This is a genomic window from Streptomyces sp. RK9 (assembly GCF_045070545.1).
Classification (GTDB): Bacteria; Actinomycetota; Actinomycetes; order Streptomycetales; family Streptomycetaceae; genus Streptomyces; species Streptomyces alboflavus.
The window spans coordinates 816,416-872,544 of sequence record NZ_CP173704.1 but is presented as its reverse complement, the minus strand read 5'-3'; the positions used below and the strand labels follow the sequence as shown (position 1 = coordinate 872,544).

General features: G+C 72.2%; 53 protein-coding genes, 2 tRNA genes, 1 other RNA gene and 1 pseudogene (2 of these 57 running past the window's edge). 34 read left to right on the top strand and 23 right to left on the bottom strand.

The features are described 5' to 3' along the window. The 3 genes from AB6L24_RS24025 to AB6L24_RS24015 form a co-directional block, all read left to right on the top strand. Positions 1-637, top strand: the 3' end of a protein-coding gene (locus AB6L24_RS24025) for an ArnT family glycosyltransferase (protein WP_405658274.1). It extends 1,454 nt beyond the left edge of the window; the window shows 637 of its 2,091 coding nt (coding positions 1,455-2,091); its start codon lies beyond the left edge, outside the window; its stop codon occupies positions 635-637. A 95-nt stretch (positions 638-732) separates the two neighbouring features. After that, a complete protein-coding gene (locus tag AB6L24_RS24020) occupies positions 733-2,256 on the top strand; it encodes an MFS transporter (protein ID WP_405658272.1) in 1,524 nt (507 codons plus the stop codon). A gap of 69 nt (positions 2,257-2,325) precedes the next feature. Further along, entirely contained in the window at positions 2,326-3,195 is an 870-nt protein-coding gene (locus AB6L24_RS24015) for a TetR/AcrR family transcriptional regulator (RefSeq protein WP_405658270.1), read from the top strand. Here AB6L24_RS24015 and AB6L24_RS24010 read toward each other — a convergent pair. From AB6L24_RS24010 to AB6L24_RS23995, 4 genes are all read right to left on the bottom strand, one after another. Further along, the gene (locus AB6L24_RS24010) at positions 3,170-3,628 is read right to left on the bottom strand and encodes a PPOX class F420-dependent oxidoreductase (protein WP_405658268.1); all 459 of its coding nucleotides are present in this window, start codon (positions 3,626-3,628) and stop codon (positions 3,170-3,172) included. The two genes, AB6L24_RS24015 and AB6L24_RS24010, sit on opposite strands and share 26 nt — an antisense overlap. A gap of 46 nt (positions 3,629-3,674) precedes the next feature. Next, positions 3,675-4,502: a YceI family protein gene (locus AB6L24_RS24005; protein WP_405658266.1), complete on the bottom strand. Its 828-nt coding sequence runs from the start codon at positions 4,500-4,502 to the stop codon at positions 3,675-3,677. A gap of 182 nt (positions 4,503-4,684) precedes the next feature. Next, positions 4,685-7,261 (bottom strand): MFS transporter, encoded by a 2,577-nt coding sequence (locus AB6L24_RS24000; RefSeq protein ID WP_405658264.1) that lies wholly within the window; start codon positions 7,259-7,261, stop codon positions 4,685-4,687. A gap of 19 nt (positions 7,262-7,280) precedes the next feature. Next, complete coding sequence (locus tag AB6L24_RS23995) at positions 7,281-7,784, bottom strand: MarR family winged helix-turn-helix transcriptional regulator (RefSeq protein WP_405658261.1); 504 nt, start codon at positions 7,782-7,784, stop codon at positions 7,281-7,283. 177 nt (positions 7,785-7,961) lie between these two features. Here AB6L24_RS23995 and AB6L24_RS23990 point away from each other — a divergent pair, with 177 nt between their 5' ends. After that, positions 7,962-8,186: a hypothetical protein gene (locus AB6L24_RS23990; protein WP_380843375.1), complete on the top strand. Its 225-nt coding sequence runs from the start codon at positions 7,962-7,964 to the stop codon at positions 8,184-8,186. 65 nt (positions 8,187-8,251) lie between these two features. Here AB6L24_RS23990 and AB6L24_RS23985 read toward each other — a convergent pair whose 3' ends face one another. The 5 genes from AB6L24_RS23985 to AB6L24_RS23965 all read right to left on the bottom strand — a co-directional run bounded on the left by AB6L24_RS23985 (position 8,252) and on the right by AB6L24_RS23965 (position 11,861). Further along, positions 8,252-9,115 (bottom strand): hypothetical protein, encoded by an 864-nt coding sequence (locus AB6L24_RS23985; RefSeq protein ID WP_405658259.1) that lies wholly within the window; start codon positions 9,113-9,115, stop codon positions 8,252-8,254. An 86-nt stretch (positions 9,116-9,201) separates the two neighbouring features. Then, a complete protein-coding gene (locus AB6L24_RS23980) occupies positions 9,202-10,077 on the bottom strand; it encodes an RNA polymerase sigma factor SigF (protein WP_380843381.1) in 876 nt (291 codons plus the stop codon). A 243-nt stretch (positions 10,078-10,320) separates the two neighbouring features. Continuing rightward, the gene (locus AB6L24_RS23975; protein WP_380843383.1) at positions 10,321-11,169 is read right to left on the bottom strand and encodes an RNA polymerase sigma factor SigF; all 849 of its coding nucleotides are present in this window, start codon (positions 11,167-11,169) and stop codon (positions 10,321-10,323) included. A 206-nt stretch (positions 11,170-11,375) separates the two neighbouring features. Beyond that, positions 11,376-11,669, bottom strand: a complete 294-nt coding sequence (locus AB6L24_RS23970) for a Dabb family protein (protein WP_030357900.1) — start codon at positions 11,667-11,669, stop codon at positions 11,376-11,378. A gap of 12 nt (positions 11,670-11,681) precedes the next feature. Next, positions 11,682-11,861 (bottom strand): hypothetical protein, encoded by a 180-nt coding sequence (locus AB6L24_RS23965; RefSeq protein WP_030357901.1) that lies wholly within the window; start codon positions 11,859-11,861, stop codon positions 11,682-11,684. 519 nt (positions 11,862-12,380) lie between these two features. Here AB6L24_RS23965 and AB6L24_RS23960 point away from each other — a divergent pair. Beyond that, on the top strand, positions 12,381-12,779 hold the full coding sequence (locus AB6L24_RS23960; protein ID WP_405658255.1) for a hypothetical protein: 399 nt from the start codon (positions 12,381-12,383) through the stop codon (positions 12,777-12,779). 175 nt (positions 12,780-12,954) lie between these two features. Next, positions 12,955-13,947: a hypothetical protein gene (locus tag AB6L24_RS23955; protein ID WP_405658252.1), complete on the top strand. Its 993-nt coding sequence runs from the start codon at positions 12,955-12,957 to the stop codon at positions 13,945-13,947. Between the two features lie 225 nt (positions 13,948-14,172). Here AB6L24_RS23955 and AB6L24_RS23950 read toward each other — a convergent pair whose 3' ends face one another. From AB6L24_RS23950 to AB6L24_RS23920, 7 genes are all read right to left on the bottom strand, one after another. Then, positions 14,173-15,201 carry a hypothetical protein gene (locus tag AB6L24_RS23950; protein WP_405658250.1) on the bottom strand — a complete coding sequence of 343 codons (1,029 nt, stop codon included), beginning with the start codon at positions 15,199-15,201 and terminating at the stop codon, positions 14,173-14,175. Between the two features lie 77 nt (positions 15,202-15,278). Then, positions 15,279-17,081 carry a hypothetical protein gene (locus AB6L24_RS23945; RefSeq protein WP_405658248.1) on the bottom strand — a complete coding sequence of 601 codons (1,803 nt, stop codon included), beginning with the start codon at positions 17,079-17,081 and terminating at the stop codon, positions 15,279-15,281. A 2-nt stretch (positions 17,082-17,083) separates the two neighbouring features. Continuing rightward, on the bottom strand, positions 17,084-18,631 hold the full coding sequence (locus tag AB6L24_RS23940; RefSeq protein ID WP_405658246.1) for a hypothetical protein: 1,548 nt from the start codon (positions 18,629-18,631) through the stop codon (positions 17,084-17,086). A gap of 225 nt (positions 18,632-18,856) precedes the next feature. After that, positions 18,857-18,944: transfer RNA gene (locus AB6L24_RS23935), tRNA-Ser, on the bottom strand. A 48-nt stretch (positions 18,945-18,992) separates the two neighbouring features. Then, entirely contained in the window at positions 18,993-19,454 is a 462-nt protein-coding gene (gene tadA / locus AB6L24_RS23930) for a tRNA adenosine(34) deaminase TadA (RefSeq protein ID WP_405663290.1), read from the bottom strand. A 54-nt stretch (positions 19,455-19,508) separates the two neighbouring features. After that, positions 19,509-20,063, bottom strand: coding sequence for a hypothetical protein (locus AB6L24_RS23925; RefSeq protein ID WP_380843587.1), 555 nt, complete (start codon positions 20,061-20,063; stop codon positions 19,509-19,511). Positions 20,064-20,256: 193 nt separating this feature from the next. Beyond that, positions 20,257-20,454, bottom strand: coding sequence for a hypothetical protein (locus AB6L24_RS23920; RefSeq protein ID WP_030363602.1), 198 nt, complete (start codon positions 20,452-20,454; stop codon positions 20,257-20,259). A 103-nt stretch (positions 20,455-20,557) separates the two neighbouring features. Here AB6L24_RS23920 and upp point away from each other — a divergent pair, with 103 nt between their 5' ends. Then, positions 20,558-21,193 (top strand): uracil phosphoribosyltransferase, encoded by a 636-nt coding sequence (gene upp, locus AB6L24_RS23915; protein WP_030363603.1) that lies wholly within the window; start codon positions 20,558-20,560, stop codon positions 21,191-21,193. 29 nt (positions 21,194-21,222) lie between these two features. On the opposite strand, the gene AB6L24_RS23910 is transcribed toward upp, so the two are convergent. Together AB6L24_RS23910 and AB6L24_RS23905 are read right to left on the bottom strand one after the other, a co-directional pair. Then, positions 21,223-21,882: a LytR C-terminal domain-containing protein gene (locus AB6L24_RS23910; RefSeq protein WP_405658243.1), complete on the bottom strand. Its 660-nt coding sequence runs from the start codon at positions 21,880-21,882 to the stop codon at positions 21,223-21,225. Positions 21,883-21,982: 100 nt separating this feature from the next. After that, the gene (locus tag AB6L24_RS23905) at positions 21,983-22,279 is read right to left on the bottom strand and encodes a type II toxin-antitoxin system VapB family antitoxin (RefSeq protein WP_003955420.1); all 297 of its coding nucleotides are present in this window, start codon (positions 22,277-22,279) and stop codon (positions 21,983-21,985) included. A 120-nt stretch (positions 22,280-22,399) separates the two neighbouring features. On the opposite strand from AB6L24_RS23905, the gene AB6L24_RS23900 reads away from it, so the two are divergent. Beyond that, on the top strand, positions 22,400-24,127 hold the full coding sequence (locus AB6L24_RS23900; RefSeq protein WP_405658241.1) for a helicase HerA-like domain-containing protein: 1,728 nt from the start codon (positions 22,400-22,402) through the stop codon (positions 24,125-24,127). 122 nt (positions 24,128-24,249) lie between these two features. Here AB6L24_RS23900 and AB6L24_RS23895 read toward each other — a convergent pair whose 3' ends face one another. Next, positions 24,250-24,834 (bottom strand): HhH-GPD-type base excision DNA repair protein, encoded by a 585-nt coding sequence (locus tag AB6L24_RS23895; protein ID WP_405658238.1) that lies wholly within the window; start codon positions 24,832-24,834, stop codon positions 24,250-24,252. Positions 24,835-25,082: 248 nt separating this feature from the next. Between AB6L24_RS23895 and AB6L24_RS23890 the strand changes: the two genes are divergently transcribed. Both AB6L24_RS23890 and AB6L24_RS23885 read left to right on the top strand, forming a co-directional pair. After that, positions 25,083-26,711 carry an ABC-F family ATP-binding cassette domain-containing protein gene (locus AB6L24_RS23890; protein ID WP_405658236.1) on the top strand — a complete coding sequence of 543 codons (1,629 nt, stop codon included), beginning with the start codon at positions 25,083-25,085 and terminating at the stop codon, positions 26,709-26,711. An 82-nt stretch (positions 26,712-26,793) separates the two neighbouring features. Then, positions 26,794-27,378 carry a GNAT family N-acetyltransferase gene (locus AB6L24_RS23885; RefSeq protein WP_405658232.1) on the top strand — a complete coding sequence of 195 codons (585 nt, stop codon included), beginning with the start codon at positions 26,794-26,796 and terminating at the stop codon, positions 27,376-27,378. Here the strand turns inward: AB6L24_RS23885 and AB6L24_RS23880 are convergent. Then, on the bottom strand, positions 27,342-28,346 hold the full coding sequence (locus tag AB6L24_RS23880; protein WP_405658230.1) for a LysR family transcriptional regulator: 1,005 nt from the start codon (positions 28,344-28,346) through the stop codon (positions 27,342-27,344). The genes AB6L24_RS23885 and AB6L24_RS23880 overlap by 37 nt on opposite strands. 93 nt (positions 28,347-28,439) lie before the next feature. On the opposite strand from AB6L24_RS23880, the gene AB6L24_RS23875 reads away from it, so the two are divergent. Beyond that, positions 28,440-29,450: a DMT family transporter gene (locus AB6L24_RS23875; protein ID WP_405658227.1), complete on the top strand. Its 1,011-nt coding sequence runs from the start codon at positions 28,440-28,442 to the stop codon at positions 29,448-29,450. Here AB6L24_RS23875 and AB6L24_RS23870 read toward each other — a convergent pair. Next, a pseudogene (locus AB6L24_RS23870) lies at positions 29,387-30,058 on the bottom strand (sensor domain-containing protein); the annotation flags it as partial. The gene AB6L24_RS23875 and the pseudogene AB6L24_RS23870 overlap by 64 nt on opposite strands. 269 nt (positions 30,059-30,327) lie before the next feature. Continuing rightward, positions 30,328-31,311, bottom strand: coding sequence for a LysR family transcriptional regulator (locus tag AB6L24_RS23865; protein ID WP_405663287.1), 984 nt, complete (start codon positions 31,309-31,311; stop codon positions 30,328-30,330). Positions 31,312-31,560: 249 nt separating this feature from the next. Here AB6L24_RS23865 and AB6L24_RS23860 point away from each other — a divergent pair, with 249 nt between their 5' ends. The 19 genes from AB6L24_RS23860 (at position 31,561) to AB6L24_RS23770 (ending at position 50,682) form a co-directional block, all read left to right on the top strand. Next, the gene (locus AB6L24_RS23860) at positions 31,561-32,988 is read left to right on the top strand and encodes an MFS transporter (RefSeq protein ID WP_405658224.1); all 1,428 of its coding nucleotides are present in this window, start codon (positions 31,561-31,563) and stop codon (positions 32,986-32,988) included. Positions 32,989-33,141: 153 nt separating this feature from the next. Further along, complete coding sequence (locus tag AB6L24_RS23855; RefSeq protein WP_380843411.1) at positions 33,142-33,594, top strand: hypothetical protein; 453 nt, start codon at positions 33,142-33,144, stop codon at positions 33,592-33,594. A 935-nt stretch (positions 33,595-34,529) separates the two neighbouring features. After that, entirely contained in the window at positions 34,530-35,528 is a 999-nt protein-coding gene (locus AB6L24_RS23850) for a DUF4365 domain-containing protein (protein WP_405658221.1), read from the top strand. Positions 35,529-36,517: 989 nt separating this feature from the next. Further along, positions 36,518-37,255, top strand: coding sequence for a GntR family transcriptional regulator (locus tag AB6L24_RS23845; protein WP_405658219.1), 738 nt, complete (start codon positions 36,518-36,520; stop codon positions 37,253-37,255). A gap of 634 nt (positions 37,256-37,889) precedes the next feature. Continuing rightward, a complete protein-coding gene (locus AB6L24_RS23840) occupies positions 37,890-38,225 on the top strand; it encodes a hypothetical protein (RefSeq protein ID WP_405658217.1) in 336 nt (111 codons plus the stop codon). Next, a complete protein-coding gene (locus AB6L24_RS23835) occupies positions 38,222-38,566 on the top strand; it encodes a hypothetical protein (RefSeq protein ID WP_405658215.1) in 345 nt (114 codons plus the stop codon). The genes AB6L24_RS23840 and AB6L24_RS23835 overlap by 4 nt, the downstream gene beginning before the upstream one ends. Continuing rightward, positions 38,559-39,620, top strand: a complete 1,062-nt coding sequence (locus tag AB6L24_RS23830; protein ID WP_405658213.1) for a DUF2637 domain-containing protein — start codon at positions 38,559-38,561, stop codon at positions 39,618-39,620. The genes AB6L24_RS23835 and AB6L24_RS23830 overlap by 8 nt, the downstream gene beginning before the upstream one ends. Further along, positions 39,620-40,003 carry an RRQRL motif-containing zinc-binding protein gene (locus AB6L24_RS23825; RefSeq protein ID WP_405658211.1) on the top strand — a complete coding sequence of 128 codons (384 nt, stop codon included), beginning with the start codon at positions 39,620-39,622 and terminating at the stop codon, positions 40,001-40,003. The genes AB6L24_RS23830 and AB6L24_RS23825 overlap by 1 nt, the downstream gene beginning before the upstream one ends. 71 nt (positions 40,004-40,074) lie before the next feature. Further along, a complete protein-coding gene (locus tag AB6L24_RS23820; protein WP_405658208.1) occupies positions 40,075-40,563 on the top strand; it encodes a hypothetical protein in 489 nt (162 codons plus the stop codon). Continuing rightward, positions 40,563-41,084, top strand: coding sequence for a plasmid transfer protein TraA (gene traA, locus AB6L24_RS23815; protein ID WP_405658206.1), 522 nt, complete (start codon positions 40,563-40,565; stop codon positions 41,082-41,084). The genes AB6L24_RS23820 and traA overlap by 1 nt, the downstream gene beginning before the upstream one ends. 50 nt (positions 41,085-41,134) lie before the next feature. Next, a complete protein-coding gene (traB, locus tag AB6L24_RS23810) occupies positions 41,135-43,168 on the top strand; it encodes a plasmid transfer protein TraB (protein ID WP_405658204.1) in 2,034 nt (677 codons plus the stop codon). Between the two features lie 190 nt (positions 43,169-43,358). Then, positions 43,359-43,829 (top strand): hypothetical protein, encoded by a 471-nt coding sequence (locus AB6L24_RS23805; RefSeq protein WP_405658202.1) that lies wholly within the window; start codon positions 43,359-43,361, stop codon positions 43,827-43,829. Positions 43,830-43,846: 17 nt separating this feature from the next. Continuing rightward, on the top strand, positions 43,847-44,047 hold the full coding sequence (locus AB6L24_RS23800) for a hypothetical protein (protein ID WP_405658200.1): 201 nt from the start codon (positions 43,847-43,849) through the stop codon (positions 44,045-44,047). Between the two features lie 11 nt (positions 44,048-44,058). After that, on the top strand, positions 44,059-44,511 hold the full coding sequence (gene ssb, locus AB6L24_RS23795; protein WP_405658198.1) for a single-stranded DNA-binding protein: 453 nt from the start codon (positions 44,059-44,061) through the stop codon (positions 44,509-44,511). A gap of 87 nt (positions 44,512-44,598) precedes the next feature. Beyond that, on the top strand, positions 44,599-46,041 hold the full coding sequence (locus AB6L24_RS23790; RefSeq protein ID WP_405658195.1) for a DNA cytosine methyltransferase: 1,443 nt from the start codon (positions 44,599-44,601) through the stop codon (positions 46,039-46,041). A gap of 458 nt (positions 46,042-46,499) precedes the next feature. Further along, positions 46,500-47,402, top strand: a complete 903-nt coding sequence (locus AB6L24_RS23785) for a bifunctional DNA primase/polymerase (RefSeq protein ID WP_405658193.1) — start codon at positions 46,500-46,502, stop codon at positions 47,400-47,402. 358 nt (positions 47,403-47,760) lie between these two features. Next, a complete protein-coding gene (locus AB6L24_RS23780; RefSeq protein WP_405658191.1) occupies positions 47,761-49,014 on the top strand; it encodes a DUF3631 domain-containing protein in 1,254 nt (417 codons plus the stop codon). A 145-nt stretch (positions 49,015-49,159) separates the two neighbouring features. Continuing rightward, positions 49,160-49,408, top strand: a complete 249-nt coding sequence (locus AB6L24_RS23775) for an excisionase family DNA-binding protein (protein WP_405658189.1) — start codon at positions 49,160-49,162, stop codon at positions 49,406-49,408. Then, positions 49,405-50,682, top strand: a complete 1,278-nt coding sequence (locus AB6L24_RS23770) for a tyrosine-type recombinase/integrase (protein WP_405658187.1) — start codon at positions 49,405-49,407, stop codon at positions 50,680-50,682. The genes AB6L24_RS23775 and AB6L24_RS23770 overlap by 4 nt, the downstream gene beginning before the upstream one ends. Before the next feature lie 63 nt (positions 50,683-50,745). Here the strand turns inward: AB6L24_RS23770 and AB6L24_RS23765 are convergent. Further along, a tRNA-Ser gene (locus AB6L24_RS23765) sits at positions 50,746-50,833 on the bottom strand. Positions 50,834-50,953: 120 nt separating this feature from the next. On the opposite strand from AB6L24_RS23765, the gene ffs reads away from it, so the two are divergent. The 4 genes from ffs to AB6L24_RS23745 all read left to right on the top strand — a co-directional run. Next, an RNA gene (gene ffs, locus AB6L24_RS23760) (signal recognition particle sRNA small type) lies at positions 50,954-51,052 on the top strand. A gap of 92 nt (positions 51,053-51,144) precedes the next feature. Continuing rightward, a complete protein-coding gene (locus AB6L24_RS23755) occupies positions 51,145-53,514 on the top strand; it encodes a DNA polymerase III subunit gamma and tau (RefSeq protein WP_405658185.1) in 2,370 nt (789 codons plus the stop codon). A gap of 110 nt (positions 53,515-53,624) precedes the next feature. Next, positions 53,625-54,884, top strand: coding sequence for a phosphoribosylamine--glycine ligase (gene purD / locus AB6L24_RS23750; RefSeq protein ID WP_405658183.1), 1,260 nt, complete (start codon positions 53,625-53,627; stop codon positions 54,882-54,884). Between the two features lie 525 nt (positions 54,885-55,409). Further along, positions 55,410-56,129, top strand: the beginning of a protein-coding gene (locus AB6L24_RS23745; protein ID WP_405663284.1) for a hypothetical protein. It continues 1,236 nt past the right edge of the window; only the first 720 of its 1,956 coding nucleotides appear in the window; the start codon lies at positions 55,410-55,412; the stop codon falls past the right edge of the window.

Here is a 56,129-nt window from a genome sequence, read left to right as displayed (position 1 = left end):
GCCCGCGGGGGCGGGGCGGATGGGCGGTGGGCCCGGGGGTCCTGGCGGTGGCGGCGGGCCCGGGGGCGCCGGTGGTCCTGGCGGGGACGGCGGGGGTCGGCCTCCTGGGCAGCAGGGGCAGGGGCAGGGGCAGGCCCAAGGCCAAGGCCGACCGAACCAGCCTCCGGGGCAGCAGGGCCAGGGCCGACAGAACCCGCAGAGCCCGCAGGGCCAGCCCTCCGCCCAACGCGGCGGCATGGGCGGCCTCCTCAACGGCGCCCAGGTCGGCACCGAGGAGAAGCGCCTCCTGGAAGCGAACGCCGGTGACTACACCTGGGCCGCCGCGGCGATCGGCTCGCAGAACGCGGCGAGCCACCAACTCGCCACCGGCGAGCCGGTGATGGCCATCGGCGGCTTCAACGGCAGCGACCCGTCCCCGACCCTCGCCCAGTTCAAGAGCTACGTGGCCGACGGCAGGATCCACTACTTCATCGCCGGAGGCGGCATGGGCGGAGGCAGGGGAGGCGGTGGCACGGGCGCAGGCGCGGGCGGCGACCAGGGCACCGCGGCTCAGATCTCCACCTGGGTGACGAAGACCTTCACCAAGGTCACCGCCGGGGACGCCACGTTCTACGACCTCACCGACCCCAAGAACTGAGCGTCCCGCCAGAACCCTCTTGTACACCGTATGGGACTTCCTCTACGGTGTACGTCTACCCATCGACGTACACCGTAGAAGAGAAGGAGCCCCTTATGACGGCGACCACCGCCGACAACCCGGAAGCCGTCACCGCGCCCGACGGCCGCCACCCGCAGCGCTGGCTGATCCTCGGCGTCATCTGCCTGGCCCAGCTCACCGTGCTGCTCGACAACACCGTCCTCAGCGTCGCGATCCCCTCGCTCACCAGCGAGCTGGACGCCTCGTCGGCCGACATCCAGTGGATGATCAACGCGTACTCGCTGGTGCAGTCGGGCCTGCTGCTCACCGCGGGCAGCGCCGCCGACCGCTACGGCCGCAAGAAGCTGCTGACCGCGGGCCTGGCCCTGTTCGGCATCGGCTCGCTCGCGGCGGGCCTCGCCCAGACCTCCACGCAGCTCATCGCGGCCCGCGCGGGCATGGGCGTGGGCGGCGCGCTCCTGATGACGACGACGCTCGCGGTCGTCGTGCAGCTCTTCGACGACGCCGAGCGGGTCAAGGCGATCGGCCTGTGGGCGACCGTCAACTCCCTCGGCTTCGCCGCGGGTCCGCTGCTCGGCGGCTTCATGCTGAACCACTTCTGGTGGGGCTCGATCTTCCTGATCAACATCCCCGTCGCGCTCGTCGGCATCGTCGCCGTCGTCAAGATGGTGCCCGAGTCCAAGAACCCCCAGGGCGACCGCCCCGACCTGCTCGGCGCGCTCCTGTCGACCATAGGCATGGCCTCGGTCGTGTACGCGATCATCTCGGGGCCCGAGCACGGCTGGACCTCGGGACAGGTCCTGGTGGCGGCGGGCGTCGGCGTGGTCGTCCTCGGCGCCTTCGCGCTGTGGGAGCTGCGGATCCCGTACCCGATGCTGGACATGCACTTCTTCCAGAACAAGCGCTTCATCGGCGCCGTGATGGGCGCGGTCCTGGTGGCCTTCGGCCTCGGCGGCTCGCTGTTCCTGCTCACCCAGCACCTGCAGTTCGTGCTCGGGTACGAGCCGTTGGAGGCGGGCCTGCGCACCGCGCCGCTCGCCGTCACCGTGGTCGCCCTGAACCTCGTGGGCCTCGGCGCGAAGCTGCACGCCAAGCTGGGCACGCCCGGCACGATCCTGACGGGCATGACGATGCTGGCGGGCGGCCTCGCCGTCGTCGCGTCGTTCGGCGCGCACGACTACTCGGGCATGCTGGCGGGCCTGGTCCTGATGGGCGCGGGCATCTCGTTCGCGATGCCCGCGATGGCCAACGCCATCATGGGCGCGATCCCGGTGGAGAAGGCCGGCGTGGGCGCGGGCATCAACGGCACGCTCGCGGAGTTCGGCAACGGCCTCGGCGTCGCCGTGCTCGGCGCGGTCCTCAGCTCCCGCTTCTCGGCGCTCGTCGCGGTGTCGGCGACGTCGTTCCCGGCGGCGATGGCGGCGGCGGGCTCGGCGGGCGAGCGGGAGCGGATCTCGGACGCGTTCTCGTCCGGCCTGGAGACGAGTCAGCTCGTCGGCGCGGTGGCGCTGTTCCTCGGCGGCGCGCTGGCGGCGGCGTTGCTGTGGCGGGCGGAGAGGGCAGACTCTGTGCAGCGGGCGACCCCGGCCGCCGAGTAGAACCCAGCAGGGCGAAGCACAGCGCGCTGACGAAGCACAGCACGCCGACCAGGACCAGGAAGGTGCGCCATGACGAAGGCCGACCGCGCCGGGCGAGCGGCCCGCACGAGCGTCTGGCTGGAGGGCAAGGCGCCGCGCGGCACGAGCCGGAAGGGCGCCCAGCCGAGCGGACTCGACCGGGACCGCATCACCGAGGCGACCATCCGGCTCCTGGACGCCGAGGGCCTCGCCAAGTTCTCCATGCGCAGGCTCGCCACCGAGCTGAACGTCACCGCGATGTCCGTGTACTGGTACGTGGACACCAAGGACGACCTCCTCGAACTGGCCCTCGACCGGGTCGCCGAGGAGGTCCGCCTCCCCGACACCGAGGCCGCGCCCGACGCGTGGCGCGAGCAGCTGCGCGAACTGGCCGCCGAATACCGCGACCTGCTGGTCCGCCACCCCTGGGTGTCGCCGCTGATCGGCGAGTTCCTGAACATCGGGCCGAACTGGCTCGCGTTCTCCCTCGCCATCCAGAAGGCCGTGCGGAACACCGGGCTCACGCCCTACCGCCAGAACGGCGCGATCGCCGCGGTGTTCCAGTTCGTGTACGGCTTCGGGACCATCGAGGGGCACTTCCTCGCGCGCTGCGCGGCCGCGGGCATGACCCAGGACGAGTACTTCAGGGACGCCGTCGGCACGGTGAACGAGGAACTCGCCAGCAACGAGGCGGTGCGGTCCGCCGCGGAGCTCATGGAGTCCCGCGGCGAGGGCACCGTCTCCGAGATGTGGGCCAGGGACTTCACGATCGCCCTGGACCTGATGATCGCGGGCATCGAGTCGATGCTGGACCCGGCCGTCCTCGCCGGGGACGGGGAGCACGGGGAGCGTGGCGCCGCCGGGGAAACCCCGGCCGGGGGAGCCACCACGGGGGTCACCGAGGAGGAAAGCCCCCGGTAGCCACCGGACCCCACCGCTCCGGGGTGACGCGGATCAGCGACTTGCCCTGCGTCCGCATCGCCTCGCGGTACTCGTCCCAGTCGGGGTGCTCGCCCGCGATGTTGCGGTAGTACTCGACGAGCGGCTCCACCGACTCCGGGGCGTCGATCACCTCCGCGCTGCCGTCGACCTGGACCCACGGGCCGTTCCACTCGTCCGACAGGACCACCACGCTGACCCGTGGGTTCCGCTTGGCGTTGCGGGTCTTGGCGCGCTCGGGGTACGTGGAGACCACGATCCGGCCCGAGTCGTCGACCCCGCAGGTCAGCGGGGAGGCCTGCGGGGTGCCGTCGGCGCGGGTGGTGAGCAGCAGGGCCCTGTGCCGAGGCCGGACGAAGTCCAGCAACTCCGCGAGGGACACGGTGGTGTTGGTGGCGATGTTCGGGGGCGTCATGGCCACGACGGTACGCCGCTGACCGCGCCCGCAGCGCCGGACCCGCCTAGCCCTGCGGCAGGCTCTCGCCCTGCACCGCCTGGATGTCCAGCTCCACCTTCAGCGTCGTGCCGATCGCCGAGATGCCCGCCTGGAGCACCTGGTTGTAGTTCATGGCGAAGTCCTCGCGGCGCAGTTCGGCGGTGGCGCGGAAGGCCGCGCGGGTGCCGCCCCACGGGTCGGCGCCGGTGCCGAGGTAGGCCAGGTCGAGGTCGACGGGGCGTACGACGCCGTGCATGCCGAGTTCGCCGCGCACGGTCCAGCGGTCGGATCCGGCGGGTTCGAGTCCGGTCGACCGGTAGGTGATCTCCGGGTACGTCTCGACGTCCAGGAAGTCGCCGGACTTCAGGTGCCCGTCGCGCATCGCGTTGCCGGTGTCGATGGACGCGGCCCCTATGACCGCCTCGACCCGCGACTTCTCCATGTTCTCGGCGTTCTCGGCGATCTCCACACGCCCCGAGAACTCGCCGAACCGCCCGCGCACGCTGGAGATCCCCAGATGCTGGGCGACGGCGGCCACGGACGAGTGCACGGGGTCGATCGTCCACGGCCCGGGCGGCGGCAGCTCCGTGCCGCCCGCGCGGCCGAGGACGACCTGGCCGACGTCGGCACGGCCGCTCGCGGTGACCAGGGCGGTGGCGGCCGCGGGCGCGTACCCGACGGCGGTGACGATGACGGTGTACGGCCCGGCGGCCAGCTCCGTGGCGTCCCGCACCACGCCCTCGCCGTCGGCGTCGGCGCGCAGCACCTGCGTCCCCGTCATGTCGGTGACGGTGACGACCGCGTGCGGTACCGCCCAACCGTCCCGCGTCCGAACTCGCGCAGTCAGTCCCATCCCGTTTCCACTCCTTGCCGAAGTCCACAAGGCCGTGCCCCCAGGGCGACAGCCCACAAAAGCAATCGGCCCCCGGCGGTGGCGACCGGCCGTCCCCAACCGTCGCGTCGCCACCGTCCCGGGGGCCCTACGCACCGCCCGGGGCCGCGTCCGCTCAAAGCGCGGCCCCAAGGCGGGGTCCATCACTCGCCCGGGTGGGCGAGTTCGATGTCGTGCCCTTCGACGACGCCGCCGTCGCCACCGTCGCCGCCGACCGTCAGGCCCGTGGCCACGGGCGGGTAGCCGGTCGCGATGACCGTGTACTCGCCGCCGTCCAGGTCGGTGAAGGCGTACTCGCCGTCCGTCCCGGTGGTGGCGGTGGCCACGACGTTCCCGGCCGCGTCGACGAGCGTGACGCGCGCGCCGTTCAGCGGCCCGCCCGCGGCCCGCACGGTGCCGAGCACGCGCGCGCCGGAGCGCAGTTCGACCTCGACGCGGGTGACGCCGACGGCGGACACCTCGACGGGCAGGGCCACAGGGCGGTGCCCGGCCGCGTTCACGGCGACGGTCACGGGCCCCGGGACCAGCTCGGCGAAGGCGAAGTCGCCCTGCTCGCCGGAGGTCCCGGTGGCGAGCACGTCCCCGCGCACATCGGTCACGACGACCATCGCGCCGGCCACGGGCAGCTTCGCGTCGGCGGTGCGCACGACGCCGCCGAGCCCGCTGGTGCCGCTCAGGAGCAGGTCGTACGCGAGCGGCTCGGCGCCGACCACGACGGTCGAGGCCTGCGGCTGGAACCCGTCGGCGGAGGCGATCAGGACGTACGAGCCGGCGCCGGGGGCGTCCACGGCGTAGGAGCCGTCGTCCTGGGCGACCGCGCGGCCGAGCTGCCGCCCGCCGAGGGAGATCAGCGTGACCGCGGCCCGGGGCACGGGCGCGCTCTCGGCGCCGCGCACGAAGCCGCGTACCGGCACGCCCCCGCCGGTGTCCTGCGCGGCCGCCGTGCCGGAGCCCGCGACGGACGCCGTGGCGGCGAGCCGCTGGGTGCCCTCGGGTCCGGCCTCGGTGTGCGCGGCGACGGCGGCGAGCACGGGCTCGGGGTCGGCCGGTGCGGAGGCGGTCGCCGCGGGGGCGGTGGTGACGGTGGGCGCGGAGGTGTCGCCGGACTCGGCGGCCTGCGCGAGCGCTCCGGCCGTGCGCAGCGGCACCTCCTTGATGAAGAGGGTGACCACGAACGCGAGGAACGCGATGGGCGCGGCGATCAGGAACACGTCCGCGATGCCGTGGCCGTAGGCGCTCTCCATGACGGTCCGGAACGGCGCGGGCAGCGCGTCCAGGTCCGGGATGCCGCCCCCGCCGGTGCCGCCGTGGCCGAGGGCGGCGCCCTGCGGGCCGAGGTCGGCGAGGCCGTCCTTCACGTAGTCGGTGATGCGCGTCGACATCACGGCGCCGAGCGCCGAGACGCCCATGGCGCCGCCGAGGGAACGGAAGAAGGTGACGACGGAGCTGGCGGCGCCGATGTCCTCGGGCGCGACCTGGTTCTGCGTGCACAGCACCAGGTTCTGCATCATCATGCCGATGCCGAGGCCCATCAGGGCCATGTAGCAGGCGATGTGCCAGTACGCGGTGTCGTACCGCATGGTGCCGAGGAGCCCGAGGCCCGCGGTCAGCAGCACACCGCCGCTCACCAGCCAGGCCTTCCACTTGCCCGTCTTGGTGATCAGCTGTCCCGAGACGGTGGACGACACGAACAGGCCCGCGATCATCGGGATCGTCATGACGCCGGACATCGTCGGCGACTTGCCGCGCGCCAGCTGGAAGTACTGGCTGAAGAAGACGGTGCCCGCGAACATCGCGACGCCGACGAACAGCGAGGCGACCGAGGCGAGGGCGATGGTGCGGTTGCGGAACAGCCGCAGCGGGATGATCGGCTCGCTGGCCCTGGACTCCACGAGCAGGAACAGCAGGCCGAGCAGGATCGAGCCGCCGACCATCGTGTACGACTGCCACGACAGCCAGTCGTACTTCTTGCCGGAGCCGGAGCCCGCGAAGGTCACCCAGACCAGGAGCAGCGAGACGGCGGCCGTGATGAAGAAGGCGCCGGCCCAGTCGACCTTGACCTGCCGCTTCACGACGGGCAGCTTCAGGGTCTTCTGGAGCACGATCAGGGCGATGATCGCGAAGGGCACGCCGACGTAGAAGCACCAGCGCCAGCCGAGCCAGGAGGTGTCGGTGATGACGCCGCCGAGCAGCGGGCCGCCGACGGTGGCGACGGCGAAGGTCGCGCCGAGGTAGCCGGAGTAACGGCCGCGCTCGCGCGGGGAGATCATCGCGGCCATGACGATCTGGGCGAGCGCCGAGAGGCCGCCGACGCCGATGCCCTGCACCACGCGGCAGGCGATCAGCATCCCGGCGTTCTGCGAGAGACCGGCGACGACCGAGCCGAGGACATAGATGACCAGGGCTATCTGGACGAGCGCCTTCTTGCTGAAGAGGTCCGACAGCTTGCCCCACAGCGGGGTGCTCGCCGTCATCGAGAGCAGTGCGGCGGTGACGACCCAGGTGTAGGCGGACTGGCCGCCGCCGAGGTCACCGATGATCTCGGGCAGGGCGTTGGAGACGATCGTCGACGACAGGATCGCGACGAACATGCCGAGCAGGAGGCCGGACAGGGCCTCCATGATCTGCCGGTGCGTCATCGGGGCGCCGCTGTCGGGGTGCCCGTGCGCTCCGTGCTTGGCATGGCTGCCCCGCACACCGGACGGTGTGGATGTTGCCATGGGTTCCTTTTCCTGATTCTTACGCGGGTGTACGGGTGGGTTCGGAGGGTTTTTCGAGCGCGTGCGGCGGTCCGGGGAGCCGGGCCGAAGCCGCGCGGCAGTCCCCGAACCCCGCACGCAGGCGTGCGAGCAACGAGCTGAGGTGGCCGACGTCGGCGTCGGACCAGTCGTGCAGGTAGTGGGCGAGGGTGGCGATGGACAGCTCGGACAGCTCCTCGAACTTGGCCTCGCCCGCGGGCGTGAGCCGCAGGATGCGCGAGCGCCTGTCCGCGGGGTCCGGGGCCCGGTCGATCCAGCCGCGCTCCGCGACGTGCGCGACATGGCGGCTGGTCACCGACATGTCGACGGCGAGGAGTTCCGCGAGGCGGCTCATCCGCATCTCGCCGTGGCGCTGGAGCAGCGTGAGCACGGCGGCGGAGCCGCTCGGGCAGTCGGCGGGCAGGCCGCGGCCGAGGCCGCGCTTCACGGCGCCGATGGCGCTGAGCTGGCGGGCCAGCTCCGCGTATTCACGCTGTGCGGCCATGGCATCCACCTTCATGTTTCGTTGCTTAGGGCAACCATAGAAGCAGTTGGTTGCCACAGGCAAACTAAAACCGGACCAACGGGCTAAAGGGCTGGCAAAGGTCTCGGACCACGGAGGTAAAGCCGCCGGTCAGCGGGGGTTGGGCCGGGCGGCGGGGATTCGCTAGGGTCCTGCCCCATGGCACACAACCCCCATGCACCGCAGGGCGCCCCGGGCCCCGAGGGCCAGCACGACCCGGCGGGCTCCACTCAGATGTTCCGCGCCTTCGTCGACGAGCCGCCGCAGGGCGGCCGCGCGCAGCGGCAGGCGGCGGCCCCGGCGGGCCCGCGCATCGGCCTCATCGTGGGCGTGGTCGCGGCGATCGTGATCGTGGCCGCGGTGGCCTGGCTGGCGCTGAAGTAACGCTCCGGCGCGCGCCCGTACGCGGGTGCGCGCGCCCGGGGGCGCGTCCTCGGCCTCCTCGGGCGCTACTTCCACTCCACGTCGACCACGCGCGTCTCGGCCCGCATGCCGAGCGGAACGCGCCACCAGTCGACACAAACAGGCCAAGTCTTCTTCACGGTTCTCCCGGCCTTGATGGGTGCCGGGAGCTTCCGCGTGGACTCGATCGACCCCCAGTCCACGCCGAGGGCGCCGATGATGTGCGTACCGAACGTCAGGCTGCCCGAACGCACCGCGGACCCCCCGGTGTTGCGGAAGCTGACGGTCACGTCCTCGCACCACCGCTTGTCCCCGGCGGCGCGCCGGGGCTCGCCGACCTTGAGGGCGGCGGGGGCGGGGGGTTCGGGCTTCGGGTCCGGGTTCGGCTTGGGATCCGGGTCCGGGTCCGGGTCCGGGGTCGGGTTCGGCCCGGGCTTCGGGGGAGTGCCGGGGCCGGGGGTGGTGTCGCTCGGGGAGCCGGGGCGGGTGCCGTCATCAACTTCGCCGCCGCCCTTGCCGTGGCCGGTCGACGGGCTGCTCGGCGCGTCCGGGGAGTCTGAACTGGCGCTGCCGCCGGGCGAACCCCCGCCGGGGGAACGGCCGTCGTCACCCCCGCCCCGCCCGGATCCACCCGCCCCTGAGCCCTTCCCCGACGACCCCTCGGACGGGCTCCCGGACGGGCTCCCGGACGGCTTCCCGTCCAGCGGCACGAACTCCACGTCCCCGCCCGGCCCCACGGTCTTCCCGGACCCCTTCTCCGGCCCGCCCCCGGCCGCACCGGTGGCCACGAAGCCGTCCCGCCCGTCACCGCCGCACGCGGCGACAAGCCCGCCCAGACCCAGTACGACCGCCGAGGCACCCGCCATCGCGCCCCGGCGGCCACGTCCGCCACTCCACGCACCACGAAGCATCGCGCCAGTGTGGCTGACGCTCCGTCAATTAGGAACCCTGTCAACAGGATCCGTGCCATCCGGCAACCGAGGACCGGCCGAAGGGCTCAGTCCGCGATGAGCCCTTCCCGCAGCTGCGCCAGCGTCCGCGTCAGCAGGCGCGAGACGTGCATCTGCGAGATGCCGACCTCCTCGCCGATCTGGGACTGCGTCATGTTCGCGAAGAAGCGCAGCATGATGATGCGGCGCTCGCGCGGGGGCAGTTTGGCGAGGAGCGGCTTCAGGGACTCGCGGTACTCGACGCCCTCCAGGGCGGTGTCCTCGTAGCCGAGGCGGTCCGCGAGGGAGCCCTCGCCGCCGTCGTCCTCGGGGGCGGGGGAGTCGAGGGAGGAGGCGGTGTACGCGTTGCCGACGGCGAGGCCGTCGACCACGTCCTCCTCGGACACGCCGAGCACGGCGGCCAGTTCGGGCACCGTGGGCGAGCGGTCGAGGCGCTGGGCGAGCTCGTCGCTGGCCTTCGTGAGGGCCAGGCGCAGCTCCTGGAGCCGGCGCGGGACGCGCACGGACCAACTGGTGTCCCGGAAGAAGCGCTTGATCTCGCCGACGACGGTCGGCATCGCGAACGTCGGGAACTCCACGCCGCGTTCGCAGTCGAACCGGTCGATCGCCTTGATGAGGCCGATGGTGCCGACCTGGACGATGTCCTCCATCGGTTCGTTGCGGCTGCGGAAGCGGGCCGCGGCGTACCGCACCAGGGGGAGGTTGAGCTCGATCAGGGTGTCTCTGACGTAGGCACGCTCGGGGCTGTCCTGGTCGAGTGCGGCGAGCCGCAGGAAGAGGGAGCGGGACAGGGTGCGGGTGTCGATGGCTCCCGGGGCCGGGGATACGGCCTCGGAACCCTTGAGCGCGTCGGGCGCTGATTCGCTCGCACTGTCTTCGAGCGTGAGCGTGAGCACCTTCGAGCTGCCCTGGTCTGCGGACATGCCACCCCCTTGAGGTCGCGGACGGTCGCGGCCGGCGCCCCGTCGAAGGAACGCAGCCTCCACCTGAATACCGGCGGCGGGGCCCCGGCAAACGCGGTTCCAGCAGAATGTCACATGTCGGCAACACGCTGTAGTGACTTGTCGACAAGTGAGGGTGACGTCCGTGCAGGAAAGAGGGGGTCTGAGACTTTTTCGGCCGTGGCTCCGTCGGTAACGGCCGAAAGGCTGTTCCACCCGATACGGTTACGCCTCGATCCGATTTGCGGACCGAAGCCGCGCGAAGCTCCTGGCGAGCAGTCGCGACACATGCATCTGGGAAACGCCCAATTCTGCGCTGATCTGGGACTGCGTCAGATTGCTGTAGTAGCGAAGGAGCAGGATCCGCTGTTCCCGCTCGGGCAGTTGGACCAGCAGGTGCCGGACCAGGTCGCGGTGCTCGACGCCGTCAAGGGCCGGGTCCTCGTACCCGAGCCGGTCCAGGAGCCCGGGCAGCCCGTCGCCCTCCTGCGCGGCCTCCAGGGACGTCGCGTGGTACGAACGCCCGGCCTCGATGCAGGAGAGCACCTCCTCCTCGGTGATCCGCAGTCGCTCGGCGATCTCGGCGGTGGTGGGCGAGCGCCCGAAGGACGTGGTCAGGTCCTCCGTCGCCCCGGTGACCTGCACCCACAGCTCGTGCAGCCGGCGCGGTACGTGGACGGTGCGCACGTTGTCGCGGAAGTACCGCTTGATCTCGCCGACGACCGTGGGCATGGCGAAGGTCGGGAACTGCACGCCCCGGTCGGGGTCGAAGCGGTCGATGGCGTTGATGAGGCCGATGGTGCCGACCTGGACGACGTCCTCCATCGGCTCGTTGCGGCTGCGGAAGCGGGCGGCCGCGTAGCGCACCAGGGGCAGGTTGGCCTCGATGAGCGCGCCGCGCACCCTGCCGTGCTCGGGGGTGCCCACGGTGAGCCCCTTGAGCTGGGCGAACAGGACCTGGGTGAGGGCGCGGGTGTCGGCGCCCCGGGTGCTCGGGGCCTTCACGGGTGGCCCTTCGGTCACCTGGGCGGGCAGTGCTTCGGGCGCAGAACTGGCCGGCACGGTCAACGCCACCCCTTCTCCGGCGAGTCCGGCCGAGCTCGGTCAAGCTCGGTCGACCTCGGTCAACTCATCCGTCAAAAGCGGTCATAGCATCACAAGACATGTGCACTGTGTGCAAGCACCTGATAACTCCGTGTTGAGGGGCAAGTTGGGGCAGAAGGCGCGAAACGGCCCCGCACCGTTCCCGGTGCGGGGCCGTGGAAAACGCGGCGGCGGCCTCAGAACTCGTAGTCGGCGATCACCCACGTGGCGAACTCGCGCCACAGTCCGACGCCCGCCTGGTGCGCGGGGTGCTCCAGGTAGCGGGTGAGCGCATCGGTGTCGTCGACGGCCGAGTTGATGGCGTAGTCGTACGCGATGGGGCGCTCGGAGATGTTCCAGGCGCACTCCCAGAAGCGCAGCTCGGGGATGATCCCGCCGAGCTCCTCGAAGGCCTTGACGCCCGCGACGACGCGGGGGTCGTCGCGCTCGACGCCGTCGTTGAGCTTGAAGAGGACCAGATGGCGGATCACGGGCGCGCTCCCTCAGTCGTCCTTGCCGCCGTTGGCGACCCAGGTCATGAAGTCGCCGATGGCCTTGGCGGCGTTCGAAATGCCCTCGAACCCTACCTGGACGTAGTCCGCGGCCTTGGCCGGGTCGGTGATGATCACGTACAGGACGAACACCACGAGGACGAAAAGAATGATCTTTTTCGGGTCCTTCACGCTGTGGCCTCCCCGTGCCCGTTCATCCCCGTACCCCCGCGTGCCGTGTTCCGTGCCGTGTTCCGCTTGTGCCGGGCGAGTCTAACGTGGCGCGAACTCACCAGGTTTTTAAGGACCAATGACCCGGCGGCAGAGGCCCTTCGCCTGCCCGTTTCCGGTTGCGGGCGGCGCAGGATGGTGGTGAGCCCGGCGGATCTGGCAGGAATCCAAGGGCCCGGGACCGGTCTCCACTGCGGGGTCCGCGCCGTCCTCTTCCCCCGGTGGCGGCGTTGACTTGAGAGTTCGGTCCTCATCGGGGGAGGTGGCTTGTCCCCCCGATGCCGCCTCCCCCGTCCTATCGGAAGAACGCCCCGGCGCCATGACGGCGCCGGGGTTTTTCCGTGTCTGTTCGGTGTTCTCCGGTGCTTCTCCGGTGGCGGCCGGGTGTTCTTCGGCGGTGCCCCCGCGAAATGGCGAAGTACTCGTGATCAATACCCCCGGTCCGTATGCTTGTCCGCATTACGGGGGGTGATGCATCCCATGCAGATGGTCATTCACGTACGACTGTCCGTGGCCGCGGACGAACTGCCCAGGTTTCTCGTTCCCGCGGCGGAGCCGACGCTGCGCGCCCTTTTCGAACGCATGGGCGGAACGCTTCAGTCCGTGAGCCTGCACCCGCCCGACGGCGTCGAGCTGTACTTCACGCTGCCCGCCGAGCCCCAGCCGACCGCCGACTCCGTCGAACAGGTCATGCGGCTCCTGCGCGGCGCCTTCGGCCTGCGCCCCGGCCCCCACCAGATCGTCCCCCCGGCCCGCACGGGCACCACCGGCACCCGCCGCCTCCAGTTCGGCGGCACCCGCGGCCGCGGGCGGGTGTGCGCCGAGTGCGGCGGGGTCGACGAGCGGCACGAGCGGGGGTGCCCGCGTTCCCGGAGCTGAGGGGAGGGGGGCGCGTGGCCGGCGGGGCGGCGGGGGTGGTGCGTCGGGCGCGGGCAGAGGTGGCGGTGCGCCGGGTGAGGGTGGAGGCGGCGGTGCGCCGGGCGCGGGCCGAGGCGGTCCGCGGCGCCGAGGCGGGGCGCGGGCCCCGCGTGGTGCCGGTGCGCCGCGCCGGGGGGTGCGGCGGGCGGCGCGGGCGCCGCGGCGGCTCCCCCGCGACACCTGGCAGCCGCCGCTCCCCCTCGGGTACGCCGCCAGCATCCAGGGCCTCGGCGGCTTCGCGGCCCCGCTGCTCGCCGGGGCGAGCTTCACCATGGCCGCGCTGCTCCTGCCGACGCTCGCCGCGGCCCAGCCCCGCTTCGCCCGCTGGCCGGACGCCGCGGTGTCCCTGTTCATCGCCTCCGGACTCGCGCAGATCGGCGCCGTCCAGGCCGCCGTCTGGGCCCGCCGCTACGACACCCTGCCCGAGGAGTTGGCCCAGTGGTGGCCCGGCGAGATGCAGGGCGGGCGGCCGACCCGCTGGCTGCGCAACGTCCAGCGCGGCCACGCCACCCTCAGCCTGCGCTGGGCCGACCGCACCCGCGGCTTCTACCACGCCGGGATCGTCCTCCTCCTGAGCGGCACCCTCGTCGTCGGCGTACCCCCGGGGCGGGTGCCCGGCCCCCGCTGGACCCTCATCGGCACGGCCGCCGTCGGCCTCGCCGGCGAGTTGGCCTGGCTCGTCCACGCGGCCTTCTTCGACCCCGCCCGCCGCCGCGCGGCCCACGGCCACGCGGCGGCCGCCGTGGCGGGCCTCGTCGCGGCGACGGCGTCGCTGCCGTCCTTCGGGGGGACGGGGCGGGTGGCGGCGGGGGTGGTGCTGGCCGGGGCGGCGGCGGGGCACGGCGTGGCGACGGCGCGGGCGGTACGGGAAGTTCGGGCGGCGCGGGCGGTACGGGCGAGGCGTGCGGGACGGGACACGGCGCCCGCCGCGCCGCCGAGGCTCTGGCCGACGGCGGCCTTCGCCACGGGCACCGCCGTGCTCGCGGCCGGGGCGGGGCTGCTCCTCACGACGGACTCGACACCGTTCCGGACGGCGGTGGCGACGAGCGCGGCGCTGGTCGCGGGGGCTCATCTGGCGCGGTTCGTGGGGCTGGTGCTGGTGGAGCGGGCGGAGGACGGGGAGGAGTGAGGGGCGACGGGTCTGCTCCGGGCGGGGGTGGGGCTGGCCTCGCGGCTGGCTTGGCGGCTTCCGCTCTGCTCAGTGCGTGGCGGCTTCCGCTCTGCTCAGTGCGTGGCGGCTTCCGCTCTGCTCACCGTGCGGATGGTTCTGGCCTGCTGGCAGCGTGGACGGCCTCGTCCTGCTCACCGCGCGGACGCCTCCGCCCCGCTGGCAGCGTGGACGGTTCCGCCCCGCTCACCGCGCGGGCGGCCCCGCCCCACCCGACCCCCGCCGCTCCCGATGCCCCCGCACCCGCCAGACCCACCGCCCCCGCCCCCGCACCACGGACGGCTCCCCACCGCGCACCCCGGGCCGAGCCCCACCGGACTCCACCTTGTCCACCTCGCCCGGCCTGTCCACCCTGTCCGGCCCGTCCACCTCGCCTGGCCCGTCCACCCTGTCCGGCCTGTCCACCCTGTCCGGCCCGTCCACCTCGCCCGGCCCGTCCACCCTGTCCGGCCCGTACACCCTGTCCGTTCGGTCCGCCCCATCCAGCCCATCCACCCCATCCAGCCCACCCACCCCATCCACCACCACCGCCCCCGTGAACACCATCGGCGGCGCCACCCGCTGCCCCCGGTGCACGACCGCGGGCCGCACCACGAACAGCACCGGATCCCAGGCCACACAGCCGGGCCACAACTCGCAGTCGACCCCCGCCCCGAACGGCGCGCCCACGCCCGACTGCGCCCCGGCCCCCGGCCGCCCGTCGGCCCACCCCAGCGACACCGGATCCCAGGAGAACTCCACCCCCGCCTCGGCGGCGGCACCCCGCAGCGCCCCCTTCGCGGCCTCCCACGAACCACCCTCGCCCCCCACGACCTCCGCAGGCACAGAAGGCACCGCACCGCCCGCCCCCTCCACCCCACCCACCCCCAACACCCTTCGAATCAGCTCCCCCACCCCCCACGCCTGCTCCCGCGCCCCTCGGGCGCCCTCCGTGCTCGCCTCCCAGGCGCGCAGCCACACCTGCTGGAGGTCGTCCGCGACGTCGAGGGCACGGCGGCGGGACTCGTCGAGCACGTCACCGTCGCCGGAACCGCCCGCGGCGAGGAGGTCGCGGATGTCCTCCTCGTGGCGCTCGACGTCGTCGCCGAGGTCGCGCACCGCGGCGGTGAGCGCGTCGAGGCGGGCGAGGACGCCCGGGAGGACGGCGTCGGCGTACCCGCCGCTCTCGCGGACGCGCTCGCCGTCCTCGTCGCGGTTGCCCCTTCGGGAGAACATCCGGATCGCCTCCCCGTCAGCCGGAGTTCGGGTCGTGCGGAGTGCCGCGTGCCACGCGGCCGGAGCGCGGAGCGCCGTCAGAACTCGGGGTCGAGGTCGAGCGTCGCGTCGGCCGCCTTGCCGTCGTGCCGGATGACCGCGCGGACGGTGATCTCCGCGCGGCCGAAGGTCAGGTGGATGTCGACCTCGCGGTCCTCGCGCGGCAGGTGCATGCAGGTGCTGAGGTCGACGGTGAGGTGGCCGATGCGCTTGGCGGGCGCCGAGTCGTAGTAGCGGGGGTCCGGGGCGTGCGTGGCGTAGAACTCGACGGTCATGAGGGGCAGGTCGGCCCGGATGGGCACCACGTTCCGGTGGGCCACCTCGTGGCCGACGCCGACGCGCTGCCCGATGGCGACGAACCGCAGGAAGCGGTCGGGGCAGAAGTGCCGCCCCTCGTCGTTGGTCTCCAGGGGCCGGTCCTGCGCGCCGTCCTCGTCGTCGTACGGCTCGGAGACGCGGGCGCCGTACGTGTAGAGCGCGCAGCGTTCCGAGATGTCGGGCCCGGCGCGGCGCGCGGCGGTCGCGGAACCGGCGGCGCGGGCGCCGTCCTCGCCGACCGCCGAGGCGTAGCAGCGGTGCACCGCCCCGTGCAGCACCGCCCGCTCCGGCCGGTCCGGGGTGAAGACCCGCGCCCGCTGCCCGACGTGGGCCCGTACGCGCTCGCGCAGATAGGGCGACTTGGAGAACCCGCCGACCAGATACACGTCGGGACGGCCGCCCCCGGCCGCCTCCGCCGCCCGCGCCACGTGCTCGTCGACGAGCGGCAGGATCCCCCCGACCGCCGACTCCAGGAGCCCGGCCATCTCCTTGGGCCGGACGACGATCCGGTCCCCCTTGCCGCCCTGGACCTCGCCGAGGTGGCGCAGGTCCTCGGGGGACAGCAGCCCGTGCAGGCCGTCCACGCGCAGCGCCACGCTCTCGCGGGAGCCGACCGTGAACGTGTTGCGGTGCGTCTCCCAGTCGCCCAACAGCTCCTGGAACTCCGCCCAGTGATGGCGGGTCAGCCGCTCCAGGTTCGTCTGGTCCAGGAACCGGCTGCCGAGCACGTCCTGGATGAACCTGTTCGTCGTGTACGTGGCGCCGAACGCACCCCCGGAGGGGCGGCCGAGCTGTGCGAGGGAGCCGTCCCCGAGCACCTCGTACGCCACCACGTCGACCGTGCCGCCGCCGCAGTCCGCCACCACGAACCGCCGCCCCGGCCTGCGGAACGCGCTGAGCAGCGCCCGCACAGGGCCGGTCGGCGTCAGCTCCTGGACGGCGCAGTACACCGCGGCCATGTCCGGCTCGGGTTCGAGCAGCAGCGCGTCGTGCCCGGACGGGAAACCGGCCGTGCCCGCGGCCTCGCGCATGGCGCCGAGCGCGGCCTGGGACCAGATGGCGGGCACGGTCAGGCACCACCGTATGTCCGACTCGCGGTAGCGGCCCCCGGCGGTGATCTCGGCGACGGCGACCTCCCGCAGCCGGGCGAGGTACGCGGCGATCAGCGGCACGGGCCGTGACAGATCGTCGGAGAGCGCGCGGGGCACGCGGTTGCCGGGGGCGGGCCGTGAGGGGTCGTCGGAGGGGCGCAGCGACATCTTCATGCCGGTGACGAGGCGGGCGCCCGGCGGGCGTTCGGCGCGTACGGCCGGGTACCCCCAGGCGAGCACGGTGTCGGAGGCGTCGAGGAGCAGGGCGGAGCGGGTCTTCGGATAGCGCTTCTCGGTGGTCCCGGGCCACTGCTCTCGGTCGACGACGTCGCGCCGCCGTGGGTCCGCGCCGTCCCGGGTGACGGCACTCCAGGCGTACCCGCTGGCGTGCGTACCGAAGTCGATGGCCGCCGCCACCCGAAACCGCGCCATCGTCAGCCGTCCTCCCTCTTGCCCCGGCCCGGCGCACCGCTCCGGCCCCTCACCTCGTCGTCATCGCCGTCGTCGCCGTCCCCGAGGAGCCTGCGGCGGTTCTCCTCGGCCGCGATGCCCTCGGCGGAGGCCCGCAGCCCGGCCGCCTCGGTGCCGAGCTTCAGCGAGTCCAGGACGGGCAGCAGTCCGCGCACGCGGTCCAGATAGGTCTGGCGTTCCGCGCGCGTGCCGGGCGTGGGCAGGTGCAGCGCGCGGCGGGCGGTGATCAGGGCGGGCTCGTCGAGTCCGGCCTCCTGGTACGTGGCCGCCTGTTGGATGAGCGCGTCGGTCTCCGCCTTGAGGCCCCGGTCGACGGAGACGTCCAGCATCGCGGCGGTGCCGAGGGCGGCGGCGCGGGGCAGCGGGTCGAGGGAGCCGTCGAGCCGGGAGTGCAGCTGCGGGTCGTGCCCGGCCGCCACGTGGAACCACTCGGCGATCACGGCGGCGACGCCCGCGGCCACCGTGGCGATCTGCGCCTCGACCGCGTGCCGCTCCTTGCCCGCCTCCGCCGGCAGCGCCGGGAACGGCAGCGAGAGCCGCACCGCGGCGGGCACGAGGGGCGAGAGCGCGTCGAAGGTGCCGAGCCGCCGCGGGACTTCGGGCAGCGTGGCGGCGGCGGAGGCCTCGCCGTAGAGGTTCCAGGCGACGATGTCCACGCGGGTGCGCCAGCCCTCGGTGATCTCTCCGTGGACGAGCACCACGGGGTGCGCGGCGAGCACTTGGCGGACGAGGTACAGGTCGGTCTCGTGCCGGTTGAGGGGGCGCCGGAACAGGCCCGGCACGCCCGCCATCAGCTTGGGGCCCGGCAGTTCCCTGAGGGCCTCGCGCAGATGGGAGTCGAACTCGGCGTTGACCGGGTCGATCTGCGCGTGCGGGTCGCTGGCGCGGAAGAAGGGGGCGGTGATGAGCGCGGGCAGGGTGCCGTTGCGGGTCTCGGCGGTGATCTGGGCGCTCACCTGGTGCGGATAGACCAGCGCGAAGGGGGTGTGCTCGCGGTGGTGGGCGGCGTCGGCGAGCGCCTGGTTCAGTTCGTAGTCGACCTGTGCGCCGTGCGACCGCTCGTCCTTGCGCTGGTGGTGCTCGCGGTCGGACTGCTCGCGGCGCAGGCCCGCCTTCAACTCGATGCGGCCCCGTGCCAGTTCGTCGGTGAGGCGGGCGTGCCGCTCGGCGAGCCGCGCGCCCTCCTGCTGGAGCCTGCGCTCGTGCTCGCGCTGCTCCTCCGACCACTGGCTCGGGGGCACGGTGACGGTGGAGTGCGGTGGCAGCAGGTCGACTTGGGAGGACGGCGTCGAGGAGCCGCCGCCCGGTCCGGGGGCCGCGGCGGCGTGCTTGCGCTCCTCCTTGGCGAAGTCCCGCAGCCTGCGGTCGTGGATCTCCAGGCGCTTGGTCTCCTGGCGGGCGGAGTAGATGTCGACGCAGGCCTTGGGCAGAGCGCCGATGGCGTCCCCGACGCCGCGGGCGACCTCCTTGGCCGTGTCACCGAGGCTGCGGATGAAGTTCAGGATGCCCATGGCCGTACGTCCGTCCGGTGCGGGTCGGCTGACTGTGGCCGTGCCCTACCCGTGACGGCGCGGCGGAATGCCTGATTCTCCCGGCCCGTCACATAAAACGAAGAAATGATTGCTTGTGGCGGCACTCGATCGCTTGTGCGCACTTAGTGCGAAGCGTTCCGCTTCACTGGCCGCCGCACGCGAAACACCCCGCCGGTCCAGTTTCCTGGACCGACGGGGTGTCTGTGGCGGTAGCGGAGGGATTTGAACCCTCGGTGACTTGCGCCACACTCGCTTTCGAGGCGAGCTCCTTCGGCCGCTCGGACACGCTACCGAGAGAGATCCTAGCCCAAGGTGGGCCGTGGACCGAAATCCGTTTGGACTACCCCTCGGCCGCCGGGCCGCCGCGGTCCCGGGAGCGGGCGAAGAAGTCGGTGAGCAGCCGCGCGCCCTCCTCGGCGAGCACTCCTTCGATCACTTCGGGCCGGTGGTTGAGGCGCCGGTCGCGCAGCAGGTCCCACAGGGAGCCCGCGGCCCCGGCCTTGGCGTCGCGGGCGCCGTAGACGACGCGTTCCAGGCGGGACTGCTGGAGCGCGCCCGCGCACATCACGCACGGCTCCAGGGTGACGACGAGCGTGCAGCCGGGCAGCCGCCAGCCGCCGAGCCTCTCGGCGGCCCGGCGCAGCGCGAGGATCTCGGCGTGCGCGGTGGGGTCGCCCCCGGCCTCGCGTTCGTTGTGGCCGGTGGCGAGCACCGTCTCGCCGTCCGCGGCGAGCACGACGGCGCCGACGGGCACGTCACCGCCCAGGACGGCCCGTTCGGCCTCGTCCAGGGCGATCCGCATGGGCGCCCGCCAGCGCTCTCGTACCGGATCCGGGAGTTGTGTCACACGGTGAACCTAACGGACGGTCTCGAGGACCTCCGCGGCTCCGAGGATCTCGGCGATCTCGTTGAGCGCGTCGCCGCTCTCCAGGGCGAGCAGCTCCTTCTCGGAGATGCCGAGGTCGCCGAGGATCGCCCTGTCCCCGAGCGGCCCGGAGGGCACGGTCTCGCCCGCGGCGTCCGGTCCTTCCGCGTCGTCGTCGGAGCTGTCGGACTCGCCGTCCTCGGTGCCGTCGAGGTTCAGCGCCTCCAGGGCGTCGTCCTCGTCGTCCGGGTCGCGGCCCAGCATCTCGTCGGTGAGCAGGATCTCGCCGTAGGCGCTGCGGGCGGCGGCCGCGGCGTCGGAGACGTAGATCCGCGGGTCCTCCTCGCCGTCCACACGGACGACGCCGAACCAGGCGTCTTCCTGTTCGATGAAGACGAGGACTGTGTCGTCGTCGGCGCCCGTGATGCCGGCGGCGGCCTCACGGGCCAGGTCGGTCAGATCCGACAGGGTCTCCACATCGTCGAGCTCCGTGTCGCTCGCTTCCCACCCGTCTTCGGTGCGCGCGAGCAGTGCGGCGAAGTACACCGTGACTCTCCCACTGTTCATAGGCGCCGGTTGGGGGTCCCCCCGGCGGACGTCGGCGGCGGGAGTGCTGTTCCAAGCCCCGCCCACTCGGAATCGTGGCAGAAACAACGGCTTCAGGAGAGGTCTTCGGACCGCTGTGTCCGCGTCGCGTTGCGAATCACATGCCGCTTTGGTGCCGCGGCCGCCCTCACGGCTACCAGCGGAACGTACGCATACGCATCGCCTGCCGCAGCCGGGCCGCCCGTGCGCGGCGTGGTGTCACCCGGGCCCGCAGCTCGCGGGCCTCGGTCAACTCGTGCAGGAACTGGGCACGGCGCCTGCGCCGCTCGGCTTCCGTCTCGCGTCGCCTGCGTCGCTCGGCGTCGCTCTCGCGCGCTTCCCGGTCGGGCATAGGCCACACCACCCCAGTTCGTACGTCCACCTTCCCCCCGTGGCCGGGGTTGATGCCAGCGCGGGGGGATCAGGGGGCCGCTTCGCCCGGTTACTGTTGAACAATGCGGATCCACGTCGTCGACCACCCGCTGGTGGCGCACAAACTCACCACGCTGCGCGACAAGCGCACCGACTCCCCGACCTTCCGGCGCCTGGCCGACGAGCTGGTCACCCTGCTCGCGTACGAGGCCACCCGGGACGTGCGCACCGAGCAGGTCGACATCGAGACCCCCGTGGTCGGGACGACCGGCGTCAAGCTGTCGTATCCCCGCCCGCTGGTCGTGCCGATCCTGCGCGCCGGTCTCGGCATGCTCGACGGCATGGTCCGGCTGCTCCCGACCGCCGAGGTCGGCTTCCTGGGCATGATCCGCAACGAGGAGACGCTGCAGGCGTCCACGTACGCGACCCGGATGCCGGAGGACCTCTCCGGCCGCCAGGTCTACGTCCTCGACCCGATGCTCGCCACCGGCGGCACGCTGGTCGCGGCGATCCAGGAGCTCATCAAGCGCGGCGCGGACGACGTGACCGCCGTGGTCCTGCTCGCCGCCCCGGAGGGCGTCGAGGTCATGGAGCGCGAGCTGGCGGGCACGCCGGTGACGGTCGTGACGGCGGCGGTGGACGAGCGCCTCAACGAGAACGGGTACATCGTGCCGGGCCTCGGCGACGCGGGCGACCGCATGTACGGGACGGCCGAGTAGCGCTCAGCAGGTCTTGCCGAGCGCGGTGCTCAGCAGTTCTTGCCGTCCGTCCGGTCCGCCTTCGCGGGCTTCGGGGCGGGCGCCGCGAGTGCCGCGAGGGCCTTGTCGGCGTCCGCCTTCTTCGCCAGGAACTTGAACTTGCTGCCGAGGATCAGGTCGACCTCGCCACCCTTGCGGGCGTCCGTCTGCTGGGCGGCGCCCTTGACCTGGGTGGCGAGCACCGGCAGCGCGGTGTCGGCGGCGGACTTCGCGCCGAGCACTATCCCCGGGCCCTCGACCTTCTTGTCGAACGCCTTCGTCGCGTTGTCCACGTCGCCGATGGTGAAGCCGCGTTTCTTCAGCTCGGCGGCGGTCTCCTTGGCGAGGCCCTCGCGCGGGGTGGCGTTGAAGACGTTGACGGTGATCTGGCGGGGCTGGGGGAAAGCTTTCGGCTCGGCCTTGCGCGCCGCGTCGGCCGGTGCCGGCTTCGTCGCGCAGTCCTTCGCCCCGCCCGCCGCCGACGCCTTGTCGTCGCCGGAGAACACGTCGATGAGCTGGAGGCTGCCCCAGCCGAGCAGCCCGGCCACGGCGAGGGAGGCGACGACTGCGAGCACGATCCGGCGACGGCCGCTCGGGCGGCGCATTCGCGGGTATTTGTCCCCCGTGATGCGGTACTTGCCGCCCATGCCGGGGGGAGTGAGCATGCTCATGGGCGCAGCGTAGTGCCGCGCGGCGGTGATTCCTACTAAATGATCATTGCCCGGTGCCAAGGCCAACCCGAAAGGGCCAACGCGGGCCGGGGGCCCGGGCTCAGCCCAGTTCGAGAACGCGGGCGTGCAGCACCTGGCGCTGCTGGAGCGCGGCGCGGACGGCGCGGTGCAGCCCGTCCTCCAGGTACAGATCGCCCTGCCACTTCACGACGTGCGCGAAGAGGTCGCCGTAGAACGTGGAGTCCTCGGCGAGCAGCGTTTCCAGGTCCAGCTGGCCCTTGGTCGTCACGAGCTGATCGAGGCGGACCGGGCGCGGCGCGACGTCCGCCCACTGCCGGGTGCTTTCCCGGCCGTGGTCGGGGTACGGCCGGCCGTTTCCGATGCGCTTGAAGATCACACGGAAAGCCTACCGGTCAAGGCTCTCCGGGCGCAGCCATGGCGGCCGAGTGCGACCCTGGGAAATGACGCCGGAAACCGGGACAAACCCGGAACTCTCAAGCCGGGAGCAGGGGCCGAAGTGAGCGACAGCCAGCCGATGCCGTCCACACCCGATGGCGGAAACCGCCCGAACGAGTCCGTGTCCGACCCCGCGCTGACGCCGTCTGAGCCGTCTGGACCGTCCGCGCGCTCCGCGCCGTCCGCGCCGTCCGCGCCGTCCGCGCCCGCCGAGCCCGCCGAGCCGTCCACGCTGCCCCCGGAAGCCGCCGCGATCGCCGCCGGGTACGCCTTCGAAGGCCCCGCCCTCGACCTCGGCGCCCTGCTGTGGGACGGGCAGTGCCTCCCCGGGGCGCAGGTGCGCATCCCGCTGCCGATGCTCAACCGGCACGGCCTCGTCGCGGGCGCCACCGGCACCGGCAAGACCAAGACCCTCCAGCTGATCGCCGAGCAGCTGTCCGCCCAGGGCGTGCCCGTCTTCCTCGCCGACATCAAGGGCGACGTGTCCGGGATCTCCGCGCCCGGCGAGGCGAACGACCGGGTCACCGGGCGGGCCCGGGACGTGGGCCAGGAGTGGGTGCCGCGCGGGTGCCCGAGCGAGTTCTACGCCCTCGGCGGGATCGGCACCGGGATCCCCGTGCGGGCCACGATCACCAGCTTCGGGCCCGTCCTCCTGTCGAAGGTGCTCCAGCTGAACCAGACGCAGGAGCAGTCGCTCGGCCTGATCTTCCACTACGCCGACCAGAAGGGCCTCGAACTCGTCGACCTGAAGGACCTGCGCGCGGTCGTCGCCTTCCTCACGTCGGACGAGGGCAAGCCGGAGCTGAAGACGGTCGGCGGTCTGTCGACGGCGACCGCCGGGGTCATCCTGCGGGCGCTGACGGCGTTCGAGGCGCAGGGGATGGGGGACTTCTTCGGGGAGCCGGAGTTCGACACGCGGGAGCTGCTCGGCGCGGGAGGTGCCGGTGCCGGACCGGATGCCCCCGGCCTCGTCTCCGTACTCGAACTGCCCTCCGTGCAGGACAAGCCCGCCCTCTTCTCCACCTTCCTGATGTGGCTCCTCGCCGACCTGTACCACGACCTGCCCGAGGTCGGGGACGTGGACAAGCCCAAGCTCGTCTTCTTCTTCGACGAGGCCCATCTGCTGTTCAGCGGCGCCTCCAAGGCGTTCCTGGAGTCCATCACGCAGACCGTGCGGCTGATCCGGTCCAAGGGCGTCGGCGTCTTCTTCGTCACCCAGACCCCGAAGGACGTGCCCGCCGACGTCCTCGCCCAGCTCGGCAACCGCGTGCAGCACGCCCTGCGCGCCTTCACGCCCGAGGACGAGAAGGCCCTCAAGGCGACCGTCCGTACGTTCCCGAACTCCGCGTACGACCTGGAGGAGACCCTCACCGGCATCGGCACCGGCGAGGCCGTCGTCACCGTGCTCAGCGAGAAGGGCGCGCCCACGCCGGTCGCGGTCACGCGGCTGCGGGCGCCGCAGTCCCTGATGGGCCCGATCCCGGCGGCGGACCTGGAGCGGGCCGTCCGCGATTCGCCGCTGTACGGGCGGTACGCGGAGGCGGTGGACCGGGAGTCGGCGTACGAGCGGCTGAGCGCGCGGGAGGCCGAGCGGGCCGCCGCGTCCGCGCCCGCTGCGGAAGAGGCTCCGCGTCCGGCGAAGGCGAAGCCGAAGGAGAGCGGGGGCGGGTCCGTCGTCGAGCAGGTGATGGGCAGCGGGATGTTCAAGTCGCTGCTGCGGTCGATGGGGACGCAGATCGGGCGGGAGATCTCGCGGTCGGTGTTCGGGACGGCGAAGCGGCGGCGCTGAGCGCTCCGCTGGATGTGCCGTGCTCGGTCGTCGGTCGTCTGCGGCGGCATCGTGGCTGGTCGCGCAGTTCCCCGCGCCCCTTCGGGGCGCTTTCGTACCGCAGCGGACTTCGTCGAGCCCGCTTAGCTCTTCGCCGCCTTCGCCGCCGCTTTCATCTCCTGCTTGTGCGCGCGGACCTTCTGGAGGGAATCGGGTCCCGTGATGTCCGCGACGGACCGGAACGCCTTCGGCTCCCCGTACGCCCCCGCCGCCTCCTGCCAGCCCTTGGGCTTCACGCCGAGCTGCTTGCCGAGCAGGGCCAGGAAGATCTGGGCCTTCTGCTTGCCGAAGCCGGGCAGCTCGTTCAGGCGCCGCAGCAGCTCCTTGCCGTCGGCCGCGTCCCGCCAGACGGCCTCCGCGTCGCCCTCGTAGTGCTCCACGAGGTACTGGCACAGCTTCTGCACGCGCCCCGCCATCGCGCCCGGGTAGCGGTGCACGGCGGGTTTGGCGGAGAGCAGCTCGACGAAGGCGTCCGGGTCGTACGCCGCGATGTCGTGGGCGTCGAGGTCGTCCGCCCCCATCCGCACGGCGATCGTGTACGGACCCGCGAAAGCCCACTCCATGGGCACCTGCTGGTCCAGGAGCATCCCTACGAGCGCGGCCAGCGGGCTGCGGCTCAGCAGCGCGTCGGCCTCTTCTTGCTGTGCGAGGTGCAGCGTGGCGTCCATGGGGCGATCATCTCGCGGGTGCGGGGGGTTCGCAGGGCGGGCGCACGGGCGGGGCGTCGGGGACTGGTCGGGAGCACCGATGGTGGGCTCCGGTGGTGGGCTCTGGCGGGGGCGCCCGGAAAAGCGGGTGCGGGCGCGGTGGGGCGCCGCCTAGCCTGGAGGCATGCCTACGCCCCGCATCTCCTAGCCAGGACACACGCCTTCACGTCACCCGTGTGTCCTTTTTCGCTAGTGCGGAGCGTTTCCCCATGCTTTCTGTACGTGACGTCGACCTGCGCGTCGGCGCCCGGACCCTGCTGTCCGGCATCTCCTTCCACGTGGGCCCCGGCGACCGCGTCGGCCTGGTCGGCCGCAACGGCGCGGGCAAGTCCACCCTCCTGAAGACCCTCGCGGGCCAGGCCCCGAGCGCCACCGGCACGGTCACCCGCACCGGCTCCCTCGGCCACCTCGCCCAGGACCCGGCCGCCGCCGACCCCGCCGCCACCGTCACCGACCGGATCCTCTCGGCACGCGGCCTCGACGCGGCGGTGCGCGCGCTCCGGGACGCTGAGTCCGCCCTGGCCGACAGCGCCGACGGTGCCGACAGCCCCGACAGCCCCGACAGCGCCGACGCACGGGCCGCGCTCGCCGCCTACGCCCGCGCCGACGACGCCTTCCAGGCCGGGGGCGGCTACGCGGCCGAGGCCGAGGCCGCCCGGGTCGCGGCCGGGCTCGGCCTGCCCGAGCGCGTCCTCGGGCAGGCCGTGGGCGAGTTGTCGGGCGGCCAGCGGCGCCGCGTCGAACTCGCCCGGATGCTGTTCGCGCGCCCCGACACCCTGCTGCTCGACGAGCCCACCAACCACCTCGACCGGGACTCGGTGGAGTGGCTGCGGGCGTTCCTGCGCGCCTACCCGGGCGGTGTCGTCCTGGTCAGCCACGACGTGACGCTGCTCGCCGACGTCGTGAACCGCGTCTTCCACCTCGACCCCGGCCGCGCCGCCCTCGACGTCCACAACACCACCTGGCCCGCCTACCTCGCCCAGCGCGCCGCCGACGAGCGCCGCCGCACCCGGGAGCGCGCCAACGCCGAGCGGAAGGCCACCGCCCTGCGCACCCAGGCCGACCGCATGCGCGCCCACGTCGCCACCGCGACCGCCGCGAAGAACATGGCGCGCCGCGCCGACCGGCTGCTCGCGGGCACCGAACCCGCGCGGCGCGGCGAGAAGGTCGCCCGCATACGGCTCCCCGAGCCCGCACCCTGCGGCCGCATGCCCCTCGGCGCGGTCAGCCTGGAGAAGGCGTACGGGACCCTGAAGGTCCTGCACGGCGTGGACCTCGCCGTGGACCGGGGCAGCCGCCTGGTCGTGCTCGGCTTCAACGGCGCGGGGAAGACGACGCTCCTGCGCCTCCTCGCCGGGCGCGAGACGCCGGACGCGGGCCGGGTCGTGCGCGGACACGGGCTGCGCGTCGGGTACTTCGGGCAGGAACACGACACCCTGGACGGGGAGTCGACCGTACGGGAGAACCTCGCGGCGGCCGCACCGGGCCTTACCGACGGCGAGGTGCGGCGGGTCCTCGGGTCGTTCCTGTTCAGCGGCGACGACGCGGACAAACCCGCCAAGGTGCTCTCCGGCGGCGAGAAGACCCGCCTCGCCCTCGCCGGACTCGTCCACTCCGGCGCCAACGTGCTGCTCCTGGACGAGCCCACCAACAACCTCGACCCCGCGTCCCGCGACGAGGTCCTCGCCGCCGTCGGGACCTACCCCGGAGCGATCGTCATGGTCACCCACGACGAGGGCGCCCTCGACGCCCTGCGCCCCGACCGGGTCCTCGTCCTGCCCGACGGGACCGAGGACCTGTGGAGCACGGAGTACCGGGAGTTGGTGTCCCTCGCCTGAGGTCACCCGGGCGGTGGTGGGTGGCGGGTCGCGCGGGGAAACTCGCGCGCCGGGCGTGCGGGGCCTGTGTTTCCATGCCCGGATGAGCGACTGCCGCGCAGGTGCCGAAGCCGTGGACCTTCTCGTACGGGAGCGGGCCCCCGCCGACCTCGACGCCTGCGTGCGCGTGCTCGCCGACGTGCACGCGGGCGACGGCTACCCCACCAACTGGCCCGCCGAACCGGCCGCCTGGCTGACGCCGTCCGGCCTGCTCGGGGCCTGGGTGGCCGAGGCCGACGGGGACGTCGGCGGGCACGTCGCGCTCTGCGGGGCGGGGGCGGACGACGTGGCGCCCGGGATGTGGGGCGCGCGGGGCGGCCCGGCGGGTTCGGAGGGCTCGGCGGGTTCGGAGGGGGAGGGGACAGCCGTGGTCAGCCGGTTGTTCGTGGGGCCGGGGGCGCGGGGGCGTGGCGTCGGCGCGGTGCTCCTCGACCGGGTGGCGGGGGCCGCGAGGGAGCGGGGGCGGTGGCCGGTGCTCGACGTGGTGGCCACGGACGCGGGGGCCGTGGCGCTGTACGAGCGGGCGGGCTGGGAGTTCCTCGGGGTCGGCGAACAGCGGTGGAGCGCGCGACAGACGGTGCGGGTGCGGTGCTACGCGGGGCCGGGTGCGAGGTCGGGGTCGGTGTAGGCAGTCCCACCAGCCTCGGCCGCCCCGTTCATCCCATCCGGCCCGACAGCCCCGCCCGCCTCCGCCGCCGCGTCCCGCAGCGCCCCCAGGAACGCCCGCAGCACCGGCCCCTGCGGAGCCGTCGCCCGTACCGCCGCCCAGATCGACCGCACCGGCTTCGGGTCGACGACCTCGCGCACGACCCACTCCGGGCGGCCCTCGTCCGTGCCCGGCGCCGTGACCAGGCCCATCTCCGGCACCAGGGCGACACCGACCCCGGCGGCCACGAACCCCTGCGCGGTCGCGTAGTCCCCGCTCTCCACCACGAAGTCCGGCGTGAACCCGGCCGACCCGCACGCGTCCAGGACCGCGTCCAGGCAGGGGCCCGGCAACTCGCTGCCGACGAAGGGCTCGTCGGCGAGGTCGGTGAGGCGCAGCTCCGTGCGGGCGGCGAGGGGGTGGGCCGGGGGCAGCACCGCGCGGTAGCGGTCGTCCAGGAGGTGGACGAAGCGGAGGCCGTCGACCGGGGGCGCGTCGTGGCGTCGGACCACGAGGGCCACGTCCGTGCGGCCCGCCTTCACCTCGGGCAGCGGGTCGTCCGGGTCGGTGAGCCGCAACTCGGCCCGCACGCCGGGGTGTTCGCGGCGCAGGCGGGCGAGCGCGGGCGCGGCGACGCGGGCGCCCGCGGTGGCGAAGTACCGTACCGAGATCCGTCCCGTACGACCCGTGCGCAGATCCGCGAGGGCCGTCTCCGCGTGGGCCACGTGCCGGCCGATGGCCGTCGCGCAGTCGGCGAGGAGCAGCCCGGCGTCCGTGGGCCGCACCCCGCGTCCGGTGCGCTCCAGGAGCGGGGTGCCCGCCTCCTTCTCCAGGGCCGCCATCTGCTGGCTGACCGCGGACGGGGTGTAGCCGAGGTTCCGGGCCGCCGCGGTCACCGAGCCGCTGGTGACGACCGCCCGCAGGATCTGCATGCGCCGCATGTCGAGCATGCGGCCAGCGTACGCCCCGAATGCAGCACAGCTTAAGGCTGCTTTGGAATCTTTTCGCTTGTCTTACGAATGGGGCGGGGGCACCGTCGAGGCATGCGAATCGCCGTCCTCGCCCTGCTGTGGGGCTCTAGTTTTCTGTGGATCAAGCTGGCCCTGGAGGGCGGCCTCGCGCCGCTGCACGTGACGATCGTGCGCTGTGCGCTCGGCGCCGCCGTGCTCCTCGTCCTCGCCCGCTCGGCCCGCCAGCACCTGCCGCGGGGCCGCCGCGTCTGGGGGCATCTGCTGGTGGCGGCCCTGTTCTGCAACGCGCTGCCGTTCCTGTTCTTCAGCATCGGCGAGCAGACGGTCGACTCGGGGGTCGCGGGCGTCATGAACGCCACGACCCCGCTGTGGTCCCTCGGCCTCGGCTTCCTCCTCGGTACGGAGCGTGGGCTCGGCCCGAAGCGGCTCGCCGGGCTCCTGCTCGGCTTCGGCGGCACCCTGCTGATCTTCGCGCCCTGGCAGCAGTCGGGGCTCACGAGCCCGGGCGCCCTCGCCCTCCTCGCCGCCGCCGTCAGCTACGCCGTCGCCTTCGCGTACATGGCCCGCCACCTCATCGGCCGCGACACCCCGCCGCTCGCCCTCTCCGCCGCCCAGCTCCTCGCCGCCACCGGCCTGACCACGCTCGGCCTGCCCGCGAGCCCGCACACGGAGTCGGCGCCCACCCTCACCGGCGTCCTCGCCGTCGTCGTCCTCGGCGTGTTCGGCACCGGCCTCACCTTCCACCTCAACTCCCGCCTCATCGCCGACGAGGGACCGACCGCGGCGGCCACGGTCGGCTATCTGCTCCCGGTCGTCTCGGTCGGCCTCGGCGCGCTGGTCCTGGGGGAGGAGGTCGGCGTACGGGTGCTCGCCGGGATGGCGGTGGTCCTCGCGGGCGTGGGGCTGACGCGGGTCGGGTCGGCCCGGGCCGCGGCCGCGCGGCCGGACGCTCACCTGCCGAGCAGCGAGCGCACCGCGGCCCGGTCCACGCCGGTGAGCGCGCGCACGACCAGCGGCGTCAGCAGCACCAGCAGCCAGCCGACGGCGCCGACTCCGGCGACCTGCCAGGGCGACTCGATGTAGTACGCGTGGTGCTCGCCGCCGGACGTGTAGTCGAAGAGGCGGTACCCCGGCCAGTCGGTGTAGCGCGCGAACACCCAGGAGTACGCGGGGAACAGCGCGACGACCCAGCCGGTCACCCACAGCGTGAGCGCCACCACGAAGCTCGTCACCCGCCACGGGAACATGACGACCTGGAACACCAGCGCCCGCCACCCCGCCCCGTCCCCGATCCGGGCCAGCGCCCGCGCCCACACCCCACCGTCCCCCACCCGCACGGCCGCGGGCCCGTCCACCTCGACCCCGAGCCGCACCCGCGCCCGCCGCCGCTCCACCGCGCCGAGGCCGCGCGCCCCGGACAGGAGCACCGCGAACACGGGCAGCCCGAGCAGCGTGACGGCGAGCCCCGCGCCCAGCGAGAACAGCGTGACGGCGAAGACGAACCCGGCGACGGCGATCGGGAGCGAGACCAGGGTGTACCCGAACTCGCGGAAGGTGACGGCGGCGAAGGGCGCGCGCCAGAAGGCGGGGCGCGGAGCGGGCACGCGGTCCCGGGCCGGGGCCGGGGAGGCCGGGGCGGGGGCCGCGGACCGGCTGTGGGCGGGGGTGCGGGGGAGCGTGTCGATGGTCATCAGGGGGCCTCGTCTTCGTCTGTTCGCCCGGCAGGGGACGTACCGTGCTGACGTCCTCAACTCTGCTGCGGACGCGGGCGCCGGGGCATGGGGCGAGGCGGTGTCCGGGGGTGTACCCAGCACCCCTCTTCGCCCTCCTGCCACCGGGCGGGGCGGGCGGTGGAAGGAGGGGCCGGAGCGCGCCGCGGCACGCGCCCTCACACCGCAGCCGGTGCTCGCCGACCGGCCGGGGCCGGAGCCCTGCTGACGAGTGGTGGCGGTACGTGGGGCTACGCGGCCCCCGCCATCCGGACGCCGCCCCCGCCCACCTTCGCCGCCGCCTGGTCCGCCGCCTGGTCCGTCTCCTTCCCCATCGCCTTCTCCGCCGGACCCCGCGCCGCCTTCAGCGCGGCCCGCGCGAACGCCCGCACCGCGCCGGTGCTGTCGCCGACGCGCCAGACGAGGCCGTAGCCGACGGGGGCGGCGTCGTCGAAGGTGAGGTAGGAGACGCCGGGGCGGGCGTAGTAGGTGGCGGTGTGCGCGGCGGTGAGGAAGGCGCCCTTGCCCGCGGCGACGAGCATCAGGGCCTCCTGCATGTTGGTGACGGCCGGGCCGCGCGCGACGGGGCGGCCCGCGGGGGTGTGCGCGGGGACCTGGTACTCCTGCCGGTACGCGGGGAGTTCACCGGCGACGCTCAGGAGCGGCACCTCGGCCAGGTCCTCCAGCGAGATCCGCCGGCGGGCGGCGAGGGGATGCCCGGACGCGACGGCGAGCACCCGCTCCTCCGTGAGCAGCGCGGGCCCCTCGCCCAAGTCCTCCTCGCGTACGGGCAGCTCGGTGAGCTGGATGTCGAACTCGCCCTTGCGCAGCGGCCCGTACGGATCGGACAGCGGCACCTCGCAGACCTCCACGTCGAGTTCGGGATGGGTGGCGCGCAGCGCGTCGGCGGCCCGCATCACGAGCTCACCGGCCGGGGGTCCGGAGAAGCCGACGTGCAGCACCCCGCTGACCCCGCGCGCGGTATCTGCGGCCTTGGCGAGGGCCGCGTCGATCGCGCGGTGATGCGGCTCCAGGTCGGCGCGGAGCTGCCGGCCGAGGGCGGTGAGGCCGACCCGGCGGCTCGTACGGACGAACAGCAGGGCGCCGACGCGCCGTTCGAGCCGCTGCACGAGCTGGCTCACCCGGGCCCGGGACAGCCGCATGCGCTCGGCGGTGCGACCGAAGTGCAGCTCCTCGGCGAGGATCAGGAAGCACTCCAGCTCATCGCGGTCCATGGACGTCACGCCGGTCCTCCGCATCGGTAGGCCTGATCGGTAAGCGTGACTGAACGAACGTCGCGATCTTCGCCGTTGTTCCCCCTGCCCGGCTGATCGAGGGTGATGGAGCGGGTGACAGAGCGGGGCACCCCCGCCCTCACATCACCCCACCGAGACATCACCGAACTCCATCACCGAACTCCATCACCGAACTCCACCGGGACACCACCGGACTTCACCGAGGAAGCGCAGGGCCGAGAAATGCAGATGAGCGGGAGAAACTGGGGCGTATTGCTCGTCCTGTGCGGGGCGATCTTCCTTGAGGGCATCGACGTGGCCATGCTCAACGTGGCCCTGCCGTCGATCCGTGCCGAACTCGGCATGTCCACCGGCGAGCTGCAGTGGGTCATGAGCGCCTACGTCCTCGGCTACGGCGGCTTCATGCTGCTCGGCGGGCGCGCGGCCGACCTCTTCGGGCGCCGCCGCATGTTCGTCTTCTGGCTGTCCGTCTTCCTGCTCTTCTCCGGCCTCGGCGGATTCGCCACGGAGGGCTGGATGCTGATCGCCGCGCGGTTCGTCACCGGCGTGGCGGCGGCCTTCATGACTCCGGCGGGCCTGTCCATCATCACGACGAGCTTCGCGGAGGGCGCGCAGCGCGACCGGGCGCTGCTCATCTACTCCGGCACGGCGGCGGGCGGCTTCTCCGTCGGCCTGGTCGTCGGCGGGCTGCTCACGGCGGTCGACTGGCGCTGGGTGTTCTTCGCCCCGGTCGCGCTGTCCGCGGTCATCCTGGTCGCCGCGCTGGCGCTGGTGCCGAAGTCGCCGCGCCCGGAGCGCGCGGGGCAGAGCGTGGACCTCGGGGGCGCGGTCACGGTCAGCGCGGCGATCGTGCTGCTCGTCCTGGGCGTCGAGCGCGCCTCGCACACGAGCGTCGGCTGGACGGCCGGCACACTCGCAGCGGGTCTGGCCTTCCTCGCGGCCTTCGTGGCGGTCGAGCGCCGCGTCGCGAACCCCCTGGTGCGCCTCGGCATCCTGCGCCGCGGTTCGCTGGTCCGCGCCAACGTCGTGGGCCTGCTCTTCGCCGCGGGCTTCTTCGGCTTCCAGTTCCTCGTGGTGCTCTACCTCCAGGAGCTGCGGGGCTGGTCCACGCTCGAGACGAGCTTCGCGATGATCGTCATCGGCGTCGACGCGATGCTGTCGCCCACCCTCACCCCCAAGCTGGTGGACCGGTTCGGCAACGCCCGGGTGATCTTCGGCGGCCTGCTCCTCGCGGCACTCTCGTACGCCATGTTCCTGCCGGTGGGCGCCGACTGGACGTACCCGATGATGCTCCCGAGCCTGATCATCCTGGGCCTCGGCTTCTCCCTGGCCTACGGCCCGCTCACCATCGTCGCCACCGAGGGCGTCGAGGAGTCGGAACAGGGCTTGGCGGGCGGCCTCCTCTACACGTCCTTCCAGTTCGGCGCGGCCCTCGGCCTCTCCGCCGCCACCGCCGTCAACGTAGCCGCCACGGACTCCACCACCCCCACGGCCCTCCTCGACGGCTACCAGGCAGCCCTCACGGTCCCCCTCGCCACCGCCCTGCTGGCGGTAACGGTCGGCGCCTTCGGCCTCCGCGGCCGCTCCCGCACGAGGACCACGCCCCTCGCGCCCGCGGCCAGGCCGACGGCCGACGCGGACCGCGTGGGCACCTGAGCGGTCATATGTCCGGCTGGGGCCGGGGCGTCTCCCGGCAGGACACGGTCCTGAGCGTCCCGACTTCGTCACAGTGGCTTGTTCTCGCCTGACGTGATGTCGAGCGGTTCGTAGGGTGATCACCCCATCCAGCTGCTTCAACTGAGAGGGAACATGCCTCAGATCAGCGCTTTCTCCACCGCCCTGCACCGCTCACGCCGTGCGCGTCGCACCGTCGCCGCCCTGGTCGGCGCGGCCGCCCTGGCCGCGCTGGGCGCCGTGAACGCGCCAACTGCCACGGCCGGCCCCGTCCCGCCCGGCGGCAGCTCGTGGGACCACGTGTGGTCGGGGACCGGCGTCAAGGTCTACGTGAAGGAGCGCGGAGACATAATCTCCGTGTGCGACACGGCTGCGAACGGCCACTCGGCCTGGACGACGGTGGACCGCCTGAACCCCGACATCGAGGGCTACAAGATGTACGCCCGCGGCGGCAAGGGCACCTGCACGTCCCACTCGGCCGCCGAAGGCGGCAGGTACAACCTGGCGGAGGGCGGCCAGTACACCCTCAACTTCGAGGGCCGCGGCGACAACGGCGGCTCGGTCGCGGGCTTCATCAACGACCACTGACCATCGGCCTCCCGCGGCCCGGGCACGCGAGCCCGGGCCACCGGGCCGCACGAGCGGACACCGCACACGTCGAAGGGCCCCACCGCGAACGGTGGGGCCCTTCAACGTTAGTGCCCGGTGAGGCACTGGCGGAGGATACGAGATTCGAACTCGTGAGGGGTTGCCCCCAACACGCTTTCCAACTGTGCGTATTGCTGTGCGGGGCTGTTCATAGACGTTCGCGCGGCAGGTCAGAGCGCATGCGCGAACGTCTGTGGACAGTGACGTCCGTCGGCGGACTGGACAATGATCAGGACAACGAGATCAGGTCCGTGGGACAACGCCAACGAACTCAGCCCCCTTGTGGTTGCTGACGATGAAGTCGAACCCGTGACCTGCTGCGCAGGTCAGCTCCACACTGACGAATCCGCCTCTGGTTCCGAGAGGACTACCGTGACTGTCGCGGTCAGGGTGGACCGTGACCGCCTCGTGGTCGGGACCTCCTCCCTGCTCCACTTCTTCGATGCCGCACGCGGGGCACTTGACTTGCCACTGCATGCTCCATGCTCCGCCCTCGCGCGGCACTGGAACGAGGATTCCTTCGTGGCTCTGAGGCACGCTTCCCTCCAGACAGGTTGGGTCCCATCCATGACAGCTGACGGGCGGCCAGCATGCAGGACTTTCACCTGTTCCGTAGGCGGGTGCACCGCCGTTTCGGATCACTCAAACGCAATGGGCGAGCTGCGCGGACCGACCACGGGGAGCAGCCTCCGAGGCCGCTGCTGTGCGCCGTTGTACGCCCCTGTTGATGTCAGCTATTGATGTCGACAGCGGAGGTTGCCTCGTGAGCTGGCGAACTCCAACACACCAGGCCAGCACTGGACTTGACTGCTACAACTACCCAAGTTGTCAGTGCCTGCTACTAACCTGGCGGTGACTGACTTCAAGGGGGAACGGTGTCAACTGTTCGGGCGAGCCGCAAGATCGAAAGGGCAGGCGTCAATGCCCTGCGTGCACTCCTCGAGGAGCACGAGCACATCGTTCAGGAGATCGACGGAGGGAACGATCACGGCGAGGACATGATCGTAAACTTCACACGCGCCGGTAAGAGAACGCCATACTGGGTCGCTATTCAGGTGAAGAGCGGCAAGAAGTACAAGCGGGCGAACGGGTATGCGATTCCCGTCGAGGATCATTTCGAAGATTGGCGACAGAGTCGCATTCCCATTCTTGGCGTCGTGTACGACATGAAGAAGCGGGAATTATTCTGGGTTAATCTCACGGATCGCTTGAAGTCCACGACGGAGAGTCCGGGATGGGTTCAAGTGGCGAACTCCTGTCCGCTGAACTCGGAAACGATCGAGAATTTCTATACAGAAGTCGCTACCTACGCTGGCGACGAAAGAATGCGCATCCGCGCAGCAACCGAAGAAGAAGCACTCAGTGAAGCGGTTCGTGCCAGGAAAGGGCTGGATCCCTTAACTGCCCCCAACCCCTTGTTTGAGGGGATTGCAGACATCGCCCTGAAGTATGAGGAGCGGCTCAAGGTCGTCCGTAGGAACCTCATCGCGGCTCTACCGATGATGATCCTGATCATACTCATGTTGTGGGTGTGGCCTTACCAAATCCGCTTCGCAGAGGGTTCATCTGACATGCCCGCATGGTTATGGGTTTCCAACCTCTACCTGTTCATGTTCATCATGGCCCTGGTTGTGTTCTTCGAGCTTAGGGTGGGTAGATTCCCCATCGAGACTGGAAAGTGGTTGTGGCTGCTCGCTGGTAACTTCTTCTGGCTGCCCGTAATAGATGCTGACGGCGACCGTGGATGGTGGGGGACATTTTGGATTGTTGCTGGGACATTCGTCCCTTCATTCGGCCTGAAGCTACTGATTGTTACGTTTGTTCGCTTTGCGATGGATCGCATAAGAAAGAGGCGTGAAGTAGAAGTGGCATAGGCGCGACTGGCGGGTAGGGCAAGCCCTGATTGAGGCGTCCCAGGCATCGACTGGCCGCATGGCCGAAGCGCTCACGCCGTTGATAAGGCGAACACCATGGCTGTCACCAATGGCCGGGAATGATGTCGGCTCAGGTGACTCGAGCAGGTGGCGACCGTCGTGCGAGCGGACGTGGTGGGTGGGGGCGCTCGCGGCATCGAGGGCATTGAGCACGCGCACGACGTAGACCTCCCCCATCACCTACTCGGCATCCTCCGCGGTCAGCCATTCGACAGCTGTCGACTCGCTCGACGTCCGCTCCGTACCATCGACCGGCCGGTACAGGATGATGAGAGCCGCCACAGCCCGGCTCATGTTCTTGTAGGCCCCGGTCAACCGCCTGACTGAGATGCGGACACCCGCCCAGCGTGAGCATCCTCTACGTTGGGCCGTCCGAGGCCCCGGACGGGAACAGCGTGTGTCCGTGCTCCTCAAGCCGCGCATAGATCCCCCCGCCCCCGGGGTTGATGACCAGGACACGGCCGTCATCTTGCACGACTACGCCAGCGACCGAGAGCCCCGTCTCCACGAGTCGAAAAGACGGACCGCGCGGACCTGGTCTGCGCACTTCTTCAGGTCCGGTATCTCGCCGCGAGGGCGCAGGATCGAATCCGGCTCGGGGCACCGGCGGCCGACTTGCCGCGTGCGAGGCCAGAGCGCACAGAGGAGAGAGACATGAGTGACAACTGTGCGTACGACCGTTCGGAGGGGGGCGTGGGAGTTCGCGGGGGGTGTGGGTAGGGCGGGGCGCCCATATAGCGCTGAACGAGGGCGTCCGTCAGTGCACTGGACAAAGAGCCGTGCCGAACGGGGCAGGGGAGGCGGGCCCCACGGGGTGCCTCTGTAGGGCTGCGACGGCGGCGGCTTCGTTCATGCAGCCCCCTTCGATGGGGTAACCGGCGGCTATGTGTCAAGCTGTACAAGACCACCCTAGGGAAGTGAGGAGCTTCATGGCGGAGACCGCCCGGGAGATCGCCGACGAGCTGCGGGAGCGTATTCGCTCTGGCGAGCTAGCGCCCGGCGCTCGACTCCCCGGTGAGCCTGCCCTCGTGAAGAAGCACGGGGTGGCCAAGGAGACAGCGCGGCGGGCCTTGATGCTGCTTGTGTCGGAAGGGCTGGCCGTCCGGCGGAAGGGTAGCGGTACCTACGTTCGGGAGTTCCAGCCGATTCGGCGGGTTGCGAACCAGAGGCTTTCCTCGGAGACGTGGGGTGCTGGTCGCTCCATCTGGAGTGCCGACATCGGTCAGCGCCCCATGGCGGTCACCGAACTGCGGGTCCACGAGGCTCCGGCTCCGGACGATGTGGCGCGCATCCTCGACCTTGAGGAAGGGGCACCCGTAGTAATCCGTGATCGGCTGTTCGCCGTTGAAGGGGAGCCCGTCCAGGCTGCCATCTCGTACCTGCCGGCCGATCTCGTGCGGGGGTCGGCCATCGAGCAGGAGGACACCGGACCTGGCGGTACGTACGCCCGCCTGGCCGAACTCGGTGCCAAGCCCGTTCGGTTTGTGGAGGAGCTGCGGTCGCGGATGCCCAGCCAGGAGGAGACTGAGCGTCTGCACTTGGCTGAGGGAACTCCGGTGGTGGAGATCTACCGGACGGCTCTGACGGAGGATGGTAAGCCGGTTGAGGTGAACAGGATGCTGCTCGATGCCGGGGTGTATGTCCTGGAGTACCGCATCACTGGCTGACCTCACCGAACTCTGCCCAAAGGGGCCCGCTCACGCGGGCCCCTTTTTTCATGCCCCGTTGACCTCCCTAGGGAGATGTGCTTTAAATGTCCCTAGGGAGGTTTGCCGCCTGAGGGCTCCGAAAGGGGCTTACTCGGCGTGCGCAGAGCCTCCGCACGAACTCTGCAGGACCCCGCCGGACTCGCTTGCACGCGGTTCGAGCGGAAGGGGAGACGTAGAAGCCCGTCGTCTTCACGGATCGATCGGTGTCATCGGCTAAGCCGCTGATCTGACCCTCGGGCGTAGACCCAGGGAACGGATCCCGGGGACCCCGTTGATTGGGCCGCACCCAGCCCATGGCATCCAGGGAGCAACCACTCAGCGAGTGACGACTGAGTGGCGCGGTGACCGCGTGCCGTCCACAGGAGGCGGAGCGAGGCACGCATGGAGCCGCGAGATGACAGTGACGGGTTTCCCGTCACTCGTCATGCGAGCAGGGCGTCGACGGTACGTCGATGGCCTGCTCGTTTGATGAGGACTTTCGAAGGTCCCACCGCGCCGGTCTTGGTGCGGTTCCTTTCCATGGCTGACGCCCCCGGAGCGGCAACTCCGGGGGCGCTTTTCGGGCCGTCCCACTGACTAGGAGACACGACCCATGAGGTGCATCGTTGCTGGTCATGTCGCTGTTACGGCAGCGGAGTTCGTGGAGTTGGCGTTGGGCTTCGCTGAGCGTTCGGCGGGGTTCGACACGGAGTTGTTCACCGGCGAGTTCGGGGAGTCGGAGGAGGAGCGGGCGGCGCGGCTGGCGGTGGCCCGCGAGGTCCTCGCGGAGCTGCGGGAGGTCGACCCGCTGGCCGCGGCTTACGCCCGGGCCCTGCTGAAGGCGAGCGACTTGCCCAAGCAGTCGCCGCGAGCCCGGCGGGCGCGTCGTAAGGCGTCGGCGCGGCGCGCGGGCCACTGCGCGGTGCAGGGTGTGGCGGTGGCCGCGTGAAGACCGATCTGGCGATGAAGGAGCTGACGGTTTCGCTGCGGGCGTTGCGTGCGGTGGCGGCTGAGTTCCCCGGGCTTCCGGCGCCTGCGGTGCACCTTTCGCCGATTTTCCCGGAGCGGTTGGAGCTGTCCTGGCACGACGACCTGAGGGCCTTTGAGCCGTGGCGGCTCGCGCTCGGTATCGCCCACGAGAGCGTGCGGTTCGGCACGCAGAGCGGCGGTCGGACGTGGGTCCTGAAGGCGCACACCGACTTCGCGGGAGCCTCGGTCCATCTGACCGCCTTCGGTACCGCGGTCAGCACCGGGGGCGAAGGCGGACAGGGCGGGGGCGGCGATGCTTGAGTCCCTGACTCCCGCGCAAGTCCAGTCCGCGGAGCGCACCCTCGCCACCGGCACATGGGCCATCACCGGCGGTGCGGTGCTGTACTCCGTCTTGACGGTGACGCCGTTGGTGGAGCGGGTCACGCCTGCCGAGTGGCAGTGGACGGCCCCGATCCTCCCGCTCGTGGTCGACGCGGCCGTGGTCATCGTCGTGCGTCTGGACGCGGTCGTGGCCCGCCTCGGGGGCAGCGGCGGCCGGTGGCCGGCGGTGCTGCGGTGGATGACCGGGCTGATGACGCTGCTCCTCAACATCGGCGACAGCGCCCTGAAACAGGATCTGGTCGGGGTGGCCGTGCACGCGGTCGCTCCGCTCCTGCTGATCGTCACCGCGGAGGCCGGGCTCGCCTACCGGCGCGCGATCGGCCGAGCCCTTGAACACATCGAGCGTTCACGAGCCGAGGAACAGGCCGCCCGTGAACAGCAGGCGCGGGCCGTGCGTGAACGCGAGCAGCGGGCGCGTGAACACGCTGAACAGGCCACCCGTGAACACGCTGAACGCGTCGAGCGGGAGCGGTTCGAGCGCGAGCAGAACCAGCGCCGCGAAGAGCGTGAGCACGCAGCCCAGATGGAGCGTGAACGCCTCGCCAGTGAGGCGGACATGCGCCGTGAGCAGCGCGAACACGACGACCGCGTACGGCGTGAGCAGCAAGAGCACGAAGACGCGCGCCGCCGTGAACACCATGAACAGGCGGAGCGTTCACGCCCTGAGCAGACAGCCGCCCGCGAGCGTCAGCACACCCTGCCGGGCATGCCCGCTCCCTCCCCGGTGAACAGCCCGGCCCGCCCCGTGAACACGGTGGCGAGCGGCGTGAACAACGCGGCGGGCGTGTTCATGAAGATGTCGGAGAGCCAGGCCCGCGCCTACATCGCCTCGTTCCGTGAGGGTGAGCGCACGGTGCGGCAGCTCGCGGATGACACCGGGTGGTCGGTGGGCTGGGTGTCCGCCCGGCTGCAGGAGCAGCGCTCCCCGGCCGCCCCGCGTGCGGGTGCTGCGCTGGTTGAGGCGGTGGGCTGATGTCCGGTGTCTACGGCAAGTGCTTCGACCCGACCGGGGCCCGGCACGGCATCCCCACCTACCCCTGGCAGATGGCTCCGGACGGCCTGGCCACCATGCGGCAGTTACGGGCCCGCGGGCTGCGGCCCGGCGGACAGCCGATTGCCGCGCAGGTGATGCGGGCCAACCGCCGCGCGGGCGGGGTCCGCGTCGCCTACCTCTACCGCATCGACCGCGCCGCGAGGGTCCGCCCGATGACCTCCCGCAAGTGGGGTGCGCTCGCGCTGGCCATGCTCGCGCGCCGCACCTGCCCGCGCTGCCTGCGCGATGTCGGCTACTGCATCCCGCGCTCCCACGGCATCTGCGGCGCCTGCATCGCCGCCGAAGAGCAGCCCGCCGCCTGAACCCCAGCAACTTCCCTTCGATTTCCTGGAGTTTCGCTGTGTCCAGTCGTACCCGTCCCCGGGCGCGCACCGTGAAGGTACCCGCCGGGGCCACCACCGTCCGTATCCCGCGCCAGCGTGGGCGCCGTCAGCAGTCGTTCCTGCTGGTGGTGCCCGAACGCCCCACCCTGTCCAGCCAGGCCCTGCGCACCGTAGGGCGCCTGTTATGGCACCACCGGATGGCGCTGCTCCCCACCGGGCTGGCCGTGCTGTCCCTGATCGCGACCGCCGTGCTGCACGCCCTGGCGCCGTGGGCGAGTGTCCTGGTCGCCACGGTCGGACTGCTGCCCCTGATCCTGCTCCTCACCCCCTCGCCCTACCGCGGCCGTCTGGCTGACGAGAACCGGGCGTGGAAGTGGGGTGCGGCGTCCGTCGCGGCCGTGGTGGGGCTGTGGGCCGGGCTCGCGATCCTCCTGGGACCGCTGGCCGGGCCGCTCGAAGTCCTCTGGTTCCTGGGCCTGCTGGCCGTGAACGGCCTGTGGTTCACCGTGCGTCGCATGACCTCCAAGGAGAAGGACTGATGGCTACCCCGACCCGCAACGGCGCCGCGCGCGGTGCTGACAAGGGCAACAAGTTCGCCAATGCCGGGGCCGCCGCCGGCGGCTTCGTCGGCGCGATGGGCGGCTCCTTCATGCCGTCGATCAACATCAACGTCAACCGCGGAAACGGGCGCCACGCCGCGGGTGGGCAGTCGCTGCTGCCGCCGCCGGAGTTCAACTCCCCGGCGCAGGTGCGCAACTACTGCAACACCCTGCGCGCGGCGGGCGTGATGATGTCCATGGAGGTCGCCATGGCCTCGGAGATCCTGCACAGCGTCCTCGCCTCCGTGCCCGACCCCGAGGGCCGGGCCTTCGGTTCGCGGATCCGCGCGGCGAAGGTCTCCCGCAAGCTGAAGAAGTCCGCCAACGGGCTGCGGAGCGCGGCGAAGAACGCGGCCGCCGCCTACTCGGCGTTCCAGCAGGAGTACCAGGAAGAGATCAACCGCGTCCGGCACCGGGCCCGCAGGCCCAAGGCCCCGTCGATGAACTGGGCACAGCAGTGAGGCGCCGGACGGCGGTCGATGAGACCGCACACGCGCAGCTCGCACACCTCGTGAACACCCGCGAGGGCGGCGCGGGCGGGGTCGGCAACTACCTCCTGCACCGCGCGAAGCCGCACCTGCCGCCCTGGCTCGGGATGGCCGGGGTCGGCCTGGCCGGGGTCCTCGGTCACGACCGGTGGGGCGCGTCCCCGGGTGCCGCCGTCGGCCTGACCCTGACGTCGGTGGCGCTGTCCGGCGGCGCGTGGGTGATGGGCAAGGCGGCGAGCAAGCAGCGCCGTCTGCACTCCGCGATCACCACGGCGGCCGGGTCGGCGTGGCTGACGGCCGCGTGCCTGGCCGGGCCGATGGCCGGGCCGGTCGACGACGCGTACCTGATGGGCGGCTCGGCACTGGCGCTGTCGTGGAACGTGCGGATCTTCATGCGCACGTCCGACACCAGCGACGGTACGGGCGGCGCGGACGGCGGGCTGATGGAGAAGATCGGGCTGGCGCGGGCGCAGATCCGCGCGGCCCGGGCGGAGCCGAACCGGGTCACCGCGCCGGTCGCGCTGGATCCGGGGACGCAGACCAACGCGGACATGGCCGGGGCGCTGGGACGCATCGCGTCCGCGCTGGACCTGCCCGCATCGGCAGTGCGCTACCAGCCTGATGCGGACTCCAACCGGCGCGGTGACCTGGTCATCGTCCCCGAGGACATGTTGGCCCAGACCGTGGAATGGGAAGGGCCGTCGAACCTGGGTGGGTCGATCGTGGACCCGCTGGTCATCGGCCGCTATGACGACGGCACCCCGATGATGATGTGGCTGCCCGGCGACCCGGACCCGGAGGTGAACCGCAACTCCACGCACGTGCTGATCGCGGGCGGCACCGGGTCCGGCAAGGGCGACGCCGCCCTCAACCTGCAGACCGAGATCCTCTCGCGGCGCGACGTCGTCCTGCTGATGTCCGACCCGAAGGCGTTCCAGGACTTCCGCCCGCTGCTGCCCGGCTACGACTGGGCAGCCGAGGGCGGCGCCCCGACCGAGGTCATGGTCACCGCCGTTCAGGCCGCGATCCCGGCCCGCACGGCCTGGCTCGGTGCCCACGGCTACCGCCAGTGGGTGCCCGAGGCCGCGCGCGAGCAGCGCGACCCGAAGCGCTCCTGCCGCCCCGACGGCCGTGCGTGCGGCTGCCCGGGGATGCCGTTCATGGTCGCCTGGTTCGAGGAAGCCGCGAACACCCTGCGGTTCATCGGCGACGACGCCTTCACCGGCATCGCTCAGGAAGCCCGATCGGCGGGCGCTGCCCTGGTCGTCTCCCTTCAGCGTCCGTCCTACGACCAGATGTCGACGTCCACGCGGGCCTCGCTGCCGTCCGTGGTCGCGCTGGGCTGCGCTCCGGATGACGAGGGGTTCAGCCTGCCCGACGAGGTCTTGGCCGCGGGCGCCCACCCGGGCACGTGGCGCAACCGCAAGCCCGGCTACTGCTACGTCGTCAGCCCCGGCATCGACGAGGACCGGTACGCCTGCCCGGGCCGCACCTGGCGCTTCACGCCGCGCGCGGTGGACGCCATGCAGCTGCTCGCGCTGTGGGCGCAGCGCCACGGCGCCACCGCCGATCCCGTCACCGCACGCGCCCTCACCTCGGTCGCCGGGACCGCGTACACAGGCCGCCGCGCACCCGACACGGCTGTGCCGTCGGCGACACAGGCACGCGTGGACGACGACCTGGACGTCGACGACGAGGACCTGATGGTCGACCCCGAGGACGAGGGCATCGACGAGGAAGCCGAGCTGCCCGCGCCGCAGCCGGGCGACGACGTCCCGCTGTTCGGGCAGGAGACGGGCCGCAAGCCCTCCCCGGAGGAATCCCGTCGCCTGTTCGCCCAGGCGCTCGACGAGTTCGAGGCCGCCGGGCAGATGGTCGTCGGTCCGGTCGACTTCAAGGACTGGTGCGACCGCCACGGGCTCTCGCGTCCGTGGGTGTCCGACCGCCTCAAAGAGGCTTACCTCGAGGGGCGCCTGAAGGAGACCGGGAAGACCGGCCGGTGGCGGATCGTCCCCCGCCCCGACGACGGGACGCCCGCTGCCCTGACGGCGGCCTGACGCCTGACACCGTCACGGGCGCCTGACACCCAAACCCCTAGGCACACGCGGTGTCACGCGCCCTGACACCCGCCGTCTGACACGGCCTGACACCCCCGCCTGACACCCGGGCTCAGGACCCGCACACCCCGCGCGCAAGCGATACGCGCGGGGTGTGCGAGCGCCCGGCCAGGCCCGAAGGGAGCACTGCATGTCCTACCCCGAGCGGCTCACGGCCGTCGAAGTCCATCACCCCATCCCGATCACGTCCGTTGAGCCGTACACGGCGCCGTTGGCGCCGGCTCAGACGGGCGTCGAGCGTGAGCCGGTGGTGTGGGTGCCGGACGCCTACGGGCGCATGGTCCCCATGCCCAAGCACCTCGCCCCGGCGCGCGTCCAGGCTCCCGAGCTGCGTGACCTGTCCCCGCTGCCGCTGCTCGATCCTGTCGCGCAGCGGCTCATCGGGGGCGGCATCGGCGGCGGTGTGCTGTCCGCCGGAGTTGGCTACGGCGCCGGGCAGGCCATCAGCGCCGCCGCCGGTTTCACCTCCGGCGCTGGCCTGTGGATCCTGCTCCTCCTGCTGCTCCTCCTGCGCGCCCCTGCGGCCCGCGCGGTATCGGAGGGCGGGAGCACGGTCAACATCCGCAAGGCCGTCATCAAACGCAGCAACTTCTACGGCTGAACCGCCGGAGGCAACCGATGGCCTGCCGCTATTGCACCGGCCACCACTCGATCCGCCTGGACGCCTACCCCGCGGGCAACCCGCGGGCTGTGCTTCTGGCTGATCACCGCGCCGTTGAGGCCCGCACCCAGGGTCCCGGCCCGGTCCACGTCCACTACGACGCGATCGACGACACCTTCGTCGTCATCCGCACCGACGCCCTCGTCAACCACCGCTGAAGGAGCACCGCATGTCGTTCGGAGAGACCCCGATCACCATCGTCGGCAACCTGACCGCCGACCCGGAGGTGCAGTTCACCACCACCGGCTCCGCCCTGGCGAAGTTCACCGTCGCCTCCACTCCGCGCACCTTCGACAAGGACTCCGGCCAGTGGAAGGACGGCACGTCCACGTTCTTCCGCTGCGCCGCCTGGCGCTCCCTCGCGGAGCACGTCGCGGAGTCCCTGACCAAGGGCTCGCGCGTGGTGCTGTCGGGGCGGATCCGGCAGCACAACTGGCAGACCCCCGAGGGTGAGAACCGCTCGATGCTCGCCGTCGAGGTCGACGACATCGGCGCGAGCCTGCGCTTCACCACCGTCACCGTGAACGCCAAGCGGTCCGCGCAGTCCACCCAGGCCACGGGCGACGACCCGTGGAACACCGCGGGCAAGCCCGCCGAGAAGACCGCCGACATTCCGTTCTAGCGCTGCCCGGGGCGGCCTGTCTCTCGCCAAGGAACCACGGCCGCCCCGGCTCTTCCCGCCCCGTGTCGAACCCTCAGGAGTAGGCAAGTGCTGACCTTGACCGACCTGTTCTGCGGTGCCGGTGGTTCGTCCACCGGCGCCATCACCGTGCCCGGCGTGGCCGTGCGGATGGCCGCCAACCACGCCCGGCACGCCGTCGACACCCACCAGGCCAACCACCCGAACACCGACCACGACTGTGCCGACCTCTCCCAGGTCGAACCCCGCCGCTACCCCACCACCGACATCCTGTGGGCCTCCCCGGAGTGCACCAACCACTCCGGCGCCCAAGGCGTCAAGCGTGACCACGGGGAATGGGACGACGGGCTGTTCGCCCCGGACGGCACCAACGAGGCCGCCATCCGCTCCCGCGCCACCATGTGGGACGTGCCCCGCTTCACCGAGGCCCACCAGTACCGGGCCGTCATCGTGGAGAACGTCGTCGAGTCCCGCTGGTGGGGGCCCAAGAGCAACCGCGGCGCCGTCCACGACGCATGGCTGCACACCATGATGGCCTGGGGCTACGAGCACCGCGCGGTCTACCTCAACTCCATGCACGCCACCGCCTACGGCCGGGGCGCAGCTCAGAACCGGGACCGTAAGTACGACGTGTTCTGGCTGACCGGCACCCGCGCCCCGGACTTCGACAAGTGGCTGCGCCCGTACGCGATGTGCCCGGTCCACGGCCGGGTGCGTGCCATGCAGGGCTGGAAGACGACGAAGCTGTGCAGCCCGTTCAAGCCCTGGGGGCGCTACGGGGCCCGCAACCAGTACCAGTGGCGCTGCCCGCGCGTGGAGTGCCGCAACCAGGTCGTCGAACCGGCGGTCCGCGCGGCGGCCGAGATCGTCGACTGGCAGCTTCCCGCGGTCGCCATCAAGGACCGCGCGGATGTGGGTCTTGACCCGCTCGCCGCGGCCACGATGCGCCGTATCCGGGCCGGGTTCACTCAGTTCGCCCGCCCGTGCCTGATCCCTGTCGAGGGCCGCGACGGCAAGCAGCCCATCCCCGTCGAGATGCCGATGCGGACCTGCTCCACCCGCAACGAGACGGGCGTCACCGTGCCGCCGTACATGGTCGAACTGCGGGGCGGCGCCTCCTCGCACCGGGCCATCACCGAGCCCACCGCGACCGTGTGCGCGGGCGGCAACCACCTCTACCTCGCTGCCCCGGACATGGTGCTGCCGTACTACAGCACCTCCGCCGCGCGCCCCGCGTCCGAGCCGCTGCCCACCGTGACCACCATCGACCGGCACGCCGCCCTCGCCGGCGGCCCCGTGGACACGGTGGAGGACCTGCGGTTTCGGATGCTGGAGCCGCACGAGTACCAGGCCGCGATGGAGTTCCCGGCCGACTACCTGCTGACCCCGAAGGACAAGCGCACCAAGGTCCAGATGCTCGGCAACGCGGTCACCCCCAACGCCGCCCGCGACCTGGTCGCCATGCTCACCGAAGCTCTCACCGGCCAGGACCTCGAACCCGCCGCAGCCTGACGGGCACCGGGCTCACGAACGGCAGCACCCACTCGCCGCCCTCGGCCCCTGAGCCTCCCCGCCCTCGGGGAGGCTCGGCGAAAGCTATGCTTTCGCACCAACTTGCTCGGCCTCGGCCGGGCTCGGCTCGGAGTGTCCGAGCCTCCATCTTGCTCGCCGCTGCTCCGCTCGAAGGCCCTGCTCAGCGCGCCTCGCGGACGCTCTCGCGTTCCCTCGTTCCAGCCCTGGCGGCTGTCGCGCGGGGCGAAACATAGCGGCGAAGTCCCGGTTAGCGAAACCGGGCATCCTCCGGACCCTCGTAGGTGGATCGCGTCGGCCGCCGCTCCACGGCTGCCGGTCGCCGTGGTCTGCCCTGCCCGCACACCATCCGCAACGCCCGGAGCGGACGCTCTCTCGCCAAAGAACCGCGTCCGCCCCGGCTCTCCCCGTCCCTGTGACAGAACAGGAGAACCTCCAAAATGCCACACCCCGCCACCCCCGCGCTGCTGTCCGCAGCGCTGACCGCCGCCGCCCGCGGCTGGCCCGTCCACCCGCTGCGGCCCGGCGCCAAGAGCCCGGCCCTGCACGGCGAGCGCACCTGCCCCCGCACCGGCGACTGCAGCGCCGGCCACCAAAAGTGGGAGCAGCGCGCCACCTGCGACCGCCAGCGCATCCAGAGCGCCTGGTCGGTAAGCCCGTTCAACGTCGGGATCGCCACCGGGCCCGCCGACCTGGTCGTCGTCGACCTGGACGTCCCGAAGGACAAGGGCAGTTCGGACGCGCCTTGCGGCGCGGCAAACTTCCTGGCGCTCTGCGAGCGCGCCGGACAGCCCTACCCGGTCACCTACACGGTGCGGACGCCCACCGGCGGCCACCACCTGTACTTCACCGCCCCGCCCGGCCTGCGCCTGACCAACACCGCCAGCCGTCTGGCCGACCTGGTCGACACCCGCGCATGGGGCGGCTACGTCCTCGCCGCGGGCAGCACCATCGACGGCCACGCCTACGAGGTCACCAACACCGCGCCGGTCGCCGAACTGCCCGCCTGGCTGCTCGACACGCTCCGGCCCGCCCCGACGCCCGGCACCCCGGCAGCCATCACCCCGTCCCGCAACGCCACCCGCCTGGCCCGCGTGGCGCTCGAACGCGAACAGGCCGCCATCACGACCGCACCTGAAGGGGCGAGGGAGGCAACGCTGTTCGCCTCCGCCCGCTCCATGGGGCGCTTCGTGGCCTGGGGCGACATCGACCGCCACGAGGTCGAAGAGGCTTTTCAGGCAGCGGGGGAGGCGGCCGGGCTCAAGGCGTACGAGTGCCGCTCCACCCTGCGCTCCGCCCTCAACTGGTCGATCCGCACCGCCCGCCCCCGGCAGACGGCATGAGCCCCCACCTCCCCCCTGAAAAGCCCCTCTTCCTCGGCAGGCCGGGTCGTGCGCGCCCGCGTACGGAAGGCCCCGACGAGGGCCGTGGCACGAAGGGCGACGGCCGCCAGGCCGTCCTTTCAGCCCTTCCCGCCGACCAGCCCCCGAGCGCCCCACCGCCCGGTGACGGCCGATTTCCCGTGGCCTGGCTGCACATCAACGCGCCCCGCGGCGCCATCCCCACCGCCACCTCACGGTGCCTGTGCGGCCGTGACCACAGCGCCGTGGGCCGCACCAAGGTGCTCGCCCTGATTGCCGACCACACCGCCCACCGCTCCCTCTGCCCACTCCGCACCACCTCAGAAGGGAGGAACGCCGCATGACCAGCACCAACTCGCCCACGCCGCCTATCGACGGCGCGGCCCTGCTCGACGAGGTCGAAGCGTTCCACCGCCGCTTCAACGTCTTCCCCACCGATGCCGCCTACGTGGCCGTGGCTCTGTGGGACGCGCACGCTCACCTCATCGACGCCTTCGACGGCACTGCCCGCCTCGCCTTCCTTTCCCCCGAGCCGGGCTCCGGCAAGTCCCGCGCCCTGGAGATCGTGGAGACCCTCACGCCGCGAGCAGCCACCACGGTCAACGCCTCCGCCAACGCCCTGTTCCGGCTCGTGGAGGCCGACGCAGGAACCCCCACCCTCCTCTTCGACGAGATCGACACCGTCTTCGGCCCCAAGGCCGGAGGCAATGAAGAGGTCCGCGGGTTCCTCAATTCGGGCTACCGGCGCGGCGCCAAGTCCCTGCGCTGTGTCGGCGACGGTTCCAACCAGAGCACCGAGTGGTTCTCCTCGTTCTGCGCGGTGGCTATGGCCGGGCTCGGCTCGTTGCCGGACACGATCCTGACCCGCTCGGTCATCATCCGCATGCGCAAGAAGGCCCCCAACGAGAAGGCCGAGCCATACCGCCGACGCGTCCACGAGAAACAGGGCCACGCCCTGCGCGACCGGCTCGCCGACTGGACTGCCACTGTGCACGACCAGGTCTCCCAGGCGTGGCCGGAGATGCCCAAGGATGTCTCCGACCGGCCCGCCGACGTGTGGGAGCCGCTCCTCGCGGTTGCCGACGCGGCCGGTGGCCACTGGCCCGAGCGTGCCCGCGCGGCCTGTGTCGAGCTGGTAGCCGCCGCCAAGCTCGACGACAAGGGATCCCTGGGCGTACGTCTGCTGACCGACCTGCGGGACTACGTGCTCAACGGCATCGACCGCCTGCCCACCGTCGCCATCCTCGAACGCCTCTGCGCCCTCGACGAAGCCCCCTGGGGCGACATGAACGGCAAGCCCCTCACACCCCGGGGCCTGGCCAAGATGCTCGGCGAGTACATGACCGAGGACAACGTCCCGATCTCCCCGCGCAACATCAAGTCAGGGGCGGGGGTCCTCAAGGGCTACTACGCCGCCGACCTCAGCGACGCCTGGCAGCGCTACTGCCCCCCACCCCCCTCAGAGTCCGCTATCGCCGCTACTGCCGCTACCTCGCAGGTCAGAGCCCTGAAGCCGGTAGCGGGAACGCCACCGCCAGTCGCTACCGCGCTGCCGCAACCCGCTACCGCCCGACCGCCCCGCATCGGCCGATAGCCCTCGCCCTATCCGCTACCGCTACCCGTTCCGCTACCGGAAACAGGCCCCTGACCTGCCCGGTAGCGGAGGTAGCGGCAGTAGCGGCACCCACACGACGGGGGCCACGAGCCCCCGCCTCGAAACTCTGAGGAAAGGTCTCCAGTTGAGTACCGCAAACCAGTTCGGTGACGACCCGACGTTGGTTTTGCTCACCGTCGAAGAGGCTGCGAGGCGCCTCAGCATCGGCCGTACCTACTGCTTCCGGCTTCTCGCCCTGGGAGCGCTGGACTCGGTCCAGCTCGGCCGTGCGAGGCGCGTGCCCGCGGAAGCTGTCGTCGACTTCGGTCGCAAGCTGCGGGCGGAGCAGTGCCGAGGCTCGGCGGCCACGACGCGGAAGGGCGTCGCCGCGTGAGCGAGAAGAAGCGCACCCGCCGTGCCAACGGCGAATCCGCGATCTACTTCGGCGCGGATGGCCGTTGGCACGCCCGGGTGCCCATGGGCTACAAGGACAACGGGGAGCCGTACCGCCGCCACATCACGCGCAAGACCCGCACGAAGCTGGTCGAAGAAGTGCGTCGGTTGGAGAAGCAGCGCGATGAGGGGGCGGCGAAGCAGCCTGGAAAGCCGTGGACGGTCGAGAAGTGGCTCCTGCACTGGGTCGAGAACATCGCCAAGCCAGTGGTCAGCGAGAACACGTACGACGGCTACGAAGTCGCGGTTCGCGTGCACCTCGTGCCCGGCATCGGCAAGCACCGCATCGACCGGTTGGAGCCGGAGCACCTGGAGTCCCTGTACCGCCGCATGCAGGCGGGCGGGAGCAAAGCGGGTACCGCGCACCAGGCTCACAGGACGGCCCGAACCGCGCTCGGGGAGGCCGTCCGGCGCGGCCACGCGTCGAAGAATGCGGCAGCTCTGGCGAAGCCGCCGCGAGTTGAGGAAGACGAGGACGAGGTCGAGCCGTACTCCGTGGAGGAGGTGCAGCGCCTGCTCCTCGAAGTCAGCAGGCTGCGTAACAGCGCTCGGTGGATGCTCGCGCTCGCGCTCGGCCTGCGGCAGGGGGAGACCCTCGGCCTGCGTTGGTCGGACGTCGACCTGGACAACGAGTACTTGAAGCTGCGGCGAAACCGTCTGCGCCCGAAGTACGCACACGGATGCGGGAAGGAGGAGCCCTGCGGGCGGAAAGCTGGATACTGCCCTGCCCGCGTGAACGTCCGGCGCGAGACCAAGAACACCAAGTCGCGGGCCGGGCGCCGGGCGGTCCCGCTCCCGGGCCCGCTGGTGGTCATGCTCCGATCGCACGCCGACGAGCAGGGGCGTGAGCGCAAGGCGGCCGGCGACCTGTGGACCGAGTCGGAGTACGTGTTCACCAAGCGCTTGGGCGGGCCGCTCAGCCCGAACACGGACTACCACGACTGGAAGGACCTGCTCCAAGCCGCCGCGGTTCGAGACGGACGGCTTCACGATGCCCGGCACACGGCCGGAACGGTGCTGATGCTGTTGGGTGTCCCCGATCGTGTCATCGACCAGATCATGGGCTGGGAGCCTGGCGGTGCCGCGCGCATGCGGGCGCGGTACCTCCACGTGACCGATCCCATGCTCAAGGAGGCGGCCCGGAAGGTCGGAGAAGCGATCTGGGGAGCCGCCGCGAAGACCCTTGTGGACAAAAACCAGGACAACGAGGGGTGAGGAACGTTGAAGGGCCCCACCGCGAACGGTGGGGCCCTTCGACGTTAGTGCCCGGTGAGGCACTGGCGGAGGATACGAGATTCGAACTCGTGAGGGGTTGCCCCCAACACGCTTTCCAAGCGTGCGCCCTAGGCCACTAGGCGAATCCTCCGCCGCAAACAATACAAGACGCGGAGGGGTGCTCGCGAACGTGTTCCGGTCGTGGGGACCTGGTGCGTTCCCGTCGGGGGAGCGGGCTCGTTCGCACCCCCTGGGATCGGCTAGGGTGGGGGCCAGCCCCTCACGTGGCGCTATCTGACTGAACTCCCCCAGGGCCGGAAGGCAGCAAGGGTAGGTCGGCTCTGGCGGGTGCGTGGGGGGCGCTTTGCGTTCCGGGGGCGGGGCGCGCGGCGGGGCCGGTGGGGGCGGGGGCTTCGTCCGGGGCGGTCCGGGTTGTCAGTGGGCGCCTATAACCTCGTATACGTGTCGTCTCTCGCGCTGTACCGCCGTTATCGCCCGGAGTCGTTCGCCGAGGTCATCGGGCAGGAGCATGTAACCGACCCGCTGCAGCAGGCGCTGCGCAACAACCGGGTCAATCACGCGTACCTGTTCAGTGGCCCGCGCGGCTGCGGCAAGACGACGAGCGCGCGCATCCTCGCCCGGTGTCTGAACTGTGAGCAAGGTCCCACTCCCACCCCGTGCGGCGAGTGCCAGTCCTGCCGCGACCTCGCGCGCAACGGACCCGGGTCCATCGACGTCATCGAGATCGACGCCGCCTCGCACGGTGGTGTGGACGACGCCCGTGACCTGCGCGAGAAGGCCTTCTTCGGCCCGGCGTCCAGCCGGTACAAGATCTACATCATCGACGAGGCCCACATGGTCACGTCGGCGGGCTTCAACGCCCTCCTGAAGGTCGTCGAGGAGCCGCCGGAGCACCTCAAGTTCATCTTCGCGACGACGGAGCCCGAGAAGGTCATCGGGACGATTCGGTCGCGTACGCATCACTATCCGTTCCGGCTCGTCCCCCCGGGCACCCTGCGCGACTACCTCGGCGAGGTGTGCGGGCGCGAGGGCATCCCGATCGAGGACGGCGTCCTTCCGCTCGTCGTGCGCGCCGGCGCCGGGTCCGTGCGTGACTCCATGTCCGTCATGGACCAGCTCCTCGCGGGCGCCCGCGAGGACGGTGTGACGTATGCCATGGCGACGGGCCTGCTCGGGTACACCGACGGCTCGCTCCTCGACTCCGTCGTCGAGGCCTTCGCCTCCGGAGACGGCGCCGCCGCCTTCGAGGTCGTGGACCGCGTCATCGAGGGCGGCAACGACCCGCGGCGCTTCGTCGCCGACCTCCTGGAGCGGCTGCGGGACCTGGTGATCCTCGCCGCCGTGCCCGACGCCGCCGAGAAGGGCCTCATCGACGCCCCCAGCGACGTGGTGGAGCGCATGCAGGCCCAGGCCGGTGTGTTCGGCGGCGCCGAGCTGAGCCGCGCCGCCGACCTCGTCAACGAAGGCCTCACCGAGATGCGCGGGGCCACCTCGCCCCGCCTCCAGCTGGAACTGATCTGCGCCCGCGTGCTGCTCCCCGCCGCGTTCGACGACGAGCGCTCGGTGATGGCCCGCCTCGACCGCCTGGAGCGCGGCGGGAACTTCATGGCCGCGGGCCCGGCGGGCGCTCCCGCCATGGGGTACGTGCCCGGGCCCGAGGCCCACGCCGCGGTGCGGCAGCCGGGCGTCGCGGTGCCGCCGGCCGGTCCGGACGTGCCGCCCGGGGGCGGTGCCGCCGCGGCTCGTGCGGCTGTACGGGGTGCTGGTGCTGGTGCCGAGGCCGGGGGCGGGGGCGGTGCGCCCGTCGCTCAGCCCGCTCCTGTCCCTGCTCCTGCGCCCACCTCCGCCCCCGCCGCCCCGGCCCCCGAAGCCCCGCCCGCGCCCCCGGCCCCCGCCGAGCCCACCGCCCCAGCCCCAGCCCCCGCCGCCAACCGCCCCGGAAGCTGGCCCACGGCCTCCCCCGGGCAGCGGCGCCCCGGCCCCGAGCGGCGGCGCGACCGGCACCCCCGCCGGTGGGCCCGCCGGTGGACCCGCCCCCGCGGCCCCCGCCGCGAACCGCCCGGGCGGCTGGCCGACGGCGGCCCCCGCGGGCGGCGGCCCCGCCCAGCCCCCGCCGCGCCCCAGGCCCCGGCCCCGGCCGCCCACGACCCGTACGCGGCCCCGGCCCCCGTCGCCCAGCAGGCCCCGGCCGCCCCCGCCGCCGCGTACACGGGCGGTGGCCCCGACCCCCGCTCCCTCTGGCCGAACATCCTCGACGCGGTCAAGAACCGCCGCCGCTTCACCTGGATCCTGCTCAGCCAGAACGCCCAGGTGGCCGGGTTCGACGGCACCACGCTCCAGCTCGGCTTCGTGAACGCCGGTGCCCGGGACAACTTCGCGTCCAGCGGCAGCGAGGACGTCCTGCGGCAGGCACTGACGGAGCAGTTCGGCGTGCAGTGGAAGGTCGAGGCGATCGTCGACCCGTCGGGCGGCTCGGCACCGCCGCCCGCCGCGAGCGGCTTCGGCGGCGCCCCCGTGGCCTCCCGCCCCGCGCCCCAGCAGCCCGCGCCGCCGCAGACCCCCGCCCCGTCCCCGGCGCCGCAGCAGCAGGGCCCGGCCCCGTCGGCGTCCGCGCCCCCCGCCCCCCAGCAGCGCCCCGCGGCCCCCACGCCCGCCCAGGCCCCGCCGTCCCGGGCCCCGGAGCACGTCGCCCCCGAGGACGACATCCCCGAGGACGACGACCCGGACCTGGTCGACTCGGCCCTCTCCGGCCATGAGCTGATCGTGCGGGAACTGGGCGCGACGGTCGTCGAGGAGTACACAAACGAATAGGGAACCTCCAGGTCCGAGCCCCTCACCTGGAGAAACCCACAAGCCCCGGGCGCGCCCCGCCTCGGACGCCCGAACAAAGGCACCCGGTCCGCCGGGCTAGGCTGACCCCCGTGAAGGTCCTCGTCATCGGCAGCGGTGCCCGCGAACACGCCCTGTGCCGCTCCCTGTCCCTCGACCCCGCGGTCACCGCCCTGCACTGCGCCCCCGGCAACGCCGGGATCGCGGACGTGGCCGAGCTGCACCCGGTCGACGCCCTCGACGGCGCCGCCGTGGCCGGGCTCGCCACCGAGCTCGGCGCCGCGCTGGTGATCGTCGGACCGGAGGCGCCCCTGGTCGCCGGGGTCGCCGACGCCGTGCGGGAAGCGGGCATCCCGTGCTTCGGGCCGTCCAAGGAGGCCGCGCGGCTGGAGGGCTCCAAGGCCTTCGCCAAGGACGTCATGGCGGGCGCAGGTGTGCCCACCGCCCGCAGCTACGTCTGCACCACCCCCGAAGAGGTCGACGCGGCCCTCGACGCCTTCGGCGCGCCGTACGTCGTCAAGGACGACGGCCTCGCCGCGGGCAAGGGCGTCGTCGTCACCGGCGACGTCGAGCAGGCCAGGGAGCACGCCCTCGCCTGCGGACGCGTCGTCATCGAGGAGTTCCTCGACGGCCCCGAGGTCTCCCTCTTCGCCGTCACCGACGGCGAGACCGTCGTCCCGCTGCGCCCCGCCCAGGACTTCAAGCGCGCCCTCGACGGCGACGAGGGCCCCAACACCGGCGGCATGGGCGCCTACTCGCCGCTGCCGTGGGCCGACCCCAAGCTCGTCGACGAGGTCCAGGAGACGGTGCTCCAGCCGACCGTCGACGAACTGCGCCGCCGCGGCACCCCCTTCTCCGGACTCCTGTACGCCGGGCTCGCGATCACCAGCCGCGGCGTCCGCGTCATCGAGTTCAACGCCCGCTTCGGCGACCCCGAGACCCAAGTCGTCCTCGCCCGCCTCCAGACCCCGCTCGCGGGCCTCCTGCTGGCCGCGGCGAACGGCACCCTCGCCGACCTGCCGCCGCTGCGCTGGAGCGACGACGCGGCCGTCACCGTCGTCATCGCCTCGCACAACTACCCCGGTACGCCGCGCACCGGCGACCCCATCGAAGGCCTCGCCGACGTCGCGGACCAGGACGCCCCGGACGCGTACGTCCTGCACGCCGGGACCAGGCGCGACGGCGACGCGGTCGTCAGCGCGGGCGGCCGCGTGCTGTCCGTCACGGCGACCGGCGCCGACCTCGCGCAGGCCCGCGAGCGCGCGTACGCGGCGGTCGGCCGCGTCCGCCTCGACGGCTCCCAGCACCGCACCGACATCGCCGAGCAGGCGGCGCGGGGCGGCGCCGCGTAACCCCACGGGACGGGAGCGGGTGGCGCGAGGCCGCTTAGCCCGCATGGCCCGGGTCGCCCCCCGTCACCCCCGCCCCTGTGCCCCACGGGTCTACGGTCCTCCGTAGACCCGTCCGGCGTTACGGAGGTAGACCTGTCCGGCGTTACGGAGGGTGTCCGCTGAGCCCGCCGTATGACGGCCGCCGACTTGCCGGAGCGGCGGGCCTGGTCGGCGCGCCGGACGTCTGCCCCGGGGCCCGTGCCCACGGGCCCGCGCCCCGTCCACCGGCCTTCCGTGGAGCGGGCCAGCTTTGCCCAAAGCCATTCCATCGAGTGACCGGTCGGCCATCCGGCTGACGGTGACCGGCACCCCAACTAGGGTGCGGCGAAGGCATGGAAGGCACTCACAGCCAAACAGCCCACCGGCATTGCGATGTCGGTGGCGGGTGCCACAGTGGGGGAGTGAGCAACGCCAACGACGTGCGCCGTCGGCTCCGGCCGTCGGCCGAGCTGTAGGCAGCAGGGGGTGACTTCGGTCGTGTCAGGTATGGGTGTGGAGGTGGGCGCGCGGGCCGCGCGTTCCCGGGCCCTCGCCGTGCTGCGCATCCGCAGCCGGGCGCTGGCCGTCGCCCTGCTGCCCGCGGCCGTCGCCGTCGTGCTGCTCGCCGCCACGGCCATGGGGCACATAGGCGGCGGCAGTTGGGCCGCGGCGCGCTGGGCCGTGACGGTGCTCGCGGTGCTCGTGCTGCTCGGCGCCGGGGCCGTCGCCCTCGTCGTCGCGCGGGCCAGACCCGCGATGAGCCCGACCGTCCCGATCACGGAGGCCTCCGCCCCCGATCTGTACCGACTGGTGCGCGACCTCGCCGACCGCCTCGAAGTCCCCGCCCCCTCGGCCATAGCGCTCACCCCGGACTGCGACAGCTGGCTGGAGGACCGCACCCACCGGGCGCACGGGACCCCGGCCGACACGGCCGCCCCCGGCACGGGCACCGGCCCGGACGGAGCGCGCGCTGAGCTGCCCACCCCGCCCCACGGCACGGCCATCCAGGGCGCCCGGCCGCCCCGCCGCCGCGCGCCCGTCGCCCCCGTCCTCGTCATCGGCTCGCCCTTCCTGTGGTGGATGCGCGTCGGCGAGCTGCGCGCCGTGCTCGCCCCCGTCGTCGCGGGTACGGGTCCCTCGGCGCACCCCGACATAGCCGCAGCCCGTCGTTTCGTACGTGGCCTCGACGCCGCCGTCGCCGTCGCGTCGGCGCCGGGGCGCGGGCCG

What these genes read in the sequence shown, in the direction of transcription:
- AB6L24_RS24020 (WP_405658272.1), top strand. Translation starts at nt 733, where the DNA reads ATGACGGCGACCACCGCCGACAACCCGGAAGCCGTCACCGCGCCCGAC.
- AB6L24_RS24015 (WP_405658270.1), top strand. Translation starts at nt 2,326, where the DNA reads ATGACGAAGGCCGACCGCGCCGGGCGAGCGGCCCGCACGAGCGTCTGG.
- AB6L24_RS24010 (WP_405658268.1), bottom strand. Translation starts at nt 3,628, where the DNA reads ATGACGCCCCCGAACATCGCCACCAACACCACCGTGTCCCTCGCGGAG.
- AB6L24_RS24005 (WP_405658266.1), bottom strand. Translation starts at nt 4,502, where the DNA reads ATGGGACTGACTGCGCGAGTTCGGACGCGGGACGGTTGGGCGGTACCG.
- AB6L24_RS24000 (WP_405658264.1), bottom strand. Translation starts at nt 7,261, where the DNA reads ATGGCAACATCCACACCGTCCGGTGTGCGGGGCAGCCATGCCAAGCAC.
- AB6L24_RS23995 (WP_405658261.1), bottom strand. Translation starts at nt 7,784, where the DNA reads ATGGCCGCACAGCGTGAATACGCGGAGCTGGCCCGCCAGCTCAGCGCC.
- AB6L24_RS23990 (WP_380843375.1), top strand. Translation starts at nt 7,962, where the DNA reads ATGGCACACAACCCCCATGCACCGCAGGGCGCCCCGGGCCCCGAGGGC.
- AB6L24_RS23985 (WP_405658259.1), bottom strand. Translation starts at nt 9,115, where the DNA reads ATGCTTCGTGGTGCGTGGAGTGGCGGACGTGGCCGCCGGGGCGCGATG.
- AB6L24_RS23980 (WP_380843381.1), bottom strand. Translation starts at nt 10,077, where the DNA reads ATGTCCGCAGACCAGGGCAGCTCGAAGGTGCTCACGCTCACGCTCGAA.
- AB6L24_RS23960 (WP_405658255.1), top strand. Translation starts at nt 12,381, where the DNA reads ATGCAGATGGTCATTCACGTACGACTGTCCGTGGCCGCGGACGAACTG.
- AB6L24_RS23950 (WP_405658250.1), bottom strand. Translation starts at nt 15,201, where the DNA reads ATGTTCTCCCGAAGGGGCAACCGCGACGAGGACGGCGAGCGCGTCCGC.
- AB6L24_RS23945 (WP_405658248.1), bottom strand. Translation starts at nt 17,081, where the DNA reads ATGGCGCGGTTTCGGGTGGCGGCGGCCATCGACTTCGGTACGCACGCC.
- AB6L24_RS23940 (WP_405658246.1), bottom strand. Translation starts at nt 18,631, where the DNA reads ATGGGCATCCTGAACTTCATCCGCAGCCTCGGTGACACGGCCAAGGAG.
- tadA (WP_405663290.1), bottom strand. Translation starts at nt 19,454, where the DNA reads ATGCGGATCGCCCTGGACGAGGCCGAACGGGCCGTCCTGGGCGGTGAC.
- AB6L24_RS23920 (WP_030363602.1), bottom strand. Translation starts at nt 20,454, where the DNA reads ATGCCCGACCGGGAAGCGCGCGAGAGCGACGCCGAGCGACGCAGGCGA.
- upp (WP_030363603.1), top strand. Translation starts at nt 20,558, where the DNA reads ATGCGGATCCACGTCGTCGACCACCCGCTGGTGGCGCACAAACTCACC.
- AB6L24_RS23910 (WP_405658243.1), bottom strand. Translation starts at nt 21,882, where the DNA reads ATGAGCATGCTCACTCCCCCCGGCATGGGCGGCAAGTACCGCATCACG.
- AB6L24_RS23895 (WP_405658238.1), bottom strand. Translation starts at nt 24,834, where the DNA reads ATGGACGCCACGCTGCACCTCGCACAGCAAGAAGAGGCCGACGCGCTG.
- AB6L24_RS23890 (WP_405658236.1), top strand. Translation starts at nt 25,083, where the DNA reads ATGCTTTCTGTACGTGACGTCGACCTGCGCGTCGGCGCCCGGACCCTG.
- AB6L24_RS23885 (WP_405658232.1), top strand. Translation starts at nt 26,794, where the DNA reads ATGAGCGACTGCCGCGCAGGTGCCGAAGCCGTGGACCTTCTCGTACGG.
- AB6L24_RS23880 (WP_405658230.1), bottom strand. Translation starts at nt 28,346, where the DNA reads ATGCTCGACATGCGGCGCATGCAGATCCTGCGGGCGGTCGTCACCAGC.
- AB6L24_RS23875 (WP_405658227.1), top strand. Translation starts at nt 28,440, where the DNA reads ATGCGAATCGCCGTCCTCGCCCTGCTGTGGGGCTCTAGTTTTCTGTGG.
- AB6L24_RS23865 (WP_405663287.1), bottom strand. Translation starts at nt 31,311, where the DNA reads ATGGACCGCGATGAGCTGGAGTGCTTCCTGATCCTCGCCGAGGAGCTG.
- AB6L24_RS23860 (WP_405658224.1), top strand. Translation starts at nt 31,561, where the DNA reads ATGAGCGGGAGAAACTGGGGCGTATTGCTCGTCCTGTGCGGGGCGATC.
- AB6L24_RS23855 (WP_380843411.1), top strand. Translation starts at nt 33,142, where the DNA reads ATGCCTCAGATCAGCGCTTTCTCCACCGCCCTGCACCGCTCACGCCGT.
- AB6L24_RS23845 (WP_405658219.1), top strand. Translation starts at nt 36,518, where the DNA reads ATGGCGGAGACCGCCCGGGAGATCGCCGACGAGCTGCGGGAGCGTATT.
- AB6L24_RS23840 (WP_405658217.1), top strand. Translation starts at nt 37,890, where the DNA reads ATGAGGTGCATCGTTGCTGGTCATGTCGCTGTTACGGCAGCGGAGTTC.
- AB6L24_RS23830 (WP_405658213.1), top strand. Translation starts at nt 38,559, where the DNA reads ATGCTTGAGTCCCTGACTCCCGCGCAAGTCCAGTCCGCGGAGCGCACC.
- AB6L24_RS23825 (WP_405658211.1), top strand. Translation starts at nt 39,620, where the DNA reads ATGTCCGGTGTCTACGGCAAGTGCTTCGACCCGACCGGGGCCCGGCAC.
- traA (WP_405658206.1), top strand. Translation starts at nt 40,563, where the DNA reads ATGGCTACCCCGACCCGCAACGGCGCCGCGCGCGGTGCTGACAAGGGC.
- AB6L24_RS23805 (WP_405658202.1), top strand. Translation starts at nt 43,359, where the DNA reads ATGTCCTACCCCGAGCGGCTCACGGCCGTCGAAGTCCATCACCCCATC.
- AB6L24_RS23800 (WP_405658200.1), top strand. Translation starts at nt 43,847, where the DNA reads ATGGCCTGCCGCTATTGCACCGGCCACCACTCGATCCGCCTGGACGCC.
- ssb (WP_405658198.1), top strand. Translation starts at nt 44,059, where the DNA reads ATGTCGTTCGGAGAGACCCCGATCACCATCGTCGGCAACCTGACCGCC.
- AB6L24_RS23785 (WP_405658193.1), top strand. Translation starts at nt 46,500, where the DNA reads ATGCCACACCCCGCCACCCCCGCGCTGCTGTCCGCAGCGCTGACCGCC.
- AB6L24_RS23780 (WP_405658191.1), top strand. Translation starts at nt 47,761, where the DNA reads ATGACCAGCACCAACTCGCCCACGCCGCCTATCGACGGCGCGGCCCTG.